Source organism: Catenulispora sp. GAS73 (assembly GCF_041262085.1).
Lineage (GTDB): Bacteria > Actinomycetota > Actinomycetes > Streptomycetales > Catenulisporaceae > Catenulispora.
The window spans coordinates 1-56,899 of the sequence record NZ_JBGCCM010000005.1; the positions used below are offsets into that span (position 1 = coordinate 1).

A 56,899-nucleotide genomic window follows, 5' to 3' on the forward strand; every position below is an offset into this window, starting at 1 on the left:
ACCCCGAAGCCCTCATCGCCCTCGCACTCCTCGCCCACGGCGGCCACCGACCCCCATTACCCGGCCGAACCACCCACACATAAGTCAGAGGCGCCTAAAAAGCTCCTAAAACCCACCAACAAACCGCACCCACCACACCCCGGCCACCCACACCCACACCCACACATCAAGCAGGGGCGCCTAAAAATCGCCTACAAACCCCAGACCAACCGCGCACCGGGCAGCCCGCCGACACCAAAAGGCACCCCGCCCCCACCCCGCCAAGTATGGCCACCCACACCCCACCTCAATGGCCACCCGCAGTGACCCCCCCCCCCCCCCCCCCCACGCACCCGCGATCGTAAACGTCATGCCACACACAACCGCCTTCGCCCCCATCCCACCAACCGCACGCAGCTCAACGCTCCCAGCCCGCGCCATCGCCGCCCTCTGCGCACTCGTCGCAGTCTTCGCCGCCGCCTTCGTCCTAGCGCCGGGACCGCTGGCATCAAGCACGTCCGGCGTCAGCCTCTCCCACCGCGACACCCTCGACAACGCCGCGAAGACCGCCTTCGTCGACTACTGGAACTCCGGCTCGCGAACCTTCACCCCAGACATGTCAAGGGTCGTCAACTACTGGCGCCAGTACCACGTAGTCAAAGCGACCTCCGCCGCACTGCTGCTACTCGTGGCCATCATGCTCACCGTCCGCCTCTGGCGCGCCCTGCTGGGAGCCGGTGCCCAAAGAACGGCCACCCGGATCGCCCTCACATCCGCCTGGCTACTCGCCGCACTGCTCACAGTGGGAAGCGTCCTGCTACTGATAGCCAACATCCAAGGCTCGATCGCTCCCCTGTCCTCAGCGATCACGCTACTGCCCTTCCACACGTCCGACGCCGGGCTCTCCACGGCGCTCGCGCAAATCAGGACCGACCTCACCGGCTACTCGCGCGCCGGGGCAGGCGCACACCACCCGCCGATCGTCGCGCGGATGGTCGACGACTTCGGCGCCTATCACGCCGTGATCGCCGTCCTGACCACGATCGTGCTGCTCGTCATACTCGCGATGAGTGTGATGACCTGGAAGCGGTTCCGCGCCATCGGCAAGACCGGCTCCTCCGACTCCTCCGACTCCTCCGACTCGTCCAACTCGCCCGACAACCGCCGCACGCGCCGTCTCCACGCCATCCTCGGCACCCTGCTAGCCGTCACAGGACTCGCGACGCTCCTCGTATGCGTGGCGAACACCAGCACCACCGCGGACCCGGCGCCGGCCCTCCTGGCGCTGTTCCAGGGCGGCTGGTAGAGGCCATCGCCGCAACCAGAGGCTGTTCACGCCCTGAGATACGCCAGCACGGCTCGCACCCGACGATGCTGCGTCTCGTCGGGCGGCAGTCCGAGCTTCACGAACACGTTCCCGATGTGCTTCTCCACCGCGCTCCCCGACAGCGAGACCCGCTTGGCGATGGCCGAGTTCGAATACCCCTCGGCCATCAGCCCCAGCAGCTCCCGCTCGCGCGACGTCAGCGCCGCGAGCGGGTCGCGCCGTTGCCGGGCGGCCAGCAGCCGCGCGACGACCTGCGGGTCGAGCACCGTGGTCCCGCCCGCGACGCGATCGAGGGCGTCGAGGAACTCCTCGACCTTCGCGACCCGGTCCTTGAGCAGGTAGCCGACCCCGCCGGAGGCGTCGGCGAGCAGGTCGGCGACGTAGGAGACCTCGACGTACTGGCTCAGCACCAGGATCGGCGTGCCGGGCAGCTGCTCCCGCGCGGCGATCGCGGCGCGCAGGCCTTCGTCGGTGTGTGTCGGCGGCATGCGCACGTCGACGATCGACACGTCCGGCCGATGCGCCAGCACGGCCTGGACCGCCGACGGGCCGTCGCCGACCGCGGCGACCACGTCGTGTCCGTCCTCGGCGAGCAGCCGGACCAGGCACTCGCGCAGCAGGACCGCGTCGTCGGCGACCACGATGCGCAGGGGGCGCCGGGCCGGGCCGGCGTCATAAGGGCGAGTCACGGAGCCCATCTGAGTCACCGAGCCCGTCGGCGCCACGGAGCCCGCCGCAGTCACCGACATGGCAGCTCCGCACTGATCGTCGTCGGACCACCGGCAGGACTGACGACGTCCAACCGCCCGCCCACCGCACCGACCCGGTCGCCGAGCCCGCGCAGCCCGTGCCCCTTGGCGAATGCCGCGCCGCCGACGCCGTCATCGGTCACCCACACTCGCACCCGGCTCCCCTCCTCATGCCGCATCCCGACGACGCAGGACGTCGCCCCGCTGTGCTTCGCCACGTTCGTCAACGCCTCAGCGACCACGAAGTACGCCGCCGTCTCGACGGCCGCGTCCAACCGAGGCCGCGCCGACCCGGCGGCGACGTCCGTGTCGAACTCGGCCGGGACGACGCTGGACGCCACCATCGCCGCAAGCGCCTCGCGCAGCCCGCGGTCGGCGAGGATCGGCGGGGCGATGCCACGGGAGAGGGCTCGCAACTCGTCGAGCGTCTCCTGCGCCTGCACCAGCGCGTCGCCGAGGGCCTGCCGCGCGAGGTCCGGCTTGCGGTCCAGGTGGTGCTGCGCGCGCCCGAGCTCCAGGGCCAGCCGCACCAGCCGCTGCTGCGGCCCGTCATGGATGTCGCGCTCCAACCGCCGCAGCGCCTCCGCCTCCGCCGTCACCGCCGCCACGGCCTGCGCCCGCGCGGTGTCGCGCTCGCGCTCCAGCCCGCGGATCCGCCGGTGCAGCGCCGACACGTCGGACAGCAGCGCCTCGCCGAGCCCGATCTGCACCGCCACGCACACCCGCGTGAGCACCGGCAGCGTGAGCAGGGTGACCACGCCGACCGTGAGCGCGAAGGCGAGCCGGCCGCCCGGCGTGGTGAGCCCCAGGCTCAGCCAGATGTGCGACTTCCCGCTGCCCGCGTACAGCGTCATCGGCCGCAGCGTGGCGGGTGTGTTCCGGACGCGGACCGGGAAGCTCAGCGTCGCCAGCGCGATGAACCACCAGAACGCCGTCAGCGCCGAGGTCACGAACACGACGGGCAGCGCCATGACCGCATGCCCCAGACTCAGCCACGCCCCCGACCGTCGCCCGCGCACGCCACGAACCGCCGCATAGAGCCCGAAGACCGCACTGAACGGCGCGGTGAGCAGGTAGAGCGATTCCACGAGCGTCCGCCGCCCGACCCGCACGACGACCCCGGAGGTAGGCCTCCACCGCCCCGCCGCCGGCACGGACGAGCTCAGGGAGGGGACGGCCATGCGCCAAGGATAATTCGGAGCGGCCGGGGAGGTGCGCTTCGCGGGGGTCGGCGGCGGACCGGCGCCGGGCCCGATCCCGGTTCCTGCCTCGGAGCCGAGTCGGAACCAGAGCCGGACCGGAGCCGGAGCCGGACCGGGGTGAGGCTGGCTGAATCAGAGCCGGGTCGGAGCCGGAGCCGAGCCGGAGCCGGAGTCGGAACCAGCCCCGGCCCCAGGCCCCAAAGCTGAGCCGGGGCCGGGGCTGGGGCCGGTCAGGGCCGCCGATCACCTCACGGCACCAGCGTCCACTCCTGGTTCAGCCCACCGTTGGACGGGTACTGAATCACAGCCGTACCCGCATTGGTGTTGCCGCCGGAGACGTCAATCATCTGTGCGTCGTAGACGCTCTTCAGGCCGATGGCGCCCGGGCCGGCGTCGACGAGCGTCCAGCGGGAGTTGCTGTTGCCGTCGTCGGCGAACTGGATCAGCTGCGTCGCCGAAGTGGTGGTCGGTCCGGGGATGTTGACCAGCTTGCCGCTGTTGGCGTTGACGATCGTGTACGCGCCGCTGCTCTGCCGCACGAACGTCCACTTCTGGTCGGCCTGGCCGTTGTCAGTCCACTGCAGCAGGGTCGCGCCGTCGGCGGTGGAGTCGTTGTTCACGTCCAGCCGGCCGCCGGTCAGCACGTTCTCGACGCGGTAGCCGACGTTCGCGTCGGGCACCGGCACCAGCGTCCACTTCTGGTTCGCGCCGCTGTTGGACGGCCACTGGATCACCGGCGCGCCGGAACTCGTCGAGGCGCCGGAGACGTCGGCGAACAAACCGTCGGAGGAGGACTTCAGGGTGTAGGAGCCGCTACCGGTGGGGACGAGGCGCCATTGCGTGTCGGTGGCATGGTCGTCGGACGCCTGGATCAGCTGTGCTCCTTGGCTGCCAGATGGGACGGCCAGCTGCTGGTGACTGGTGCGGTTCAGGACCTTGTAGCTACCATCGCCGACCGGCACCAGCTGCCACTCCTGGTCCAGCGCATTATCAGCACTCTGCTGCACGACCGAAGAGCCCGACGTCGCCAGGTTCAGACCACTGTTGGCGTTGACGATGTTGTACGACATCGCCGTGTAGCCGACCGACCCGGTCGGCGTCACCTTCAGCAAGGTCGCGCCATGAGCGGGCAACGAAACGCTGTAGCCGGTGCCGAAGCTGCCGAGGTCGCTGTGCGACCAGTCATCATGCACCGTCGCCGACGAACCGGTGAACCCGATGTCCTTCCAGTTCACAGACGCAGTGGCAGCCGAGCCGGCCAGATTGAACAGCGCGACCGTGTAGCTGCCGTCACCGTTCGCCGCGTACCAAGCCTGCTGCTGCGTCGTACGATCCACCGCACGCGCCGGATGCCCGGCCTGGTCAACCGCCAGCACCTCAGCGTTGGTCAGCAACCCGACATCCGTCGAGTCCAGATTCGTCAGGTCAACCCCAAGCGTCAGGTTCGAGTTCTCAATCGCCCACAGCGTCAGCTGCGTCTTACGCTCATCGAGGGTCAAGCCGTCATTCGAACCGTTCCCGACCTCGATCGAGTCCAGGTCGTTCCACCCGCCAGTCCCGCCGACCCCGATCCACGGCTGCACATCATTGAACCGACCGCTGACGTTGTTCCAGTCGGTCAACGGGAACGAAGAGTTCGACCCGCAGTAGCACTCAATGTCGCCATCAATGCGCCACCCGTTGGAGTACTGCTGCCACGACGCGGCATTCGCAGTCGTCAACGAGTTGGACAGCTCCAGGTGAATGGTGCGACCTATCTGATTAAGCGCCTGGGCCCAGTGCTGGACGTCAGCAACCCCCTGCGGATCCCCGTCGTTCGGGCTGACACCGTCGATCTTCAGGTAGTCGATGCCATAGCCGGCAAGCTGGTTCGCCCACGAGTTCAGGAACGCCTGCGCCGCAGTGGGGTTCTTCGCGTAGTCGATGTAGTACATCCGACCACTGCCGAAGTTGTAGTTCGTCTCATAGCTGCTGGTGTTGGAGACGATGTCCCGCGCGTGGAACGAAGTCCCGGCGATCGGCGTGTTCTGGTTGTAGGCCGCGACCGGAATCCCGGGCGTCAGGTACATCCCGAACTTCTCCCCGAGCGAGTGGATGTACGAACCCAGATTCGCCATCCCGTCCGGGAACTTGCTGCTGTCGGTGACCCACCGACCATTGGCGTCGACCGTGTTGGCCGGGTCGAGATACCAGAAGTCGTCGAGGTTGACGTACTTGTAACCCGCGGCGACCAGACCCGAGTTCGCCATCCCCTGCGCCTGGGCCTTCATCTTCGCTTCGGTCGGGGCGTTGCGCAGGAATGACCAACTGCTCCAGCCCATCAACGGCGTGATCGCCGCGCCGTTGCTCTGCGCGTAAGCCTTCGGCTCTCGGCCGTCGACGCAGAAGAGGGCCAGCAGCGCCGCCACGAAGAGGGCGAGGAGGCGGCGCGGGCCGGGACGTGCCAATGAGGCGGTGTGCATGACGTGCTCCCTGATGGACGGTGTTACGGGACCGGAAATCAAACAGGAAGGCAAGCAAGTTAACAGAATGAATCAGAGTTCTACGAGTGGAGTAAACGGATTCGACCGATAGACGTCAAGAGGGCAGGCCCGGCGGTTTTCCGGCGAAGGGCCGTGCTGTCCGACCTCAGCGCGCATCGGCCGGGGCCTCGATCGGGTCGCTATGATCGGCGCGGGGGTGGGTCGATGTCCAACGGCCGCGGCCATGACCGCAGCGCTGACCGGTTGTGGGACCGGTGCCAGAGCATGGTCGACCAGCTCGACCTGCCCGAGCCGTTCGACGCCGAGACGTTCATCGGCGTGCTGGCCCGGGACCGCGGGCGACCGATCGGCCTGCTGCCGGTCGCCTCCCGTCCGGACGCGCCCTGCGGGCTCGTCGTCACCACCCGCAACGCCGACTGGATCATCTACTGCGCGGACACCGGCGGCGTCCACCGCCAGCACATCCTGCTGCACGAAGCCGCGCACATCCTGTGCGGGCACACGGAGCGCGCGGCCGACGGCGACGCGATGGCCGCCGCCGCGCGGACGCTGATGCCGCACCTGCCGGCCGAACTCGTGCGCAGCGTGCTCGGCCGGACCGTCTACAGCGAGCCCGACGAACGCGAGGCCGAACTCGTCGCCTCGCTGATCCTGCAACGCGTCGAACGCCGCGAGCGGCACCGAGCGCGCGGGGCCGACCGGCCCTCCAGCCTGGACACGCTGTTCGCGGTCTTCAAGGACTGACCGGTGTCGGACCTCGCCGCGTACCTGGCCGCCGCGGCTCTGCTGACGTTCTCGGCGTACCGCCTGCGCACCGACCGCCACGGCGCGCCACCGTATCAGGTGCAGCACTACGGCTACTGCCTGATGATGTGTCTGGGGCTGGCCATGGCGATCCTCGCCCCCGCGACGCCGCGACTGCTCGCGGACGTGGGTTTGAGCCGCGTCGCGGAGATCCTGCTCGGCGACAGCGTGCGCATCGCGGCCGTCAGTGTGCTGATGTTCATGGCGTACGTGGTCGCCCGGCGTCCGGTGCGCGGGCTGCCGGTCGTCGCCGCCGTCGTGGCGCAGGTCGCCTGCATCGGCTGCTTCGTCGCGGCGCGGCCCGTCATCAGCGGCCCGGACGATTCGCTGGTCACCCACGGATCAGGGCGGTGGCTGCTGGCCGGCGACGATCTGGTCTTCGCCGGGTACACCGGATGGACCCTGGCCATCGCGACGGCCGCCTTCTGGCGCGAGGCACGGCGCGCGGGGCCCGGGCCGGTGCGGACCGGGATACGCCTGTCGCTGGTCGCGCTGGCCGTGGGCATGGTGTGGACGGCGTGGACCTTCGACGACATCGTCCACGTGCTGCGCACCGGCGTGCAGGACGGCAGCGAAGACCTGGTCTCGAACGCGCTCGGCGCGCTGTGCGCGGCCTTCATCGTGGCCGCGACGCTCGTCGCGAAGTGGCACACCGCCTACGCCGTCGTCCGCGAGCGGGTCCACACCTACCTGGTCTACCGGCGGCTCACGCCGCTGTGGGAGGCCGTGCGTGACGAACTGCCGGAGATCGCGCTCGACGACCGTCATCGGGTGCTGTTCGGCGGCCGATCGCTCGACTTCGCGCTCTATCGGCGGGTCATCGAGATCCATGATGCCCGCCTCGCGCTGCGCCCTTACGCTCCGGAACAAGTGGCCGAGGCCGCGGGCGATGAAGCGCACATCGAGGCCGCGTCCCTCGCGGCGGCGTTGGCGAACCACCGCGACGGGCGTCTGCGCACGTCGGGCGAGCCGGTCCGTCACACTGAGGCCGCGAAGACAGTCGCGGCGGAGGCGGCATGGTTGGCTGAGGTCGCGAACGCCTTCAGGCACATGGGGAAAGACTCCCGGCACGCCTCGGCGGCTCCGGCGACTTTGGCATATTCCGGCGAGGACGGGTCCTGAAACCCGAGCCCTAGACTTCGTCGGGCGCCCCATAATGGCAAGGACGCCGTACAGGGGGAGGCAGAGCGTGATTATGAACGGCAACGTACACAGCGTGGGGCCCGCGTCGACCGATCGGATGGGACCCTACCTGCTGCTCACGCAGCTCGGGTCGGGCGCGATGGGGCGGGTGTTCCTGGGGACCGACGCCGACGGACGGCAGGCCGCGGTGAAGGTGGTGCGCTCGGATCTGGCCGAGATCCCGGCGTTCCGCAAGCGTTTCTCGCGGGAGTTGGAGGTCGCCGGGCGAGTCCACTCGCCGCGGATCGCCGAGATCTTCACTGCGCAAGCCGATGGTGAACGTCCGTGGCTGGCGACTGAATACGTACCGGGCCCGACGTTGCAGGATGCGATCGAGCAAGGCGGCGGATTCGACGACGCGCGCCTTCGTGCCCTCGCAGTGGCCATCGCCGAGGCGCTGCTGGTCATTCACGCCGCAGAGGTCGTGCACCGCGATCTCAAGCCGGCAAACGTGCTGCTCGGCCCGGACGGACCGAAGGTCATCGACTTCGGCGTGGCGCGCGCACTGGATGCCTCTCTGCTGACCAACACCGGCCAGACTCTCGGGACCCCTGCGTATATGTCCCCTGAGCAAGCCGACGGACGCTCGGTGGAAGCCGCCTCCGACGTGTTCGCTCTGGGCTCGCTGCTGGTGTTCGCCGCCACCGGCCGGCTCGCCTTCGGCGACGGCGCACCGCTGGCGATCCTGCACCGCGTGGTCAACAACGATCCGGATCTGGAAGGTGTCGCCGTCGGTGACGACGTTCTGCGTCGGCTGATCAAGGGCTGCCTGGCCAAGGACTCCGAGGATCGTCCGACTCCGCAGCAGATCATCGACGTGTTGGGCGAGGTCGCGTGGCAGCCGCTCGCCGGAGTCAGATGGCAGGAGCCGCCGCTCGGTGTGGGACTGCCGCTCACGGCCGGGGATTCGGCCGACTTGCCGACCGTGGCCCTGGCGCCCAGGCGTGGCGGCAAGCGCGTCGCGGTGATCTCCGGCGCCGCGGCCGCGGTGGTCATCCTGGCCGGCGTCGCCATCGTCGAGGGCAGCGGCGGCAAGGGGAATCCGACGGCGGACACGCTCCGGGCCGGCAGTACGATGTCCAGCGGCCAGAACGGCGGGGCGTTCCCGCCTGCGCTCGGGTCGCCCAGCTCCGACAGCTCCAGCAGCGCCGGCGGGCAGGCGCTGTCGGGCGGCAAGCCGTCTCCGACCCCGAACGGGTCGGTCACGCCGCCCAAGCCCGCCGGCGTCACCACAGCCGCGGCTCAGAGCAGCTCGGCGCAGATCACGGTCACGGTGCCCGGCGGCGGCCCGAACGGCGGCGGGCAGGTGACGAATCAGCCGTCGACCACGACGGCCGGCAAGCCGGTGTCGCACCCGTCGACGCATCCCACCACGCCCACAACGCATCCGACGACTCCGCCGCATTCGCAGACGCCCCCGCCGCCCGCGCACAACCCGCCCGGACCGATGGTCGCGGGCGATATCAGCGTACTGATCCCGAACTGGGTCGGCATGGCCACGGTGGACGTGTCGTGGAAGGCGCATTCGGACGCGACGAGCTACAGCCTGCACTACACGATCAACGGGACGCCCGCGACCGACCAGACGGTGCCGGTCGGCGGGACCGGCTACTCCTACCAGATCCCGGCGGGGAGCACGACATGCCTGCAGCTCGCCACGGTCAACCAGTACGGCCAGTCGGCGATGTACCCGAGCCCGATGTACTGCGTGAACTCGTTCGGGCAGGTGGTCAGCGGCGGGTGAGTCCGCTCGGCTCGTCGGCGATGTTCTCGGCGCGGAACACCATCACGTCGGCGAAGAGCTCGACCGCCGCGCCGACACCGCGGGCCCCGTGGCCGACCCCGCGCTCCAGGCGGAACAGGATCGGGGCGGGGCTCGCGTGGCGCGCTGGAGGGCGGCGCACATCTTGCACGCGTGCAGCACAGCGAGGCAGGAAGGCGGCCCAGGGCGGACCGCCGCGGACCGCCACCCGGCTCAGCCGTGGAAGCGCGCGTAGTGCTGCGCGAGCAGGTTCTTCCCGTAGTCGTTGCCGTTGGGCTCCCGCGTGATGGTGTGCACGTGGAACCGCTCGGCCTCGTCGTTGTCCAGGAAGATGCCCGAGTGGTTGTCGTACTCGATCAGCAACACCGGCGAGTGGACGCGGTAGTAGAACGCGCTGGTGTCGCTGTGGCCGCCGCGCCAGGCGAACCTCGTGTCGTCCAGGTGGTCCAGGAACCGGCTGCGCTTGTGCTCGGCGTGGCCGTCGGGCAGCCGGTTGATGTAGACGTCCGCGAGTTCGAGCAGGAGGTGTCGCTGGTCGCGAGTCAGCTCCTTCCCGGTGATCCCCTCGGGCGGCAGGACGAGGTTGTCCTGGCCGGCGCCGGAGACGTGCCGGCCGTTGGGCCCGGCGAGTTCCGGCGGCAGATCGGCGGTCCGCAGCGAATCGCCCAGCAGGAACCGCTCCTCCTGGGCCCCGGTGAGCGAGCGGCGCATCGCCAGACCGCCGTCCGTTTCCCGCTCGAAGGCGCTCACTCCCGCGAAGGGTCCCTGGGCTCCCGCGCGGGTCGGTTCGGCGCCCAGGAAGACCGGGGCGAGCACGAGGTGGGATCCGACGAAGACACAGTGCACGTCGACGTGATGACCGGCCAGCTGCCAGCCCCAGGGCTCGTCGGCCGAGGGCTCGCCGAAGAGCGTGAAGTGGTACGTGTACTCGCCGAGGGAGTCGCGATAGCGCTGGACGAGATCGCCGAGCGCGCCGTTGAGTTTCATCGCGTTGCGCACCGCCGCGTAGCCGTCAGGGCTGAGGCTGGCCTCGACGAGCGCCAGCACGGCGTCCCGCTGCCGGGCCTCGACGCGGTCCAGGCGCAGGCCTTGGTGGGTCCAGACCGGGAAAGCATTGGTCCACAGCCGCCATTCCGGCGAGTCCATCGGCAGGCGGGCGCTGAGGAGTTGGTGCTGCTCCAGGGTTTCCAGGTATGCGGACGCGGCGTCAAGAACCTTCCGATGGGATAGTTGGGATAGTCCGGTGTCTTCGAGGCGGTAGAGGCCGTCGATCGGAGTGCCGTCGGTGGTGACGCCGACGTACGGGTCGCGGTGGTTGCGCAGCGCCGTCGAGACCTCCCGGGCGACGGCCGGCGGCAGCAGGTCCGCGTGCAGGGTCCCGTCGAGGATCGGCAGGTCGAGGTTCCGTGGCCGGTATCCACGGTGGATGTGGTCGCTCATGTCAGTAGCCGTTCAAGTAGCCGTTCAGTAGCCGATCAGTGGCCGAGGTTGACCTGGGTCCGGTGGTGCTCGCCCTTGTCGATGAGATCGACGAAGCCCAGCGCGTAGTCGGCGGCGGAGATCGCGCCGCCGTCCTCGGGCTGGACCGCGACGTCGTCGCCGAGCCGGTACCGGTCGAGCCGTTCGCCGGGCGCGTGCGCGCCGAACCTCAACGCCGGGCTCACGAAGACCCAGTCGAGCGTCGGGGGCGTGGCCGGAAGGTCCTCGATGATGAGCGCCGCCCCGGCGCGGATCTCGTCGTGGAGTGCGGCGGGGATGTCGCTGAGGTCGCTGACGAAGCGGTCCGCCCCGGGCGCGGGGCGCAGCGAGGAGTAGCCGCCGACCACGAACAGCTGCGCGCCCGCGGCGTCGGCCAGACGTGCGATGGCGCCGTTGACGTCGCGGAAGGCGCCGGCCAGCGGACCGCGCGGAGCGAGTGCGGCCACGACGACGTCCGCGCCCTCGATCACCGGCGACAGCGTCGCCTCGTCGAGGACGTCGCCCTGGACGTAGGTGACGTTCGGGGTCGGGGCGTCGGGGAGCGACCGGCTCAGCGCCCTGACCTCGTGGCCGCGCCCGGCGGCCTGGGCGACGATTGCGGAACCTGCGTAACCGGTTCCGCCGATGACGATGATGCGAGCCATGAGAGTGCCTTTCCAAGGGGATCCACGCGCCGGATGACGTCGACGACGCGCTGCGCTTACCGTATGAAAGGCAGCTCTCGATTGGGAAGAAGGCACTTCGTGGTAACCACCCTGACGGAGTCGGTGCTCCGCGGCAGCCCGTATCACGCGGACTGCCCGACCCGACACATCCTGGACCGCGTCGGCGACCGCTGGACGGTGCTCATCGTGGGCGCCCTCTGGGACGACGGCGTCCGCTTCGCGGAGCTGCGCCGGCGCATCTTCGGCATCTCGCAGAAGATGCTCACCCAGACGCTGCGCGGGCTCGAACGGGACGGAATCGTGCTGCGCACCGTCCACCCCGGAAACCCGGCCCCCGTCGAGTACTCCCTCACCGAGGCCGGCCGTGCCCTGCGCGAGCCGCTGCGCGCACTGCAGGATTGGGCGGTAACGCATTTCGACTACGTGACGGCGTCGCAGGAGGCTTACGACTCGGCGGACTGACTTCCGGGCTTCGCCGGTTCGCTCTTCGCAGCTTCGTTCTTCGCCGCTTCGTGCATCTCGCGGGCGGCCTGGAGCAAGGCTTTGGTCGGCGTGCTCACGGTCTGGTCCGCGGGGACGGCGAGGGAGACCGACAAGCTGGGGGCGTCGGGGCCCAGGGGCACGGCGCGGAGCCCTTCGTCGTGGCCGATGAACGACATCGGCGCCAGAGCGATGCCGAGACCTTGTTGGACGAAGGAGATGAAACCCGACACGTCGCCGATCTCGTACTCGACGCGCCGGCTCAGGCCGAGGCGGGCGAAGGCGGCGTCGCTCGCCAGGCGGTTGCCCCAGGTGGTCGGCGTCTCGACGAACGGCTCGTCGACGAGCTCCGCCAGCCGCACCTGGTCGCGACCGGCGAGGGGGTGGTCCGCGGAGCACAGCAACTGCAACGCCTCCGACCTCAGGACGTACAGGTCGAGCCCGGACGTCGCCTCCGACGACAGGGTGACGAACGCGATGTCGAGGCGGCCCCTGCGCAGATCCTCGGCATGCTGAACGCTGCCGCCGGATCGCACAGACACCGTGACGCCGGGAAAGGCGGCCCGGAAGCGCGCGACGAGGTGCGCCGGGTGGACGACCATCTGCTTCGGCGCCTGGACCAGGCCCAGCCGGATCTCGCCGCGCAGCCCGTCGTGCAGCTGCTCGACAAGGTGCCGGGCCTCCTGCGCGGCCGCCAGCGTGCGCCGGGCCTCGGGCAGGAACAGCCGTCCGGCCTGGGTGAGGTCCACGTGGTGCGTCGTGCGTTCCAACAACCGCACGCCGAGCTGCTTCTCCAGGTTGCGCACCGCGACCGAGACCGCCGACTGCACCATGTTCAGCCGGGCGGCCGCGCGGGTGAAGCTGGATTCGTCGGCCACAGCGACGAACACCTTGAGTTGCCTGAGTTCCATCGTCCTCCCCTCGGTGCGGTCGCTTATCGCGATACACGATAAGCGTCAGCGACGGCATTCGCTTCCGATGACAGCGGAGGTGCCGCAGGATGGCGTGGTGACTCTCCAGACAAACATGACTTCCAGTTCTTCCAGTTCTTCCAGTTCTTCGATATCCGAGCGGCTCGAACGGTTCTTCACCGTCAAGACCGCGTGCGACGTCGATGCGACGATGGCGCACTTCGCCCCGGATCTGGTCGCCTACATCGACGCGACGCTGGGTTGGGCGTTCGACAGCCACGCCGCGGTCAGGGCCGGTTTCGAGCAGTACATGCCGCAGTGGGGGCCTCCGGCCCGCTCCTACGCGACGAAGATCCTTGCCGGAGAGCAGAGCGCGCTGGTGCACATGGTCGACACTCCGGAGTTGTTCGGCGGCGAACTCAGGATTCTGGCGGCGGTCGACTTCATCGACGGCGAGATCGTGCGCTGGGTCGACTACTGGGACGCCTCGGCGTTCGACGCCGGGTTGTACGGCCGGTTCCGCGTGCCGGCCGACGGCTTTCCGAGCGACCTCGGGGACCACAAGGTCACGGTCACGGCGGCCAAGGAGCTCAGCGAGGTCGCCGCGGCGCTGCAGCGGGCGTTCGCCGACGCGGACGCTTCGGCCGCGGGCGCGTTGCTGCATCCGGACGTCGCGTTCGTCGACATGGCGTTGCGCACGCAGGTAGTCGGCAGGATCGAGACGACGCGCTACCTCGATCGTGTCCTCGGGCGGATTCCGTGGGGACAAGACAGCACTCTGCGTCACGTGGTCGGCGGTCGCGATGGCGGAGGCTTCGAATGGACCGCCGCGACCGGCGCTGAGTCCGGTACCGGGAACCTCCCCGGAATCACCGCGATCGAGCTCGACGCCGACGGCCTCGTCACCGCCGTCACGTCGGTCTACGACTCCCGGCAGATCGCTCCGGCGGCCAAGTCGTCGCTGCTCCAGGCTTCGCTACCGTCGTAGACCCGTGCGGAAGCCCAGCGGTGGAAGGTCCGTTCGGGCAACGATGGCTGCCCCCGGCATGCACCTCCGGCCGGTACCGGAACAGAGCCCTGAGCCTTACCTTCATACGGTGAGCCAGTGGGTCAACCTGGAACCGCTGTCTGCCGCGGTCGAACCCGGGGACAGTACCGTCGTAGACCTCCGTATCCGGAACACCGGGGACATCGTCGAGGAATACCGCGTCGAGGTGGTCGGCGACCCGGCCATGTGGTGCGCGGTCGAGCCCTCGACGATCCGGCTGTATCCGGGGACGACCGGCGCGGTGAGCCTGACGTTCGCACCGCCGCGCGCCTCGGAGTCGGCGGCGGGACCGCAGCCGTACGGGGTCCGCGTGACGCCGCTGGAGGACCCCGAGGGCGTCGCGGTCCCGGAGGGGATCCTCACTGTCGCGTCGTTCGTCGACGTCCGGGCCGAGCTGGTGCCGCCGACGGTGCGGGGCTGGCGGCGCGCCAAGCCCCGGCTCGTGGTGTCGAACTACGGCAACGCGCTGGCGACCGCGTCGGTCGCGGTCACCGGACCGGGTAACCGGGTCGGCGTCGACATCCGGACGCCGAGCCTGCAGATACAGCCCGGCCGCGCGCATTTCAGTGTCCTGCGACTGCGGCCCGAGCGCCTGCTGTGGTTCGGCCAGAAGGTCACCCACCCCTTCACCACCACGTTGCAGGTCTCCGGCCGCCAACCGGTCACCGCCGCCGGCACGTACAACCAGACGGCGCTGCTGCCCCGCTGGCTCGGCGGGCTCTTCGGGTGCCTGACGGCGCTGGCGGTGCTGTTCGCCGGGCTGTGGCTGGCGGTGCGGCCTTCGGTGTCGACGGACGCCACCGCGCAGCTCGCCTTGGCCGGCGCGCCGACGGTCGCCGTCCCCGCGCCGAGCACGCCGTCGTCGTCGCAGCAGCCGCCGCCGGCTTCGAGCTCCTCGGCCCCGGCCGCGCCCGCGGCCGCGAGCTCGTCGGCGCCGCCCGCGAAGCCGTCCTCGGCTCCCGCCGCGGTGACCTCCACGTCCAAGCCCGCGGCCAAGCCGTCCACGGCCCCGCCGCCGGTCGTCGTGCCGACGCCGATCGGCAACTGGATCCTGAACCAGACCGGCGGCAACACCGCGATCGACTCCACGACCGTGCACAACGGCACGGCCGCGAACGGCTGGTGGGCCGGCACCTCGTGCCTGTTCAACGGCACGAACAGCCAGATCGTCACCAACGGCCCGGTGCTCGACACCGGCCCCGGCGGCAGCTTCACCGTGACCGCCGACGTGTATCTGACCTCGACCGACTCGAACGTCGAAGAGACGATGGTGAGCCAGGACGGCACGCAGAACAGCGGCTTCTACCTCCAGTACATGGGCAACGGCCTCGGCAACCCGCCCGGCGTCTGGGGCTTCGCCCGCGTCGGCAGCGACACCGCGAATCCGACCGCGGTCCGCGCGTACTCGACCGCCAAGGCGGCGGCCGGCGTCTGGACCCGGCTCGCAGGGGTCTTCGACGCGAGCAGCAAGCAGATGCAGCTCTACGTGAACGGCCAGCTCCAGCAGACGGTCACCGACCCGACCCCGTACGCGACCACCGGCCCGCTGGCCATGGGCCGCGCGCAGTACAACGGCAAGGCGACCGACTGGTTCAAGGGCGCGCTGTCGAACGTCGAGGTGTTCAACCAGGCGCTGAGTGCGGCGCAGATCAACGCGATCCCGGTGGCCCACTGATCCCAGTCGGATCCCAGTCGTTCACTGATACACAGCCGGAGGCGGAGCGGGCACCGGCCCGAGCCGGTCGCCGATCCAGTGGGTGTAGATCGCCGTCCAGGTGCCGTTCGCCTTCATCTGTTCGAGTTCGGCGTTCACGAAGCGGATGAAGTCGCCTTTGCCCTTGGGGAAGCCCAGGCCGTGCCGCTCGTAGGTGAAGCGGGGGCCGACGATCTTCGTGTACGGGTCCTGAGACTGGATGCCGAGCAGGATCAGGTCGGTGGTGGAGATCGCGTCGACCTGGCCCTGCTGGAGCATCACCAGGCAGTCGGCCCAGTTGACCGCGCTGACCGGGACCACCCGGTACTTCGGGTCGGCGAGGGTCTGGATCGAGGTGGTGCCGGCCGCCGCGCAGACCTTCTTGCCGGCCAGGTCACCGATGCCCTGGACCGTCGAGGCCTGATTCACCAGGACACGCTGGCCGGCGTCGAAGTAGTCGGCGCTGAAGTCGGCCTGCTGCGCGCGCTGGCAGTCGACGGTCAGGATGTCGGCGAGCAGGTCGACCGAGCCCTTTTGCAGCGCCGTGAGCCGCTCGGCCTTGGTCAGCACCTTGTAGCGCACGTGGCCCGGCGCGCCGAAGATCGCCGTCGCGACCTGCTGGACGAAGTCGATGTCGAAGCCGACCAGCGGCGGAGCCGAGGGGTCGGCGGAGGGGTTGCGGTAGCCGAACAGGTAGCTGTCCTCGTCGACGCCGGCGACGAGGTAGCCGCGCTGCTGGATCTCGGCCATCGTGGAGCCCGCCGGCATGGCGCCCGCCGCGGGTAGCGGGCCGGTCGGGCGCAGGGAGGCGTCGCAGCCGGTCAGGGGCGGCGCGGGGCTTTCGGGCACGGTCGTGACGCCGTCGGGGATCGGGACGTCGGCTTGTGCGGCGGCGGCAGCGGTGGCGGTCGCGGTCGCGCCAGCTGGTGTCGTCGGCGTCGCCGATGACCCCGACCCGCACGCGGCGACGCCGAGCGTCAGACTCATCACTATGGCGGCAAACGAAAACCGCAACGGAGTCCTCATACCCCTCACCGGTACTCCTTCAGCCGCTGATTCATGCCGAACGCACCGGCCACGAAGGCGACCACGATCAAGGCCGCGGTCCCCGTCGCCAGGCCGCGCAGGTCCGATCCGGCCGTGTCAATCGCGGCCCGGAAATCCGCCTCCTGCCCGGCGATCGCGCCTTGCACGTCGCCGTCGACGCGCGTGAACAATGTCCCGGTCCCCGGCTGCGTGCCGGTCGCCTGCGCGAGTGCCCGGACGTTCGCCGTGTTGTCGGCCTGGGGGCTGCTCGCCGCCTGCGCCAAGGTTCCGTGCGCGGTCTTCCAGTCCCGGAAGCCGGCCGCGGCGTCGGCGATGCCAGGGCCTTGATCCGCGGCGAGCAGCGTGCCCAGCCGGGCGCTGACCGTCTGGTAGTCGCCCTCGTACGAGCCGACGTCCTCGCCTCGTGCGGCGAGGCTGAGCAGTTCGTCGCCGTGCGCCTGAAGCACGGCCAGGTCGGTCGTGACCAGCGCGTCCGCCGACTGCCGATGCGTGCGAGCGCCGGCGGTGGCGTCGGTCGCGGCCGTCGAGACCGCGGTGGCCCAGATCGTGACGACGCCGACCAGCACTGTCGTCGCCACGAGCCCGAGGTTGAACCTGCGCCGGGTGCGCCGCGCCACGAACAGCTGCGCGGGGACGAGGACGGCGAACGTGACGGCGGCGACGACGAGCACGGTGTCCGGGCCCCGCACCGCGGCCGCGTCGGCCGCCAGGCGATCGGTCTCGATCCGGAGGACGGCCTGCGCGCTGGGCAGCAGATCGGTCCGCATCAGGCCGGAGGCCTCGCGCAGGTACGCCGCGCCGACCGGGAGGTCCTGGCGGGCGTCGGCTTGCGCGGTACCGACGAGGCCGGTGTAGACGGGGACGTCGGCGAGCAGGCGGTTCACCGCGGCGCGCAGGGTCGGCGGGGTGCCGGGGTGCGAGGTGTCAGAAGGCTGCGATATCCCCGCCTGTCCCCCGATCGCCGCCAGCCCGCTCGACACCTCGCGGACGTCCTGGTCGTACCGCTGCACGCCGCTGGCCTGCACCTGCGATCCGGACAGGAACACCATGGCGGCCGTCGCGTCGGCGTCGGACAGCGCGCGGTACACGTTCTCGGCGGCGACGGCCAGCGGCTCGGCCGTCGTCCGGGCGTGGCCGACGGCGTCGTCGCCGGCGGCCGTCCCGAGGTACGTCGTCGTGCCGAGCGCGACGACGACCACGGCGACGGCCACCGCGTACCAGCGCAATCCGGTGCGGGTGCCGAGGCGCATCAGGCGAGTTCCGAGCCCTGCGTCTCGGGCAGCCCGACAAGCGCCACGACCGCCAGCGCGTACCCGATCGTGCCGTAGACCAGGGCGCCGCCGAGACCCCCGCTCCCGGCGGCGAACCCCACGGCGGTCGGGAAGAACGCGCCGACCGCGCGGCCGACGTTGTACGTGAAGCTCTGTCCGGTGCCCCGGATCGTGCGCGGGTACAGCTCGGCGAGGTAGGCGCCGAACCCGCTGAAGATGGCCGAGAAGCAGAACCCGAGCGGGAAGCCGAGGATCAGCAGGACGTGGTTCGCGCTCGTCGGGATGTGGATGTAGCTGTAGAGGATCGAGCCGCTGAGGATGCCGAACAGGCCGATGGCCTTGCGGCGCCCGATCAGGTCGGTCAGGTAGCCGCCGCACAGGTAGCCGAGGAAGGCGCCGCCGATCAGCAGGCTGAGATAGGAACCGGTGCCGACGATGGTCAGGTGCCGCTCGGTCTTGAGGTAGGTGGGCAGCCAGGTCGCGATCGTGTAGTAGCCGCCTTGCACGCCGGTCGACATGAGCGTGGCGAACAGGGTGATGCGGCCGCTGTGGCCTTCGAAGATGCGCCAGAAGGGGACGCGTGGCGCGGGCTCGGTTTCGCTGTTCTCGCTGTTCTCGCCGTTCCCGCCGGTCTCGCTCGCCGGGGCGTCGACCACGTGGCGGCGGATGTAGAGCAGCGTCAGGCCCGGCAGCGCGCCGGTCCAGAACACGACGCGCCAGGACAGGCCGTGGCTCAGGTGGTCCAGCGAGAGCGTGGCGACGACCACGGCTACGGCCCAGCCGACCGCCCAGGAGGCCTGGACGAAGGCGACCGTGCGACCCCGGTACCGGGCCGAGGCGTATTCGGCCACGAGCACGGCTCCGGCTGCCCACTCCCCTCCAAAACCGAGCCCTTGCAAGGCCCGGAAGGTGAGCAGCATCGGATAGTTCGAGGCGAATCCGCACAGGGCGGTGAACAGCGCGTACGTCCCGACCGTGATCATCAGGGTACGAGTACGGCCGATCCGGTCGATCAGCATCCCGGCCAGGATGCCGCCGACCGCCGAGACCACGAGCGTCACGGTGGTCAGCAGGCCGGACTGGCCTTTGTTCAGGTGGAAGTAGGCGGCGATCGCGGTCAGGCTCAGCGGCAGGACCTGGAAGTCGTAGGCGTCCAGGGCGTAGCCGCCGAACGCGCCGACGAAGGCGCGGCGGCCGGGGACCGGCAGGGACCGGTACCAGGCGAAGGGGCCGTCCTCGGTGTCGGGGGCGGTGCTCGGTTCGGGGGGAAGTGCGGTGGGAAGTGCGGTCATGGAGCACCTCGTTGGCAGGTGGAGTCGATGGTGCGTTCCTGGGTGGTACCGCGCGGTGCTGCACAATCTAAGGATTGTTCAACAATCCCGCAAGAGGTCGAGCGGACAATATTCGGGCTCGATGCGGTACTCCAGGTCGCGGGCATCCGTGAGGAACATGTGGCCCGGCTCGTGCGTGATGGCGAAGGACGGAGCGGCCCGCATGACAGCGGTCTGCGACGTCACGCCGCAGGCCCAGAACACCGGCACGTCACCGTCGGCGAACTCCACCGCCTTGCCGAAGTCCGGCTTCCCCAGATCAGCGATCCCCAGCACCTCGGGCGCGCCGACGTGCACCGGCGCCCCGTGCACCGCGGGCATCAGCGCCGTGATGGCGGCAGCGGCGGCAACCGACGCGGCGGGGATCGGACGCATCGACACGACCAGCGGCCCGCTGAACCGGCCGGCCCGCACGCATTCGCGGTTCGTGACGTACATCGGCACGGTGACGTCCTGCTCCACGTGCCGCAACGGAATCCCCGCCTCGGACAGCAGCGTCTCGAAGCTGAAGCTGCACCCGATCAGGAAGCTGACGAGGTCGTTGCGCCACAGGCCGACGACCTCGCGCGGCGTCGCGACCAACAGCCCGTTCTGCCAGACCCGGTACCCCGGCAGATCGGTCCGCAAGTCCGCACCGGGCGCGAGCACCGAACGCCACGAGCCGGGCTCGGTGACCTCCAGCAGCGGACAGGGCTTGGGATTGCGCTGCGCGAAGAGCAGCAGATCGTAGGCGTAATCGCGAGGCAGGCACACGAGGTTCGCCTGCGTGTGCCCAGCCGCGAGCCCACTGGTCGGGCGCCGATCGCCGGCGCGGAACGCGGCGCGCCAGTCCGCGGGCGACGCGTCGGCGCGCGGGGGCGGTGGGAGTGAGGTGAGGGGCGTGGTCGTCATAAGAGGCAATGTAAGGATTGTTCAACAATCCGGCAAGAGACTCAGGACCGGCCGCCGAGAACGCGCGCTTAGCGACGGCGAGCGGGCAGGCACGAGGGCAGGCCGGCACCCGGGCGAGCAGGCAGATCCGGTGGCGAACAGGTCGGGCGGCGGATCAGGCCTCGAACAGGCCGAGCGACGCGGCGGACAGGCAAACAGGTGGCCGGGCGCGAGGACAGGCGGGCAGGCAGCTGAGTGAGCGGGCCGGCCGGCGAGCGGGCGGCGCGGGCAGGCGGTTACGGAAAACGGCCAGGCAGGCGAGCAAGGCGGCCGGGCGACTGCGAAAATCGGCCACGCAGGCAGGCCCGCCGGCAAGGCGGGCGCGCAGGCGAGGCGGGCGCGCAGGCGAGGCGGGTGGCCGGGCGACGGTTGCGGAAATCTGCCGGGCAGGCAGGCGGCTGCGAAAACCGGCCACGCAGGCGAGCGGGCAGCGCGGCGCGGGCGCGAAGGCAAGCCCCGAGTCCCGAGCCCCTACCGCCGCTCGTCCCGCTCCAGCACGCCGGCGTAGGCGCCGACCAGCTCGGCCTCGGCGTCGTCGAGGTAGGTGGCCAGGTTGCGTTCGGCGGCTTCGAAGTCGCCGGCGTCGAGGAGGGTCACCAGGGCTCGGTTGCCGGAGAGGTAGGGCTCGTGGAAGACGCGGGGGTTCGCCATCACGTGGAAGACCAGGCGGAGCTCGGCGAGGATGCCGTCCATGAACTCGTCCACGCGCTCGCTGCCCGCCAGGGACGCCAGTGCCTTGTGGAAGCGGATGTTCGCGGTACCGACGGCGTCCCAGCGGCCCTCGCGCGCGGCCTGTTCGCCGTCGGAGACCGCCTGGCGGGCGCGGGTCAGGGCTTCGGTGGGGTCGCCTACGGGGCGGCGGACGGCTGCGCATTCCACGATGCGGCGGACGCGGTAGATCTCGGTGACGTCGTCGGCGGTCAGGGTACGGACGAACACGCCGCGGTTGAGCTCGTGGACCAGCAGCCGTTCGTGCGTGAGCAGGCGGAAGGCCTCGCGCAGCGTGTTGCGCGACACCGCCAGCGCCGCGCCGATCGCCTCCTCGGCCAGCCGCGTCCCCGGCGGCAGCTGCCCCTCGGCGATGCGGCCGCGCAGGATGCCGGCCACGAGGTCCGCGGTGCTGGTCCGCCCGAGCAGATGCCGGTCGTTGGCGAGATCGGAGAAAGCCGTCGCTGTCATGTCGGCGGACACCGCACCCCCAGGTCGTGCTTCGTCGGTCATCGGATCTTGATGCGGATCCGAGTCGTGGTCCGGGTCCGGGTTCAGATCGCCGGATCGTTCTACGATATCCCCGTTCACCGCACCCGGAACCGTACCCGATCACCGGGCCGTAATTGTCCCGCGCGATCGACGTCCGCATCGGCCACGACACCGATCACCGGATACCCGCCGGTCACCGGGTGATCGGCGAGTAGCAGCACCGGCCGGCCCGACGGCGGCACCTGCAACGCACCGCGCACCATGCCTTCCGGCGGCAGCTCCGCGCTCTCGGTACGCCGCAGCTCCGGCCCGTCGAGCCGCACGCCGATCCGGTTGCTCTCGGCAGTGACCACATACGGATCGGCGCCGAGCGTCCGCAGCGCATCCGGATCGAACCAGTCGGCACGCGGCCCCGGCACGACGCGCAGCACGGCGTCCCCGGCAAGCCTGCGCACAGGGGCCTGATCCACCACCGGAAAACCCGTCGTCTCACTCCCGATCGGAAGCACCGACCCGACACGGACGGGCTCCGGCCCGAGCCCGCTGAGGGTGTCGGTACTGCGCGCCCCCAGCACCGGCGGCACCGCCACACCGCCGCGCACGGCGAGATACGTCCGTACGCCTTCGGTCGGCACGCCGACGACGATCACCTCACCGGACCGCACCGCGACAGGCCCGTTCATCCCCACCGAACGCCCGCCGACTGTCACCGGGCACGCCGCCCCGGTCAGCGCGACGATGGCGGCGCCGGCACCAGCACCGTCGCCGACACCATCGACCCGGACCTGTAAGCCGCCGAGAGTGAGTTCGAGGCCTGCGGCACCCTCGACATTGCCGACAAGGCGGTTGGCGAGCCGCAAACTCCCGCGATCAGCCGCCCCCGACGCACCGACACCGAGCGCCGCCAGCCCGGGACGTCCGAGGTCCTGAACGGTGGTGAGTGGTCCGGGCGCGAGGATCACCAGCTCCAACCGGGTCATCGAGGCAGCTCCGTCGCCGCGACAAACCGCACCCTGATCCCGGGAACGAACATCGCAGGAGGCTGACGCCCCGCATCCCACACCGCGATATCCGTACGCCCCAACAAGTTCCAGCCGCCGGGCGACGCCTGCGGATAGACCGCCGCATACCGGTCGGCGATAGCGACCGAACCAGCCGGCACCCGCGTCCGCGGCACCGCGCGCCGCGGCAACCACAACGCGTCGTCGAGACCGGTGAGATACCCGAACCCAGGCGCGAACCCGCAGAACGCAACCGTGTAAACAGGCGCACAATGCCGAGCCACGACCTCTGCGACACTCAGCCCCGCCAGCCGCGCGACATCCTCCAGATCCTCGCCGTCGTAGCGCACCGGGATCTCCAGGACGTCGGCGTCCCCTGCGTCCCCGGCCGCACCGGCCTCGTCGTCCATCGCCCGCGCGACCTCCCCGATCCGCGCGGCGAGCAACCCCGACGAGGTGAGCGCGGGATCGAAACGGACCAGCACGGTCCGCGCAGCCGGAACGAACTCCAGCGCACCGGCCGGCTTATCGCGCATCAGGGCCCGATACAGCCGCGCGGGCTCGGGCGCCGCCTCGGCCGCCTCCGCCCCCGTCTTCACGTCGAGCTCGACCAGCAGCGCCCGGTCTCCCGCGTTCAGAAAGCGCATCGACCCTGCCCGCCCCGTAACGATGATGGACGCGACGAGCTCACACACACCTCACTGGGTCCCGGGACGCGACTGCGACACTACGAACCCTAACGATTGTTCAACAATCCTTCAAGGTGCGTCACCGTGGTGCGGCCGACGCATGGCGAACGCCGGCCGCACCAGGTCAAGGTGCTACCTGTTTCCGAGTGGTGTCAGCTTTCCGAACGAGGTCAGCCCTGCACGAGCTTGCCGACCGAGTACAGCTCGTCCACGTCACCGGTGGTGAAGAAACTCCACGGCACGTTGACGTAGCCGTTGTCGCCCCAGCCGGAGCCCCAGCTGTTCTCGATGGTGACGCCCTGGTCGTTGTAGGCGATCACGGCGACCTCGTGCCCGCCGACGACCGGGTCGCCGCCGTCGGTGCCCGGCTGGTAGCTGTAGTCCGACGCGGCCTGGCCGCTGAGGTCCATGAAGCTCTGCCGGACGTTGAAGCCGACCGACACCGGCAGCCCCTGCGAGATCGAGCTCTTGATCGCGTCCTCGGCCCCGGCGCCGACCGGCAGGGTCTGGTAGCCGGACAGCTTGTAGTGCGCGGCGTTGGCGCGCTCGTTGTCGTCCGGCTGGGTGGTGTAGTCGAAGTCGCCCTGGTGGTAGTCGGCCTTGGTGTCGATGCCCTGCTGCTGCTCCATGCCGAGGGCGACGTCCCCGGTGGTGCCCTGGTCGTTGCCCTGGGCGATCTGGGCGTAGATGTACATCGGCGCCATCGGGTCGCCGGAGATGCCCTGCTCGTTCATCAGGATCCCGTAGGCGCTGTACCCGGTGGCCCAGGTCACGCAGGAGCCGACCTGACCCTGGTCACCCGGCGACAGCGCGTACTGCTGCAGGCTGGCGCTCGCCGGGGCGTCGGCCGGCACCGCGTCGGCGGCACGCAGGCCGCGCGCGTGGATGGCGTTCGCGGCCAGGCCGGCGCGCTCAGCGGCCCGGGCCCGAGCGATGTTCAGCCCGGTCGCGTAGTGGTGGTGGCGGTGCGCGTTCGGCTGCGCGGCGGAGGCCGGCGAGGCGGCGACCGCGGTGATCGCGGCGGCCGTGGCGAAGGCCGCGGCTATGCCGACGGTCTTGGAGGTGTGCATGAGGGAACTCCTTGCTTGCTTGCGTGACGGTGGCATGTCTCGTACGCCGGATCGGCAGCGCGGCCCGCAGGTGCCGGTCATCAGGACTTTGGCTAACTCTTGACATCACAGCCCCAAGCCGGCGCATGGTCCCGGCCGCGCCGGGGCGCGGTGAAGCCAAAAGGACATGCGAGCCCTGGGAAGTGACTGCTGAGGGAAGATGCCAGAGCAGCGAATCCAGGTGATGACGGGCACGCCAGCGCGGCGCGACCCGGTGCCCCTCGTGCGCGACGCGGCGCCCGGCTGCGGTCCGGTGCCGATCAACTACGGAGGCTCGTACTAGAGAGGAAACGTAGCAAGTCCCTGTGACCTTCGTCAGCCTGTCGGTTGGCAAAAGCTTCGCAAAGGCGCCGTACGATGACGGGGAGTAATAGCCGGTGCCAACGTATAAAGGCACGTCCAAAAAAGCCGCGTCCGCGATCGCCGCAGCCGCCGAAGCCGTAAGCTCAGCGCGTGGTCGACACTCTCATCGGGCGCGAGTGCCACCTGCACATACTGCGATCGGCTTTCGACGCACTCCGGGCCGGCTCGGGGACGGCCGTGGCACTGGCCGGCGAGCCGGGCGTCGGGAAGAGCGCGCTGCTGTGGGTGGCGGCGAACACGGCCCGCGCGGCAGGTGTGGCGGTGGTCGCCGTTCGCGGCGCCGAGCTGGCGCAGAGCCCTGACATCGATGAGGCCTGCGCGCAGGTCGTCGATGCCGTCCGCGCGCACGAGGCCGCCGGCAAGCCGGTCCTGGTGACCGTCGACGACCTGCACCTCGTCGGCGCCGACGAGGCAGGCTTGCTCCCCCGACTGTTGCGTCGCACGGCGACCGGCCCGGTGTTGTGCGTCCTGGCCTACCGCCGGCGCCAACTCGCGCCGAGCCTCGCCGCCGCGCTCGCCGACGCCTCGACCGGCCCACTCCGGCTCGCACCGCTCGATCCGCTCACCCGCGACCAGGCCGCGGACCTGCTCGGCGAACGCCCGGACGCCGACGAGATCCACCGCGAGGCCGCCGGAAATCCGCAGTACATCAAGGTGCTGTGCGCGCTGCGCGACACCGGCTCCACCGCCGAGGCCGGCGCCTCGATCTTCGCGGAGCTGGCCGGTCTGGACCCCGAGGCACTGGCGGCGGCGCGGGCCGCGGCGGTGCTCGGAGAGCCGTTCCACGTGGCCCTGCTGGCCGAGGTCGCGGGGCTCGACGAGCCGACAGCCGTACGCGCGCTCGACCAGCTCACGTACGTCGACCTGGTCCGCCCGGCCGAGCGCGGATCCCAACTGGCGCTGCGGCATCGGGCCGTCGGCGAAGCCGTCTACGAGCGGCTGGAACCGAGCCTGCGCTTCGCGCTGCACCGCTGCGCGGCCGACGCGCTCGCCCGGGACGGCGCACCGGTCGCGCAGCGCGCGCGACACGTCATCCGCGCGGCCGATCCGCAGAACCCTGAGCATCTGACGACGCTGATCGCCGCGGCCCGTGGGACGCTCTACAACTCCCCCGCCACAGCGGCCGAATACCTCCAGGCCGCCGGGCCGTTGCTGCGCGAAGGGCACGAAGGACACGACCACGCGCACGAAGTACAGGTGCTGCTCGCCCGGGCCCGCGTGCTGTCCGGCGAGTTCGCCGAGGGCCGTGCCCTGCTCGACGCGCTCCGCTCGACCGGGCCGGAGGACCACCCCGACGGTGCCGCGCTGGACTCCATCCGCATCGAGCGGCGTCTCGGCCGGCACTTCGAGGCCGGAGCACTGGCCCGCTCCGGTCTGGCCGCCCTGACCGCCCTGGCCGAGACCGACTCGGCGACCGCCGCCGCCCTGCACACCGAACTGGCCGACGCCACGTACGACGTGCAGGACTACGAGAGCTCCCGCATGCACGCCGAGACCGCCGCGGCCATCGCCGCCCTGCACGGCGACCGCGTCGGCGAGGCGCACGCCCTGGCGCAGTCGGCTCTGGGCCACCTGTTCACCGACGACGAAAACACCGCCCTGGCGCGCGCCGCGAGGGCGGCCGAACTCATCGACGCCGCCGCCGACACCACCCTGCTGACGAACCTGGCCGCGCCGCTGCAGCTGGGCATGACCGAGGGACTGCTCGGACGGCTCACCGACAGCGAGCGCCACCTGTCCCGCGCCGAGGCCCTGGGCCGGCGTACCGGTCAGAGCTACCTCGACGGTTCGCTGCTCACCGTGCTGGCCAACGCCCAATGCCGGCTCGGCAAGCTGCGCCCGACCCTGGCCACCCTGGACCGCGTCGCCCGACGCCTCGCCGAACTCGGCGGGAACGGCCTCAACCCGTCCGAGGAGGCGGTCTCCGCGAATCTGCGCGCCGCCGCGCTGTACTGGCGCGACGAACCCGGCGACGCCGAGCAGATGCGGGTGGAGCTGGACCGCGCGTTCGCCGTCGCCAGCGACTCGTCCACGAGCTGGGCGATGGCAGTGCGCTGCTTCCACGCCGAACTGGTCCTGCTCACCGGCGACCCGCTGCGCGCCCGCTCGCTGCTGTTGGAGGCGGCCGGCGAGGACCTGTCGGGGATCAGCCCGTGGCGCCGCCCCCGCTGGTGCGACACCCTGGCCGAGATCGCCCTGGCCGTGGGCGACAGCACTGACGCCGACCGCTGGGCCGCGCTGGCCGAGCGGGCTCCGCAGCGGCCCCCGACGCTGCGTGCCTTCGCGCTGCGGGCCGGGATGTGGGCGAACGCCGCGCTCGGGGACGACGAGGCGGCGCTGAAGTCCGCGCAGGAAGCGGCCACGGAGTTCACGGCGCGCGGGGAACGGATCGAGGTGTGCCGCACGCTGCTGGCCGCGACCGAGATCGCGCTGCGGGCGGGGCAGGCGCGGCTCGTGCCCGGCTGGCTGGACCGCGTCGGGTTGCTGGCCGAGCAGTGCGGTTCGACGCGGCTGATGGCGCGAGTCGCTCAATACCGGTCGCGCCTGGCCGCTTCGGCGGAGGTGCGGTCGGGCTCGCATGCACATCAGGGATCTGATCCGTGGTCGGCGGCGGCACCGTTGTCGGTGCGCGAACGCGAGATCGCTGATCTGGTGAGCACGGGCATGACCAACCCGGCGATCGCCGAGATGCTGTTTCTGAGCGTGCGGACCGTGGAATCACACCTGCGCCAGATCTACCGCAAGCTCGACGTGCCGAACCGCGCCGCCCTGACGCGCGCGGTCATGGACGCCCGCCGCGCGTAGCCGCATCTCTGCGCGCGCTGAGGCCGCGTTTACGTGGTCGGTTGCGTGGTCGGTTACGTGGCCTGCTACGTGGTTTCGCCGATGCGAGACGGCCGGGAGCCCCGCGAAACTCGGGGACGTTCCGGATCGCAACATGTTTCTCTCAAATCTCGCAAACCATCTCGCAAACCACAGCACCACACCACATTTCGGAGGTCCCCCATGGGTCTGGCAGAACGCCGCAGCGTCGAGCGCTTCAAGAACGAGGACTACCCCGGCTGGAAGGCGCGCATCGACGAGGCGGCCGGCTTCGAGGTGCCGATCGAGGTGTCCTGGGACGAACTGGCCGTCGTGGACCGCTCCGACCGGTACGCCGAGGACTTCCCCGCGGTGTTCTTCCAGCCGCTGCTGGACGCGTTCGGCGCGATCGGCGCGGACGACATGGGCAAGGACGCGCTTCGCGAGGGCGTGTCGAAGGTCATCGTCAGGAACACCAACGAGTACTTCAGCCCGTCCGGGTTCGCCTTCGCCGACGGCGTGCTGACCCTCGACCACCAGTCGGACGTCAACACCCACCACGTCGAGGAGCGGACGAAGGCGATCCAGGCGCTGCTGGAAGCAGGGCTCTGAGCTAGCGCGGTACGGCGGCCCCTGGCCCCGGCCCGGGTTCCCGGGCCGGGGGCGGGGGCGCCGTGATGCGAACGTCACGCCCGACAGGCTGCGCTTAGCCTGGCTTTCCAGGTCCGCCAACGCGCACATCACCCGATCCGGTGAACCCGGCGCCGCATCATTGCGCTCGCATATTTGTTCGAATAGCCTCCCTCGGTGACCTCCGAGCCCCTTCAGCTGATCGCCGCCACGCTCGCGCGCAACGGGTTACGTCGCGACGCGCTCGCGGCGTCGGCCGGCTGAGCGCCGGGTCATGGGCGCACCGCTGTCGGAGCAGGATCGGGACGATGTCATTGCGCGGCTGCGGCGGCAGTTGGTCGACAACGGCACCGCTCCTGAGGCTCGGCGGCGGGGGCCGGCTGAGGGCGGCGACATTCCGCTGCATCCGCTTCTGCGGTCGCTTGTGCCCGGTGGGCTTCTCGCGCGCGGCACCATCGTCACCGCGCCGCCGCGCATAGGTGGCGCGGCAGCCGGCGACGGCGCCGTCACGTACGCCACGCTCGCGCTCGTCGCCGGAGCCACGGCGGGCGGCGCCTGGGCCGGGGTGGTCGGGTTCCCGAACTTCGGCATCGCCGCCGCCTCCGGGCTCGGCGCCGATCTGTCGAAGATGCTGCTGCTCGACGATCCCGGCGACCGGTGGCTCGACGCCGCAGCTGTCCTCGCCGGGGCCGTGGACCTGGTGCTGCTGCACACGCCACGGCGGCCGAGCGCCGCTCAGCTGCGGCGCATGAGCCACCGCGTGCGGCCCGGCAACAGGCAGCGCGGCTGCGTCCTCGTCGTCACAGGCCCGTGGGAGTCACCGCACCTCACACTGACCACCCACAACCCGCGCTGGGAAGGGCTCGGCGACGGCAACGGCAACCTCACCCGGCGCCGCGTCACGATCAGCGCCACCGGACGAGCCACCCGCGGACTCCAGCGCGACGTGGATCTGTGGCTACCGAGTGCGGATGGGACCATCAGCGAGTTCAGAGCAGAGCAGGAAAAAAAGGAAGAGCAAGAACAGCAGCCGAGCGGCGAAAAGCCCCACCTGCGCATCGCCTAGCGCGACGAATGGGCCCGCGCCGCCCGCGCCGCCTCGACCAGCGGCAGGTACCCCTGAACCACCAACACCTCGGCGCCGGCCGCATAACCCGCCGGATCCTCGGGAGCGATGGTCGCCAGGCCGTCGACGTACCGGTTGTACATGCAGAACGCCGCCGCGATGAGCACCGTGTCGTGAATCTTGCGATCGGACGCCCCAGCTGCGCGGGACCGCTCGACCAACTCCGTCGTGACCTGCCGCCCACCACGCTGGACCGCGGCCGCGATGTCCAGCAGCGCCTTCAGCTTGTCGCTGATCGCGGATGCCCCCGGGTCGGCGCGGATGACGTCCAGATCGAGGCCCTCGGGCAGCTGGGCCGCGGTGAAGGCGGCATGGCTGGAGGAGCAGAACCGGCACTCGTTGAGCGTGGAGACGTGCGTGGCGATCAACTCCCGCTCCCACCGCTCCAGCGTGCTCGGACCCCGCAACAGCACCTCGGCCAGCTCGCTCAGCGGCGCGGCGGTCTCGGGGCGGAAGAAGAACAGGGAGCGGATCCCGGGCTGGTCGTTGCCCAGCTCGATGTGCGGCATGGCGTTCGAACCTCCGAAGGGTGACGGCAACGGTGCCCACCTGGCCAGCGTCTGTGGGGAACGTAAGGCGACCGACCCGCCGGTGGTTCTTCCATCGTGCTCAGAACGTCGCCGTGTAGTGCGTCAGGACACTTCGCGGTCCGGGTGGCCCACACCGCGGCGCCCAGGGCGACCGGTGTCCCCGTGGTGTTCCACAACCCCTGGCTCTTCGAAGTCGCCTGCGGCCGCGTCGGCTCCGGACCTGCGGGGCTTCGGGGCGTCCGACAAGCATCCCGCCGACCCCGCCGAGCAGTCCAACGCCGTCGCTCAGGCGCGCAGCGTGGCCGCGCTCATCGAGGAGGCGCCGGGGCGGGACTGCGCAGCCCGGTCAGCGAACAGGCACACCGCCGCGGATCCCAGCGCCCGCCGGGGGTCTGCGTCGGCCTCGGCGGGGGCCGGCGGCAACGGCCGGACCGGAAGCAGGCGCTCGCCGGGCACGTCGAGGGGTTCCCGGCTGGTCGCCAGAATCCTGATACCCGGACAGCGCTCCAGGATCGTGTGCACCAACGCGGCGACGGCGTCGATCAGGTGCTCGCAGTTGTCGATGACCAGCAGCGCGCGCCGGTCCGCCAAGGCCTGGGCGACCGCTGCGGCGCTGTCGCCTTCCGTGTCGTCGGCGCCGTCCGCGCCCGACCGTCCGCCGCCGGGGATACCGAGAGCGCCGAGCGGGGCCAGCGCGCCGAGAACCGCGCCGCCGAGCCGCGCCGGCCCGGCCACCGCGCCGAGCTCGACCAGCCAGACGCCGTCGGGATGGCCGCCGGACAGCCGCGCCGCCGTTTCCAGCGCCAGCCGGGTCTTGCCGGTCCCGCCGGGACCGGTGAGCGTGACCAGGGCGCTGTCCTCCAGCAACCGGCTGATCGTGCCGACCTCCGTGTCGCGGCCGACGAACGAGGTCAGCGTGCGGGGCAGGTTCGTCAGCGGCCCGCGCGGCTCCGAGGCCCGGCCATCAGCGTGGGCGTCGTCCTGCCGCAGCAGACCGGTGTGGACGTCGGCGAGCTCCGGCGACGGATACACCCCGAGCTCGTCGGCCAGCAGCCGGCGAATGTCCTGATACGCGGTGAGCGCCTCGGAACGACGGCCGGCGGCGGCCAGTGCCGTCATCAACCGCGCGGTCAGCGGCTCACGCAGCGGATGCGCCGCGACCCCGGCCGCCAGGTCGGCGATCGACTCCTCGGCGCGCCCCACGGCCAGCCGGCAGTCGGCGAGCAGTTCCACCGCTTCGAGCCGTGCCGTCTCCAACGCGGTGGCAGCCGTGGCCAGCTGCGGAAAGCCGGTCAGGTCGGCCAGGGCCGGACCGGTCCATTCGCGCAACGCCTGGACCAGCGTCGCCGCGGCCAGTTCGCAGGCGTGCTCGGTCGTGCTCTCGGACAAGTTCGCGCCGCGCCTGTGTCAGAAGTTCAGCAAACCGGTGCGCGTCGACATCGCAGGGCTCGATCATCAACGCGTACCCGCCGGCGCGCCTGGCGACCGCCGTGCGTCCGCAGACCGCGCGAAGCCGCTTCACCAAGGTCTGAAGCGCGTTGGCGGCGTTCTCCGGAGGCTGGTCGCCCCAGATCGCGTCGATGAGCCGCGCCGACACGACCGGACGGCCCGGCTGGAGCGCGCACAGCGCCAGCAGGGCCCTGACTCAGGGGCTGGTCACGGCCGGTCAAACGCGCACGTCATGATCGCCGGGCTTGGCCGCCTCCCCAACGGAAGGTGAGGTCCGAGTTAAATCAGATGAATAGATCCCGCCGCCGGCATCTCTGCCCTCCGATAACGTTTCCGCAGGCCATATGTGGTTACCCCCCGACTGTGACTGGCAACAGCGTCCTGCTAGCGCTCGTGGTGGCCACAGCGCTGGGCTTCGATTTCACCAACGGCTTCCATGACACCGGCAACGCGATGGCCACCTCCATCGCCACCGGGGCGCTGCCGCCCCGGATCGCTGTGGCGGTGTCCAGCGTCCTGAACCTGGTCGGGGCGTTCTTGTCCTTCAGCGTCGCGGCGACCATCGCCAGCGGCCTGGTCCAGACCCATCTGGTGACGCTCACCATGGTGTTCGCCGGGTTGACCGGCGGCATCCTGTGGAACCTCGCCACCTGGTACCTGGGGCTGCCCTCCAGTTCCTCGCACGCCCTGATCGGCGGGGTCGTCGGGGCGGCCATCGCCTCGGCAGGCGGGCATGCGGTGCAGTGGCACGGCATCACGTCCAAGGTGATCCTGCCCGCGATCCTCTCGCCGGTGATCGCCGGGATGGTGGCCGCCGTCGGCACCTTCCTGGTCTACCGGATCACCCGCGGGGTGCCGGACGGGGTGCGCGGCCGGGGCTTCCGGCTCGGGCAGATCGGCTCGGCCTCCATGGTCTCGCTGGCGCACGGTACCAACGACGCGCAGAAGACGATGGGCGTCATCACGCTGGCGCTCATCGCCAACAACTCGATCGGCGCGCACGCGAAGGCCCCGACGTGGGTCATCATCTCCTGCGCGCTGGCGATCAGCCTGGGCACCTACGTCGGCGGCTGGCGTGTGATCCGGACGCTGGGCAAGGGCCTGGTGGAGATCGAGTCGCCGCAGGGGATGGCGGCCGAATCGTCCTCCGCCGCGGTGATCCTGCTCTCCAGCAGCTTCGGCTACTCGCTGTCCACCACGCACGTCGCGACCGGCTCGATCCTGGGCTCCGGCGTCGGCAAGAAGGGCGCCGAGGTGCGCTGGTCGGTCGCCGGCCGGATGGCTTTCGCCTGGGTGCTGACGCTGCCGGCCGCAGGCCTGGTCGGCGCGCTGGCGTACGCCACGGCGCACGGCATCGGCGGGACCGCCGGCACGTCCACGATCTTCGTGGTGCTCGCCGCCTGCGCGACCGGGTTCTACCTCGCCTCGCGCCGCACCGCGGTGACGGCGTCGAACGTCAACAGCCAGTGGTCCGGCTCGGTGGCCCCGGCCGCCGTCCCGGCCGGCGCGGCCGCGTGATCGGCTGAAGGGAAGCGGCGAACGTGAACTCCTGGATCAATCTGAACGCGCTGTGGAAGATCGTCGTGATCGGCCTGCTGGCCGGTGCCGGACTGCCCGCGCTCTTCGCGGTCGGGCTGCGGGCGCTGTCGCCCCGCGGCGGGGCCTCGGGCTCGGCAGACCCGGGGGGCTCGGCGGAGGCCTCCGCTGAGGCGCAGCCGGACCTGCTCCAAAAGGTGGCCGCGGGGATCTGCTTCCTCGCGGTGCTCGCCGCGATGGGGTGGGGTGTCTACAGCATCGTCCACAACAGCTGACCACCACGCGCTGAATCCGCCCGGCCGGTGAGGAGTCTCGGACTCCTCACCGGCCGGGCGCGTTTCCTGTGAGTTGCTTCTCAAAGTCGATATTGATGCCCGGCTCATCACTCTCTCACCCTGCCGGGTCACGGTGGGTGGCGATCCATTCAGCCGCTGTGGAGGTGTCGACATGGAGCGTGAAGCCCGTCGCAGGCTTGTCCGAATATCCGCCGTGACCTGGGGCGTGACCGCCGCCAGCGTGGCCGGCGGAGTGGCGATCGCCGCGACCGTGCCCCGGGCGCACTCGGGATCGAGTACGCGGAGCACAAGCACGACCACGAGCACGTCGTCGAGCTCAGGACTACAGCCGGCGACATCGGCGCCGACTACCTCATCTTCATCATCCTCATCTTCATCCTCATCGTCGAGCACCACGACCTCGACCCCGACCACAACCTCGACCACGTCCGGTCACACCGCGACGTCCGGTGCGTCATGAACGCCGCGGCAGACTGGCGCGCGCTGGGCTGCGCGGTCCGGCTGGCGGTCACCGAGCCGGCGGCCCTGGACGACGCGCGCCAGGCGCTGGTCGGGTGGCTGGACCGGGTGGACACCGCCTGCAGCCGGTTCCGTGACGACTCCGAGCTCATGGCCCTGGATCGCTCGGACGGACGCGAGACGCCGGTCAGCGACGTGCTCGCGGACGCCGTCGCCGCCGCCCTGCGCGGTGCGGAGCTCACCGGCGGCGACGTCGATCCGACGGTGGGCTCGGCGCTGGCCGGGCTCGGCTACGACCGCGACTTCCACCTGGTGGAGCACGACGGCAGCCCGGTGCGGCTGGTGGTCCGGCCGGTGCCGGGCTGGCGGCGGATCGCGTTCGACGCGCAGCGTCGGACGCTCGCCGTCCCCGCCGGCATCCGGCTGGACCTGGGCGCCACGGCGAAGGCCTGGGCCGCCGACCGCGCCGCCGCCGATCTGGCCGCGCGGTTCGGCTGCGGCGTGCTGGTCGGCCTCGGCGGCGACATCGCCGTCGCGGGACCGGCGCCCGGGGACGGCTGGACGATCCGCGTCCAGGACCGGACCGACGACCCGGATCCGGACGCCGCGCACACCAGCGTCCTGATCCGCGACGGCGGCCTGGCCACCTCCGGCACCGCCGCGCGCCGCTGGAACCGCGGCGGCAGGACCCTGCATCACATCGTCAACCCGCACACCGGCCTGTCGGCGCGCACGCCGTGGCGCACGGTGAGCGTGGCCGCCGCCGGCTGCCTGGACGCCAACATCGCCGCCACGGCCGCCGTGATCCGGGGCACCCGGGCCCCGGCCTGGCTCGCGGAGTGCGGCCTGGACGCGCGGCTGCTCGCCGAGGACGGGACGGTCTGCACGGTCGGCCGGTGGCCCGCCGCGCCCGGCAGCACGGGCTTCTCCCACGCGTTGGACCCGAAGGGGGTGTCGTCGTGGACTCTGCGGTGATCTGGTACGCCGGGCAGGCCACCGGGATCGTGTCGCTGACGCTGTTCAGCGCGGTGATGGTGCTGGGGATCAGCGTGCGGCGGCAGGTGCGAATCCCCGGGATGCCGCGGCTGGCCGCGGTCGCGCTGCACCGCAGCATCTCGTTGCTGGCGGTGGTGTTCCTGGCCGCGCACATCCTGACGGCGGTCGTCGATTCCTACGTCAATATCAGCCCTCTGGCAGCGGTGGTGCCGTTCACCTCCGCCTACGATCCGCTGTGGGTGGGGTTGGGCGCGGTGGCGCTGGATCTGATCGTGGCGGTGACCGTCACCAGCTTGCTGCGTGCGCGGCTGGGGCGGCGGACGTGGCGTGCGGTGCACTGGCTGGCTTACGCCTGCTGGCCGGTGGCCGTGGTGCACGGCGTGACGATGGGCAGCGGGACCGGGCATCCGATGAGCGGTTGGCCGTTGTGGCTGACGATCGGCGGCATCGCCGCGGTGCTGATCGCCCTCGTCCCGAGGGTGACCACGGGACGACGTGCCCTGACCCCGGCCGACGTCCTCGCGGGGGTCCGCCGATGAACACGGTCACGATGCCCCTGCGCATCCGCTCGCTCGCCACGAGCGCCGCGAGGCGGCTGCTTCCCTCGGAGCCGCTGAGTCACGAGGCGCACCGCGCGATCTACGGCGACCTGTCGTACCTCGACGGCCGGCAGATCGTCGTGGCCGCCGAGCTGTCCGGCCTGTGTGGGCAGGGCGGCGCGGCGTTCCCGGCGCACCGCAAGATGACGGCGGTCCGCGAGGCGGCGCGACGGTCCGGACGCCGGGCGGTCGTGGTCGCCAACGGTTCGGAGGGCGAGCCGGCCAGCGCGAAGGACAAGGCTCTGCTGTGGCACGCGCCGCACCTGGTGTTGGACGGCATGGCTCTGGCGGCTGCCGCTGTCGGTGCCGACCGGGCGTTCCTGGCCGTCGAGTCCGGTCACGGCCTCGGCCGGTATCTGACCGCGATGAGCCGGCAACGGCCCGCCCCGGCGGTGCCGGTCACGATCATCGAGGTGCCGCAGCGGTTCCTGTCCGGGCAGGAGTCGGCGCTGGTGTCGTTCCTCGACGGCGGTCCGGCGCTGCCCCGGTACCAGGCCCGGCCGGTGTTCGAGCGGGGCGTCGGCGGCGGTCCGACGCTGGTGCAGAACGTTGAGACGCTGGCGCATCTGGCGCTGATCGCCCGGCACGGCCCCGGGTGGTACCGGTCCGGTGCGGCCACGTCGCTGTTCACGGTGCGGGAGGCGGACAGTGCGCCGACCGTGGTGGAGGCCATGCCCGGCACGCCGCTGGGCGTCCTGACCGGAGCCGGAGCCGCGACCGGGCAGGCGTTGTTGGTCGGCGGGTACCACGGCACCTGGCTGCCGCTGACGGCCACCGCGCTGGAAGCGGCTTCCCCCGCCACCCTCGGCGTCCCGCTGGGAGCCGGTCTGCTCGCCGTCCTGCCGCACGACCGCTGCGGCCTGGTCGAGACCGCGTCCGTCCTGCGCTACCTGGCACTGGAATCAGCCGGACAGTGCGGCCCCTGCCTGAACGGCCTGCCCCGCATGGCGGCGGCCTTCAACGAACTCGCCCACCCCACACCGCGCAGCGACCTGCGCCGACTCCGCGACGACCTGTCCCGCTGGGCCGGACTGATCACCGGCCGCGGCGCCTGCCGCCACCCGGACGGCTCAGCCCGCCTGGCGCGCAGCGCCCTGATCGCCTTCGCCGCGGAGGTCGACGACCACGCCCGGGGCCGATGCCGGGCACCCGGCCGTCCGCCGATGCTCCCCACCGGCCCGGCCTCCCCCGCCGCCCCGATCGAACAAGGAGTGTGACCGTGTCCGAACCCACCGGCACATCCCGGCCCCCGCACCCGAGCGTCGACTGGACCGCCTGCCAAGGTCACGGCGGCTGCGCCGACCTCCTCCCGGAGCTCATCACCCTGGACGAATGGGGATACCCGGTCGTCCGGGGCGGCCCGATTCCCGCGGGAGCCCAGCGGCGCGCCCGTAAAGCCGTCTCCGAATGCCCCGCGCTGGCGCTGCGCCTCAAGGACTGATCCGTGCATCAGCTGGGCGGCATTCCGGATGAGACGCCACAATCGGACCATGGACTCCATCGACGCGGCCGAGTTGGCCTTGAGCCTGCCCGAAGTCGACCCAAGCCGGCCGAGCATCGCGCGGATCTACGACTTCTGGCTGGGCGGTTCCCAGAACTTCGAGGCCGACCGCGAGGCCGGGCGCCGCGCCGCCGAGGCGATGCCGTCGCTGCCGGCGTGGGCGAGGGCGAACCGCGTGTTCCTCAGGCACGTCGTCGGCGAACTGGCCGCCACCCACGGCGTCCGCCAGTTCCTCGACCTCGGCTCCGGCGTCCCCACGGTCGGCAACGTCCACGAGGTCGCGCAGGCCGTCGACCCCGAGGCGACGGTCGTCTACCTCGACATGGACCCGGTCGCCATCGCCCACGCCAGGGCCCTGCTCGCCGACAACGCCACGGCCCACGCGGCGCTGGCGGACCTGCGCGAGCCGCAGGTCGTGCTGGACCACCCGACGGTGCGCGACAACATCGACTGGACCAAGCCGGTCGCGGTGCTGATGTTCGCCGTGCTGCACTTCATCGCTGACGACCAGCAGGCCGCAGAGATCGTGCGCGCGTTCATGGAGCCCTGCGCGCCGGGCAGCTACCTGGCCATCTCCCACGGCGGCTACGACCACAACGCCTTGGAGGCGCAGCAGCAGGCGGCCGAGAACTACGTCCAGCGCACCGGCGTGCCGTTCACGGCGCGGACCGCCGAGCAGATCGCGCCGTGGCTCAAGGACCTGGAGATCCTGCCGCCGGGACTGGTCAACGTCGACGTCTGGCTGCCGAGCCTGCGGGAGGGCGGCAATCCGGTGCCACCCAGCCTCGGCGTGCTCGCTCGGAAACCGCTCAGCGCGGGCGCCGAGAAGCCGGGAGTCTGAGGTGACCGTGAAGCGAGTCGGCCTGGTCGTCCACGGCGGGCGGGAGGAGGCTCCGGCTGCGTGCGAACTGGTGCGCAAGTGGTGCGCCGAACGCGGCGTCACCTGCACCGACATCGATGTCTGGCACAACCGGCGGCGCAACGCCGAGGACGAGGTCGAGGCCGCCGGCAACCCGGACCTGATCGTCACTCTCGGCGGGGACGGCACGTTCCTGCGCGGCGCGCGACTGGCCGCGGCGAACAACGCGCTGCTGCTGGGCATCGACCTCGGGCGCGTGGGCTTCCTGACCGAGGTGCCGATCTCGGAGATCACCACGGCGCTCGACGCCGTGTGGGAGCACCAGATCACGATCGACAGCCGCATGCTGCTGACGCTGCGCGTCTCGCGACGGCTGGAGCTGCCGGAGGACATGGAGCGCTGGGCGTCCGTCTACGGCCGCGGCTCGCTGCTGCCCGCGCCGAAGGTACGCGACGACGGAGAGGCCTGCGACGAGTGGGGCATCCCGCTGAACGTCTCCGGCATCAACGACATCGTGCTGGAGAAGCTGTCCCGGGACCACCAGATCTCGGTCGGCGTCTACGTCGGCGGCCACCTGCTCGCCGCCTACTCCGCCGACGCGCTGGTGGTGGCCACGCCCACCGGCTCGACCGCGTACAGCTTCGCCGCCGGCGGCCCGATCGTCTCCCCGCGCGCGGAGGCGATCGTGTTCACGCCGGTCGCGCCGCACATGGCGTTCGACCGCTCCGTGGTCGTCGGCCCCGACGAGCCGGTCGGCCTGCGGCTGCTCGAACGGTCCGGCAACGCCGCGGTGACCATCGACGGCCAGCTGCGCGGACTGCTGGAGCCAGACGACTGGATCGGGGTCTACGCGGCACAGCGCCGGCTCCGGGCCGTACGCCTGGGACCGACGGACTTCTACGGCCGGCTACGGGAGCGTATGAATCTCACCGACGCGCCGGCCGCCGTGGCGGACGGGTTCGCCGGGCCCATCTGGTCCTTCACCACGCCGCCGCCGGCCGACATGTCGCACCTGACGCTGGCCATAGACGAAGTTGACGAAGTGGACGAGGACGGCGTCAGCATCTGAAGCGCTACCGGGGACGGCGGACTGTGCGGTATAAACAACTCGACGAATCAGGACTCTGATGATCGCCGATCATCGACCACCCTCAACCACCCGTCGACGGTCGGCAGCCGCTCTGAGCCCTGGGACTCATGCCGCACCATCCGCCGTGTCGCCACCACCCGGGAGGTCCCATGTTCCGTCGCACCCTGACCGCGGTCGCCGCCGTCACCCTCACCGTCGCCGCCGCGTCCGTGATCCCCGCCGCCACCGCGCAGGCCCGCCCGGCGTGCGGCGCCGGGACGTCGTGGTGCCTGTGGTCCGTCTACCAGGACGCCGCGCACACGATCCTCGTCGGCGAGCACGGCTACGACTGCAGCGGCAAGTGGTTCGAGACCGGTAGTCAGGCCGGGTACGTGAAGTTCCAGATCCTGCCCTGCTGAGCAGCACTGTCGGGCACTGTCAGTCGGCCGCGAACAGCTGCCGCAGCTCGGCCGTGCACATCATGTACCCGTCCGGAGGCGGCAGCTGCCGCAGGTAGTGCGCCAGGTCCGCGCGCAGCGAAAACACCCGCACCGGGGTGCCTGCCGCGCGCGCCGCGTCCACGACGCCGCGCACTCCGGCGAGCACCGCCGGGTGCCGGGTCTGGTAGGACTCTGCGACCAGGTGGTTGTTGCGATCGGCGGCCAGGTAGAACTGAACCAGGTCCTTCGTGCCGACGAACAGCTCGCTGGCGCCTGCCGCGCAGATCGCCGGTGCCGCGTGCACGGCCGCCGGGGTCTCGATGAACGCGGCCACCGGCACTCCGGCCGGGAGCTGGAGGTGGTCGCGCAGCTGCGTGTATTCGTGTTCGTCGGTGAGGAACGGGACGGACAGGTGCACCCGGTCCGCCGCGCCGCCAAGACGCTCCCGCAGCGAGCCGAGCGCGGCGTGCAGCGCGTCGCGGTACGCGCTGGAGCCGAGGAGCCAGCGCGCGCCGTGCAGCCCCATCTCCGGGTTGGGCTCGGTCGCCACCGGGGCGGTGGTCACGTGCGCGGCGTGGTCGGAGCGGAGGTCGAGCAGCCGCAGCACGATCCGCTGGCCGGGCAGCAGCGCACCGGCGAAGGCGCAGAGCCGGCCGGCCAGGGCCTGTCCGTAAGCTTCGGCCTGCGCCGGTCCGCCCTGCAGCGCGTCGAGCGGACGCAGGCCGGCGGCCAGGCACAGGAACTCCTCGCGGATGAAGAACGACTCCACGCGCTTGGCGTCCGACCCGCAGGCGTTCACCGTCTCAATGTCCTGCAGGTCAGCGATGACCGCGCACAGCGACCCGAGCTCGTCCAGCACCGCACCCTCGCCGCGCGCCGGGGGCGGCGCGGCACCCGGCCGGTTCCCGAGCAGGATCGACTCGCTCTCCAGGTGCAGCGTGACCTCGCCGTCGAGCCGCGACAGCTCCGCGTGGTCGATCCTGAGCACGGGGATGCCCCGACCGCGGCAGATGGACTGCATGTGGCCGGTGCGGCCGCCCGAGCTGCACACCACCGCGCGGGCGGAGACGATGGCGTCGTAGAGATCCGCCTCCAGCCTCGGGGCGACGAGGATGGATCCCTCGATCGGTCTGCCGGTGCGGTTGCAGAATCCTTGGACGACACTCTGCTTGCCGCCGGACAGAAGCGATCCCTTGATACGCCGCCCGCTCAAATCAGCCCTCCGGATGTTCGATACCTGCCAGACCGAGCCGCCGGCGCAGCTGCCGGGGCGTCACGGAGACGTCGGTGAGCCGTTCGACGGCGGCCCGGTTCACGGCCGCCCGGACCAGGCGCTCACGCCGGGACGCGTCCGCCACGGCGGCGTGCGGGCCGCCGAGGGTGCGGATGCGGGCGTCCAGGCGTGCGGCGAGCAGTTCCCGCTCTGCGCGCGCTCGTGTCGCCAACCTCCTCACCTCCAGTACTACAGCCTCGTCGAATCCGGTCCGGCCCGCTTGTCCGATATTGCCGAATTCCTCCGTGTCCGCCGATTCGTCTGCGGATTCGTCCGCCGCCGCACGCCGACTGTCGCCTAGTTCGCCTAGTTCGCCTAGTTCGCCGAGCTCCAGCAGCTCCAGCGCATGCGCGGCGACCGTGATCGACTGGTTCTTGATGGTGGCCAGATTGAAGGCGAACGCGCCGGTCCGACCGTTGCGCACGATCTCGTCGCCCTCCCGCGGCACGCCGGCGGCGAAGACCGGGCCGATCGGCTCGCCGTCGCGTCCGAGCAGCCTGCCGTGGGCGTCCACCTCCACGCCGCGGCCTGTTCGCCGGTGCGGGACCGCGAGTCCCTTCGCCTGCAGATTGCGCCACAGCGGCTGGGTCACGCGGCCGTAGTCCGGCTCACGGGCGAAGTTGGAGACGACCAAATCGGCTTCGATCACTTGAGGGTCCTGAGATTCCGGCGGCCGGGCGACGACGACGGCCAACCGCCCCGACTCGCTCGGAGCGATCGCCTCGACCCGGCCGACAACCAGCCGCAACCGCCCGTCCGAGGGAAGCATCGCGTGTTCGATGACTGACATCGTGTACTCCACCGCGCACACGCGCAGCGCGGAGATCGCCGTACCGAACTCGTCGAGCAGGCTGCGCAGTTCGGCAGACGGGATCTGCTCGATCACCTCGGGACAGTACGGCTCCCACGCCTTGGCCACCCGCTCCGTAACCACCGCCGGGTCGATGTCAGGATGGTCCCGGGCAACCACCGCACACGCCGCGTCCCACTCCGACCGCAGCCGGGCCAGGAACTCGTCCCGGTCGCGGTACGGCTTCAGCAGCTCGCGCGGGCACGGGAGCCGGACCACGTCGTGCTCGTGGTCGTCGGGGTACGTCCGGAATATGGTCCCACTCCCGGAGATCAGATGGATGGTTCCGGTGTGGCCTTGGCGCAGCAGCAGAGCGGCCGAGTCATACGCGCTCAGCACGGATCCGACGATCACCACGGTGGCCTCCGGCGCGAGGCCCGCGAGCGTGCGGACACCGGCCGCGGAGTACGGATCACGCACGAAGGACGCGTGGCCGAGCACGTCGGCGGCGAAGGCTGGTTCGCGCAACTCCAGTCCCGTCGCCAGGACCACCTCGTCGAACCACAGAACCTCCTCGGCCCCCGACCTGGCCCCGTACCCCCGCACCGTCACCGCGACCCCATCCGCCCCCACGTCCAGATCAACGGCCTCACCATCGACCTCCACCAACACGACACCAACAAGAGCCTCCCGCCTGGCTTGCTCCAGCCGCTCGGCCAGGTAGTCCTGAAAGATCCGCCGAGGCGCAGGCCCCTGCTCCACGAACTCGAAGTCCGACCACGGCACCGGCCAGCCACTCCGATCGGCCTCCCCGTTCGCCCAACGCACGAAGTCGAGCACGTCCTCCCGGAACGCCGACATCCGCCCCGCCTGAACGTTGAAGACGTGGTCCCAGGGATTGCCGTCGCGATGGTAGGCAACCCCGGCACACCGGTAGTCAGCACGCCGTTCGAGCAGCACCACCTCCAGCGGACCGCGAGCAAAGCACAGAAGCCGAATCGCGGTGGCGGTCCCCGCCAGCCCGGCACCAACGACGAGGATTCTCGGGCGAACAGCAGTCTGGATCATTGGCAGGACCCTCTAGTACGGCGACGACCCGGCACCGTTGGCCCGACCGGATGCGTTCGCTGCTGACGCGGACTCGTGAATCAGGGTACTGATTACCAATCATACCGTCGTCGAGTGTCCGCACCGAACGCCCCGACGGACGACGCCGTCCGCCGGATCCTCCGGACCACGCGGGTGTTGGTTCTGGGTCCCTCGCCGCGTCGGCGGGCTCTGCCAACCTGCCCGGTTTGGCGGTGTCAAGCCGAACGAGGCTGGACCACAGCAACAGCGATGCGGCTTGATTCCGCCAAACCGGGCTGGTTCCGTCTACGGCGACGACGCGGCGAGGGACCCAGAACCCGGCGACCACAAGCAACACCGCCACCAAGCAGCGCAACGCAGGCAACAGCGTGAAGGCAAGCCGACCAGTCGCGGGCCGCCGCCAAACAGCCCGACGCGCGGGTCGCCCCCTCGCTGTAGAGCGCCCGCCGGAGGCCTCAAGGCGCCCACCACGCACGACGATTGCCGCCTACGCAACGTGTGCGCAGTGACTCGGACCGCCGCGCGATCGTGGACACGAAAACCGCCACCCGCCAACGCAACCCAGTGCGCGAGTCGGGCGTGGCGGCATTTTGTTAGGGAATTGTCGCCCCTTATACACAGATATAGCACGCCCCGCCGACACCGACACCAACACCGCCAGCCGCCAGCCGCCAGCCGCCAACGCACCACACTCAGACCTGAACCACCGCGCGGTCGTGCTCGCGCATACCGCCGGCCGCCAGCGCGAAACGAGTCGCTCAACCAAACTGCGTCCCCCCGCGAGGTCACCAACCCCTGCGCAAAGCCGTAAAAATCGCCCGCAACCCACAGCCCAACCGCACCCACCCCCGGAAAAGCCAAGAACCCCCTCAACCACCCCTCAACCACCCAGCTCAGCCGCAGCCCCAGCCAACAGCAAATCAAGCGCCGCCGAATAAGCACTCTCATTCATCCGACCAACCAGCAACGGAACCGCAGCCGCGATATGCGGATACCTCGCACCCGGCAGCCGCGCATACGTAGCCTGCCACTGCCGCTCATCCGCCTCCCGCGCCTCCAGCGGCAGCGCCAACGACGCCGCGTCCAGCGCCGCGAAGGCCAGCGTCTGGTCGATGAACGCGTGGTAGATCCGCGCGGCTGCCTCCCCCTGGAATCCCGCCCCATACAAGATCCCAAGAATCGTCTCGTCCGCCGCGATCTCATTCGAACGACCCGACACCCGGTTCGCGGTCAGCTGCGCGGCCTGCGGATGCGCCAGGTACGCGCCATGGATGGCGGTCCCGAGCGCACGCAGGTCCGACCGCCAGCGCCCGGTCGGCTCCCACCCGGACAGCGCCTGGTGGATCAGCTCGTCGGCGATCGCCAGGACCAGGTCGTCCATGCCGGCGAAGTACCGGTAGACGGTACTCGGGTCCGCGCCGAGCGCCAGGCCGAGGCGGCGCGCGGACAGCCCCTCGGCGCCGTGTTCGGCCAGCATCCGCAGCGCCGTCGCGACGATCAGCTCGTGCGTCAGCACCGTCCCGGCCTTGGTGGGGCGGCGCCGACGCCGCGCGGTCTCGGAGGTCACCGGTTTCGGAGGCATGGCGGCAGCGTAGCGCCTTACGCCAACACCATTGACGTTAGCGCACGGCCAGAGGTTCGATCCCGTCATGCGAATCCTCCTCGTGGGCGCCGGTGGCGTCGGCACCGCCGTGACCCGTATCGCCGCCCGCCGCTCCTTCTTCGAGCACTTCGTGGTCGCCGACTACGACCCCACGCGCGCCGCGGCGGCGGTAGCAGCCGTAGCAGCCGTAGCCACTCCCAGCGACGGCACCAACGACGGCGCCACCGGCACCGCCACCGCCACCGCCACCGGCCCCACCGACCCCCGCTTCGTCGCGACCCAAGTCGACGCCTCCGACCGAGACGCCGTCCACGCCCTCCTCACCGACCACCGCTGCGACGTGCTCCTCAACGCCACCGACCCGCGCTTCGTCCTCCCGCTGTTCGACGCCGCCCTCGCCGCCGGCGCCGACTACCTGGACATGGCGATGTCGCTGTCCCACCCGCACCCCGACCGCCCCTACGAGCAGTGCGGCGAAAAGCTCGGCGACGCCCAGTTCGCCCGCGCCGGCGAGTGGGAGAAGGCCGGAGCCCTGGCCCTGGTCGGGATCGGTGTCGAGCCGGGCCTGTCCGACGTCTTCGCCCGCTACGCCGCCGACGAGCTCTTCGACGAGATCGACGAGATCGGCATCCGCGACGGCGCGAACCTGACCGTCGAGGGCTACGACTTCGCGCCGTCGTTCAGCATCTGGACCACGATCGAGGAATGCCTGAACCCGCCGGTCGTCTACGAACGCGACCGAGGCTGGTTCACCACCGCCCCGTTCAGCGAACCGGAGGTGTTCGACTTCCCCGAAGGCATCGGCCCGGTGGAATGCGTGAACGTCGAGCACGAAGAAGTGCTGCTGGTCCCCCGCTGGGTCGACGCGAAGCGCGTGACCTTCAAATACGGGCTCGGCGACGACTTCATCAGCAAGCTGAAGACCCTGCACGAAGTCGGCCTGGACCGCACCGAACCCCTCGTCGTCCCCAGCGACCGCGGCCCCGCGGCGGTGTCCCCGCGCGACGTCGTCGCCGCCGCGCTGCCGGACCCGGCCACCCTCGGCGACCGCATGCGCGGCAAGACCTGCGCGGGCACCTGGGTGACCGGTACCAAGGACGGCGCGCGCCGCGAGGTCTACCTGTACCACGTGGTCGACAACGAGTGGTCGATGCGCGAGTACGGCTCGCAGGCCGTGGTCTGGCAGACCGCGATCAACCCGGTGGTGGCGCTGGAGCTGCTGGCGACCGGGGTGTGGAGCGGGGCCGGAGTGCTCGGCCCGGAGGCCTTCGCGCCGCAGCCGTTCCTGGATCTGTTGGTGGAGTACGGCTCTCCGTGGGGGATCCGCGAGGAAGCGTAGGGAGTTCCAGCAGGCTCATAGAAGGGGTCGCGCCGTTCTTCAGTACTTGTCTAGCGAAAGCCCAGGCGGGGCCGCGAAATCTGCCCTGAACGGTCGCCCCGCCTGGCGCCGCCCGGCATAAGGATCTACCTTGTGCGCTGTGACCGAGGCAGCTTCCGCACCCCGAACTGTGATCCTCACGGTCGACGACGATCCGGGCGTGTCCCGCGCCGTCGCCCGGGATCTGCGCCACCGCTACGGCAGCGATTACCGGATCGTGCGAGCGGAATCCGGCGCCGCGGCGCTCGACGCGTTGCAGGAGCTCAAGCTGCGCGGGGACCTGGTGGCACTGCTGATCGCCGACCACCGGATGCCGGAGATGAACGGCGTGGAGTTCCTGGAACGGGGCCTCGACGTCTTCCCCGCCGCCCGCAGCATCCTGCTGACCGCCTACGCCGACACCGACGCCGCCATCGACGCGATCAACATCGTCGACCTCGACCATTACCTGCTCAAGCCCTGGGACCCGCCGGAGACGAAGCTCTACCCGGTGGTCGACAGCCTGCTCGACTCCTGGCTCGCCGAGGACCACCGCGCCGTGCTGGAGACCCGCATCGTCGGCCACCGCTGGTCGGCGCGCTCCACGCAGGTGCGCGAGTTCCTGGCCCGCAACCAGGTCCCCTTCCGCTGGTACGCCTCCGACGAGCCGGAGGGCCGGCGCCTGCTGCTGGCCGCCGGCCAGGACCCGGACGCGACCGGCGCGGACGCGCCGCGGCTGCCGCTGGTGATCGCGCCGGACGGCGAGACCCTGCTCGAACCGGACGACCAGGAACTCGCCGACCACGTCGGCCTGCGGACGACGCCGGCCGGGGAGTTCTACGACCTCATCGTCGTCGGCGGCGGTCCGGCGGGCCTGAGCGCCTCGGTCTACGGCGCGTCCGAAGGACTGCGGACGGTCCTCGTCGAGCGCCTGGCGACCGGCGGGCAGGCCGGGCAGAGCTCGCGGATCGAGAACTACCTCGGGTTCCCCAACGGCGTCTCCGGCGCGCAGCTGACCGGCCGCGCGCGGCGCCAGGCGGCGAAGTTCGGTGCCGAGATCCTGACCGCGCGCGAAGTCTCCGGCCTGGAGATGTGCGGCTCCTCGCGCCTGGTGCGGTTCGCGGACGGGACGGCGATCGGCGCGCACACGGTCATCCTGGCGATGGGTGTGGAGTACCGGCGGCTGGAGGCGCCCGGGATCGACGAGCTCACCGGCAAGGGCATTTCCTACGGTTCGTCGCTGTCCGAAGCGCTGAACTGCGAGGGCCGGGACGTCTTCATCGTCGGCGGGGCGAACTCGGCCGGGCAGGCGGCGGTGTACCTGTCGCGGTTCGCCAAGTCGGTGACGTTGGTGGTCCGCGCCGAGTCGCTGGAAGCTTCGATGTCGTACTACCTGATCCAGCAGATCGCGCAGATCCCGACGATCGTCGTGCGGTCCGAGACCGAGGTCGTCGCGGCACACGGCGACGAGCACCTGGAGCGGCTGACGCTTCGGAACTCGGCCACCGGCACGACCGAGGACGTGGACGCGCAGTGGCTGTTCGTGTTCATCGGCGCCGCTCCGACGACCGAGTGGCTCGACGGGGTCGTGGACCGGGACCGGCGCGGGTTCGTGCTCACCGGGCCGGACATCGCCGCGGGGGGTGCGGCGATCAAGGGCTGGACGCTGGAGCGGGCGCCTTATCTGCTGGAGACGAACGTGCCGGGGGTGTTCGCGATCGGGGACGTGCGGTCGGAGTCGACCAAGCGGGTCGCTTCGGCGGTGGGAGAGGGTGCGATGGCGGTCATGCTCGTGCACCGGTACGTGGAGAAGCTGTGAGCACCGCGGAGCAGGCGCACGAGCCGGAGCCGGAGCAGGAGCCGGCTCGCGCCGTGGGCTCGGGCGGCGGCGTGCCGCGCTCGTGCAGCGTCGAGGAACTGCGCACCCTGTTCCTGTTCGAGAAGCTCGACGAGGAGCAGCTGACCTGGCTGTGCGAGCACGGCACCGTCGAGGCGTTCGAGCCCGGCCAGGTGTATGCCGAGGGCGATCCGGCACAGTGGTTCTACGTGCTGCTTGAGGGGACCGTCGTGCTGTCGCGCCGGGTCGGGGCCGACGACGTCGAAGTGACGCGGACGTCGCAGGTAGGCGTCTACAGCGGCGCGTTCCAGGCCTACCTCGGCGACCGGGTGCAGCAGATCTATCGGAACTCGTTGTCGGTGACGGTTCCGTCGCGGTTCTTCGTGGTGTCCGCGGAGCTGTTCTCGACGCTGATGCACGAGTGGTTCCCGATGGCGGTGCACCTGTTGGAGGGGCTGTTCTTCGGGACGCAGATCCAGCAGCAGATCGTCGGCGGTCGGGAGCGGCTGCTCGCGCTCGGCGCGTTGTCCGCCGGTCTGACGCACGAGCTGAACAATCCGGCCGGCGCCGCGCTGCGCGCCGCCTCCGCGCTGCGGGAGGGCGTGGTCGGCGCGCGGGCCGATCTGGGCGCGATCGCGGCGCACGGACAGCGGGCTCCGAGCCTGGAGACGCTGGTGTCGGTGTTGGATCGTGCGACCGAGGCGGCCGCACAGGGGAAGGCGACGGCACTCGGCCTCGGTCCGTTGGCGATCTCCGATCGCGAGGACGCGATGGCCGACTGGCTCGACGACCGGGGCGTCGAGGACGGCTGGCAGCTCGCGCCGACGTTCGTGCAGGCCGGGCTTGAGGCCGAGGCGCTGGACCGGATCGCCGAGGGCGTGGACGACGGCGTGCTGCCGGCCGTGCTGTCGTGGCTGGCTCGGAGCTTGGAGACCGAGGGGCTGACGGCCGAGATCGAGGAGGCGACGCACCGCGTCTCGGACCTGGTCGGGGCGGCGAAGCAGTACTCGCAGCTGGACCGTGCCTCGCAGCAGGAGGTGGACGTCCACGAGCTGCTGGACAGCACCGTGACGATGCTCGCGGGGAAGATCCCGCCTGAGGTGCACGTCGTGAAGGACTACGGCACGGGCCTGCCGAAGGTCCCGGCGTATCCGGCGGAGCTGAACCAGGTGTGGACGAACCTGATCGACAACGCGGTCGCGGCGATGGCCGACGGCGGCACGTTGACGATCAGCACCAGCCTGGACCGGCAGCAGCTGGTGGTCGAGTTCCGGGACACCGGGCCCGGCGTGCCCGACGATATCAAGGAGCGGATCTTCGAGCCCTTCTTCACCACGAAGCCGGTGGGGAAGGGGACGGGGCTGGGGCTGGACATCTCATGGCGGATCGTGGTCAGCAGGCACCACGGCGATCTGAGTGTTGAGTCGGTGCCGGGGGACACGCGGTTCCGGGTTCGGCTGCCGGCGCGGTGGAACGGTGATGGGCAGCCGGCAGCGGGGTCTTAGAGCGATCTCGGCGCGAACACCTCGGCGAGTAGCCCGGCTCCGGCTTCGGGGGCGCGGACTTCGAGATGCAAGTTTGGTCCGTCGAGGTGAAGGCGGAAGTCGAAGAAGGCGCAGCATTGCTGCTCGGCGGCGGCCAGGGCGGCGATGGCTGCGGCGCGTTCGGACGAGACCGTCAACCGCAGACCGTCGGGAATCGCTGTGCGGGTCGCGCCGGTGAGGGCTTCGCGCCATTGGTCCGCGCGCTCGCGCAGGTCGGCGCCGGACAGGGTGCACGCCACAGGGGCCTGGCGCCAGCGCTCGACCTCGGCATTCGCAGCGTGCCGGTCGGTGAATAACGGCACAGGCACGCTCGTCGAACCATGCCCCGGCGAGGGCGTCGCGGCCGAAGCGAGGAAGCCGCACTGCGGGCCGCAGGGCTCGTCGCGATCCGGCAGCGCCTCCAGGTGTGCGAGGGCCCCGCGCAGCGTCGCGCTGAAGGCGGCTAGCTCCGCCGCGCGCTGCTCGGTCTCGGCCAGGCGGTGTGCGATCCGGGGTTGCAGGTCGGCCTTGACCTGCGCGCAGGCCCCGGACTCCCACACCGCCAGCAGCTCGGCGATCTCCTCCAGCGGCAGCCCCAGGTGCTTCGCGGCGTCGATGAGCCCCAGGCGGCGCACCGCGTCCTCGCCGTAGATCCGGTAGCCGGCATCCGTGCGGTCGGCGGGCAGGAGGCCGGAGGTTTCGTAGAAGCGCAGCGTGGTGGCCGGGACGCCGGTGCGCTCGGCCAGCTGGGAGATCCGCATCGTGCTCATACCTGGACGGTAGACCTTCGAGTCGACTCGAAGGTCAAGCCCGGGTACTGGTGGGCGGTCAGCAGAGTTCCGGGGCTGCTCAGGACCCCGAGGGAAGCGCCGGAAGTCCCGCGCTCTGGAACACCTGCTTCAACACCGCCGGGTCCGAGCCGGCCAGCGACGACCCGTCCTTCGACGCCAGCCAGAAGTTGTTCGGCAGCGACAGGGTCTTGCCGTCGAGCATCAACGTCGGCGTCCCCTGCAGCCGCAGCGAGTTGAAATCCGACCAGTTCTGCTGGACCAGGCCCTTGTAGGTGCCGGCGGTGACGCAGGCCTCGAACGCCGGCGTGTCCAGGCCCGGGACCTGCTTGGCCAGCGAGATCAGCGTCGCGGTGCTGCTGTAGGCGTCGGTGCTCTCGTTCGGCTGGTGGGCGAAGAGCACGTCGTGGTACTCGTCGAACTTCCCGGCGGTCGCGGCGCACACCGAGGCGCTGCCGGACTGCAGGGAGCCGCTGCCGTTGTCCTTGGCGTCGATCAGGGGCACCGGGTGGAAGAGCACGCGGAGTGTGCCGTTGGCCACATAGGTCTTGTAGACGGATGCCGAGCCCGTCTCCAGCGCCTTGCAGTAGGGGCAGCGGAAGTCCTCGAAGATGGTCAGGGTGTGCGGGGCCGACGCGGGGCCGTAGAACAGAGCGGTCGCCGTGTTCGCGGGGTTCGCGTACTTGTCGGCGACGACGGAGCCGTCGGTCGGCGGGGTGTAGGCCCGCGGTTTGGCGGAGTTCGAACCCACCGCGATCCCGACGCTGACGCCGACACAGATCCCGATCACCACCACTACCACTCCGAGTACGCCCAGCCTGCGGCGCTGCATGCTCTTGCGCTGCTGGGCCGCACGCTCGGCGGCGACCCGCACGCGTGCGGACTTCTCGTCCCGAACACCCTGATCGCTCATAGCCCCATCCCCACCCACACGCACGTCGAAGAATCCTGATCGGCAACGCCCCCGGGATCTGACCACCGGAGGACGGTGGCGTCAAGCCGGTGCGGATGTGGCGCACAAGCCACAGGCCCCGCCTTGCCCGCCTCCAAGCCGCTCGCTACGGTGACCATGCCGTGGTGCTCGGGAAGACCGGTGGAAAACCGGAGCGGCCCTCGCCACTGTGATCGGGAATGCACCGGCTCCATGCCGGCCGTGCGAGTGTGGCGCGGCGGCGGCCACTGGGCGCGTGACGCGCCTGGGAAGGCGGGGCCGGGGCGTCGACCCGTCAGCCAGGAGACCGGCCACGGCACCGAACATCGACCATCCACGAGGTGCTGGAGGCGAGCCGCGTGAGCGTGCCTGCGAATCGTTCTGTCCGAGCTGTCCAAGATTCGTCCGCGGGGCCGGTGCGCTGGTTGCGTGGCGACTGGCTGCGGTTCGGCGGGTTGCTGGCGGTGATCCTGGCGATGCACGTGGCCGCGTTCGGGATCCTGGCCGGGCTGGTCGCGCCGCACCACTACACGGTCGGTAACCAGGTCTTCGGCTTCGGCCTCGGCATCACCGCCTACACCCTCGGCATGCGCCACGCGTTCGACGCCGACCACATAGCCGCGATCGACAACACCACGCGCAAGCTGATGGCCGACGGCAAGCGGCCGGTGTCGGTCGGGTTCTGGTTCGCGCTCGGGCACTCGACCATCGTCGTGGTGCTGGCTGCCGGGATCGCCGCCGGGGCGCGGCAGGCCACGAACCTCACCGACGACAAATCCGGCACGCGCCAGTCCCTCGGCGTGGTGTCGACGACCGCCTCCGGCACGTTCCTGTACCTGATCGGGATCCTGAACCTGGTCGCGCTGATCGGGATCTACAAGGTCTACAAGGCGATGCGGCGTGGTGAGTACGACGAGGCCGCGTTGACGGCGCAGCTTGACAAGCGCGGCTTCATGAACCGGATCCTGGGCCGGCTCACCAAGTCCATCACCCGGCCCGGCCAGATGTACCCGGTGGGGCTGCTGTTCGGCATCGGCTTCGACACCGCGACCGAGGTGCTGCTGCTCGCGCTGGCCGGCTCCAGCGCCGCCGCCGGCCTGCCCTGGTACGCGATCCTGTGCCTGCCGCTGCTGTTCACCGCGGGCATGACCCTGTTCGACACCCTCGACGGCACCTTCATGAACTTCGCCTACCACTGGGCCTTCTCCAACCCGATCCGCAAGGTCTACTACAACCTCACGATCACCGGCCTGTCGGTGGCCGTCGCGCTGGTCATCGGCAGCGTCGAGCTGATCGGGGTGGTCCACGACCAGTTCGGGTTCGTCAACCCGGTCACCGACTGGATCGCGAACCTGAACCTGAACAACGTCGGGTTCGTGATCGTCGGCGCGTTCGTGGCCGTGTGGGCGGCGGCGATCGCGTATTGGAAGATCGCGCGGGTCGAACGGAGGTGGAACGCCGCCGGCGAGGAGGGCTAGAGGGCTATTCGACGGTGACCTGAATGCTGTGATAGCCCGTGGCGCCGTCGGGAAGCGTGTCCTGAATCACCGGTGTTTGCAGCGTCCCGGTGCCGTCGGTGCAACGGACGGTCAGGATGTGCTGGCCCGGCGTCGCATGCCACGGGTACGACCACTGACGCCAGGTGTCCGGGGTGTCGGCGGTGGCCAGGTCCGCGGGCGCCCACGGGCCCTTGTCGACCTGCACCTCGACGCCGTCCACGCCGCGGTGGGTGGCCCAGGCGACGCCGGCGACGACGATGGTGCCGGTGCCGGCGCGCACGGTCGCCCCGTTTCCGGGGACGTCGATACGGGAGGCGGTCTTCACCGGGGCCTGCTGCGCCCAGCCCTCGCCCACCCAGAATGCGGCGTTCTTGGCGAAGGTGGTGAGTTCGAGGTCGACGACCCACTTGGTCGCCGAGACGTAGCCGTAGAGGCCCGGGACCAGCATCCGGCACGGGAAGCCGTGCTCGACCGGCAGCGTCTGGCCGTTCATCGCCACCGCGAGCATCGCCTGGCGGCCGTCGAGCACCGCCTCCACCGGGGTGCCGATGGTCATGCCGTCGAAGGACGTGGACAGGATCTGGTCGGCTCCGGCCTGGACGCCGGCCTGGCGCAACAGCGGGGCCAGCGGCGCGCCGAGCCATCGGGCGTTCCCGCAGTAGGGGCCGCCGATCGTGTTCGAGACGCAGGTCAGGGTGAGATCGTGCTCTTCGAGCGGCATCCTGAGCAGCTCCGCGAAGCTCACCGTGAACGGGCGGTCCACCATGCCGTGGATCCGCAGCATCCACTCCTTCGGGTCGACCTGCGGGACGGTCAGGGCCGTGTCGACGCGGTAGAACTGGGCGTTCGGGGTGAAGAAGGGTTCCAGGTCGGGGACATCCGGGTGGACTGAGGGGGGAAGCAGGGGCAGCGGTGTGGCTGCCTCGGGCAGGACGACGGCGGCGCGCGCCGGGGCGACGTTGTAGCGGGAGTTGAGCCACGCACGGCTGCCGAAGCCGCCGATCAGGGCGCCGGCTCCGGTACCGAGCAACGTCACGAGGAAGCGGCGGCGTTCGTCGGGGTCGGCGGCCGGGCCGGAGACGCCCGGTTGCAGACTCCAGAGGGTGAGTTGGCGCAGCACGATGACAGTGGCCGCACCGGCCAGCAACGCGGGGAACCAGGAGCCGAACCCGACGACCGGCCGGGTGACGGCCGCGATCAGCCCGAGCAGCCCGAAGGCGGCGGCCAGGCCGGTCCCGACGTGCGGGTACCGACGGGCCACGATCCCGGTAATCACCGAAGCGACACCGATCGTGATGTAGACGCCGGTGAGCAGGGCGGTCTTGTCGTGCGTGCCGAAGTTCCGGATCGCCGCCTCTTTGAGCCACGCCGGGCTCAGCTCGATGGCCCACTCCCCGACCGCGACGACCGGTGCCTTCGGGCCGCCGGCCCCGAACGCGGCGGACAGCGCGGCACCGAATTCGCCCACTGCGACGCCCGCGGCCGCGGCGAGCAGCCCGATCAGCCCGCCGGTCAGCGCGCCGACCGGGCCGCCGACCAGCCAGGCGGCGCGTCGGCGTTCGGTGCCGGGCTCAGCAGATTCCGCCATCGGCTACCGGGAACCCCGGCTCCGCACCCGCCAGGCCCACGCGAGCAGGCCCAGCCCGACCAGGACCACCACCACTCCGAGCCCGGTGTATTGGGAGTGCCCGGTCATCATCGACCCGTGCATATTGCCGGAACCCTGAGCGATCCACACGCCCCCGATCACGATCAGGACGATGCCGACAGCGCCACGAATCCACATCACGAACTCCGATTGCGGGGGGAGGAAGAACTCTGACCGCTCTCGGTGACACGTACCAGACCGACGCCGGGTTCACTCGTCGGTAAGGGGCGAACAATATCCGCGGGCGCCGGACCGTTGGCCGCCGCCACCCGCCGAATGGCAGCGCCGAGCCCGGGCATCCTCCGCAGTTGCTACGGCGAGGGAATGCCCGGGCTCGGCGCCAATGTGCCTGTGTGCCTATGGCTGTGTGCCTGTGCTTGTACCTACGCCTCCGCGCGCCGCGGCAGCTTCCAGTTCGGGCGCGGGTAGTGGCACGTGTACCCGTTCGGGTAGTTCTGCAGGTAGTCCTGGTGCTCCGGCTCGGCCTCCCAGAAGTCGCCGGCCGGCTCGACCTCGGTGACGACCTTGCCCGGCCACAGGCCGGAGGCCTCGACGTCGGCGATGGTGTCGACGGCGACGCGGTGCTGCTCGTCGTTCAGGTAGTAGATCGCGGACCGGTAGCTGCGGCCCAGGTCGTTGCCCTGGCGGTCGACCGTGGTCGGGTCGTGGATCTGGAAGAAGAACTCCAGCAGGGCCCGGTAGTCGGTCTTCTCGGGGTCGTACACGATCTCGATCGACTCCGCGTGGTCACCGTGGTTGCGGTAGGTCGCGTTCGGCGTGTCGCCGCCGGAGTAGCCGACGCGGGTGGAGACGACCCCGGGCTGGTGGCGGATGAGCTCCTCCATGCCCCAGAAGCAGCCTCCGGCGAGAATCGCCTTCTCGGTGGCCATCGCTTTTCCTCTTCCTTCGCTGGACAGTGGGTTTTTGGTCTGCCCCACCTACAACACCAAAGTAGCCGCTCACCCTTCCCGTGGCTTGGCGTGTCCATGGCCACCCGCCCTACGCAGTCGCCTTCGGCGGCGGACCGGTCGTCCCCCGGACCACCAGGTGCGGGTCGACGGTGACCTCCCGCCGGCCCACTGGGGCGCCGTCGAGACGCGCGATCGCCCGCGCGACCGCCAGTGTGGCCAGCGCCTCGACGTCCTGCGCGACCGTGGTGAGGTCGATGTGGCCCAGCCGGCTGAAGCTGGCGTCGTCGTACCCCACCACGCTGACCTCGCCCGGGACGGTCAAACCGCTGCGGCGCAGCACGTCGAGCATGCCGGCCGCGCTCAGGTCGTTGAACATGGCGATCGCGGTGGGCACCGGACCGGCCAGCAGGTCCCGGGCGGCGCGGGCGCCGTCCTCCTCGCCGAACCCGCCGGGCAGCACCCGCGCGAACTCCTCAAGACCGTGCTGCCCCATCGCGTCCAGGTAGCCCCGCCGCCGCTCGGCCGAGGCCGCGGTCCGGCCGCCGTCGACGTGGACGATGCTCCGGTGCCCCAGCTCGACGAGGTGGTCGACGGCCAGCCGCAGACCGCGTTCGTCGTCGGTGCGCACCACGTCCACGCCGCGCTTGTGGACATGGCGGAACACCGCGACCACCGGCAGCCGCGCGGTGAGCAGGTCCAACTCCCCCGCCGGCAGCTGGGGGCCGATCGCGATCAGCGCCGCGCAGCGGTCGCGCAGCAGATCCTCGATCGCGGTGCGCTCGTCCCGCCGCGGGGTAACCGCGCTCAGCGCCAGCTCGTAGTCGACCTTGGCGGCCGCCTCGTACAGGCCGGTGAGCATGTCGTGGTGGAACGGGTGTCTGACGTCGAACACCACTCCCAGCAGCCGGCTCTCGCCGCTGCGCAGGCGCCGGGCCCGGCTGTCGGGCTGGTACCCGAGCCGTGCGGCCACCTCCCGCACCCGCTGCCGGGTGGCCTCGCTCGCGCCCGGCACCCCCCGCATCACGATCGACACCAGCGCGACCGAGACCCCCGCCTCGGTGGCGACGTCGGCGAGTGTCGGCCGGCGCTCCCCTGACTGCATGCCGGAAGCCTACCGCCATTACTAGAACGTTCTAGGCAGGTTAACTAGAACGTTCTATAGTTTCGTGTCGTGGAGCTCCCAGTGATCAGTCCCGGCCGCCGACGGATGGCCCTGCTCGCCCTCGCCCTCGGCGGCTTCTGCCTCGGGCTGACCGAGTTCGTGGCGATGGGGTTGTTGCCGGACGTGGCGCACGATCTGCTGCCCGCCGACTACGCACGATCTTCTCCGGACGCGATCGCGAAGGCCGGCTGGATGATCACCAGCTACGCCCTCGGCGTGGTCGTCGGCGCGCCCACCATCGCCGCGTCGACCGCGCGCGTCCCGCGCCGCCGGCTCGTCCTCGGGCTGCTGGCGCTGTTCGTCATCGGCACCACCGCCTCGGCGCTGGCGCCCTCCTTCGCACTGCTGTTGGTCGCCCGCTTCGTCGCGGCGCTGGCCCACGGCGCGTACTTCGGCGCGGCCGGCCTGCTGGCCGCCGCGCTGCTCGGCCCCGGCAACGAGGGGCGCGGGTTCGCGGTGGTCCTCGGCGGGCTGACCACGGCGAACATCTTCGGCGTGCCACTCATCACACTGCTCGGCCAGTCCGCCGGCTGGCGCGCGGGGTACCTCGCCGTGGCCGGGCTGTTCGCGGTGACGCTGCTGGCGGTGTTCGCGGCGGTCCCGGAGATGCCGGCCGCGCCGGGCGGTTCGCCTCGGGCGGAACTGGCGGCGTTCCGGCTGCCGAAGGTATGGCTGATCACGGCGTTCGTGGCGATCGGCTCCAGCGGCTTCTTCGCGGTGAACAGCTACATCGCGCCGGTCACCACCCATGTGGCCGGACTGTCCACCTCGGCGGTCCCGTGGGTGCTGGCGGTGATGGGCGTCGGGATGACGGTGGGCAACGCGCTCGGCGGGATCGCCGCCGACCGGAACCTGCGACGCAGCATCCTGTTCGGCTTCTCGGGCGTGGCGGCGGCCGCGCTGCTGTTCACTCTGACGGCGCACAATCCCGTGGGGCTGTTCGTCAGCGCCTTCCTGGTCGGGACCACAGCCTTGTTCATCGCGCCTCCGCTACAGGCCCAGCTGATATTGGCAGCGCCCGGAGCGCAGTTGATGGGAGCCGCGGTCAACCAGTCGGCGATGAACGTCGCCAACGCGGCCGGCGCGGCGATCGGCGGGGCCGTCATCGGAGCCGGATTCGGGTACCTTTCCGCGGCTTGGGCCGGTGTGGCGCTCACGCTGACCGGGTTGTGTCTGGCCTTCCTGAGCTTGCGGCGGGATCGGGCCGCAACCGTGGCCGAGGATGCCGGCGCACCGGACCTGTCGGCTCAGCTCACGCCGGTGGGTACGTCTCGATAGGTGCCGCGCTCCACCGCGCCGCACCGGATGTCGACCGAGACGGAGGACCGCATGCACGAGGTGGAAGCGCTGCTCACCGAGTACGACCGCGCCCGGGCATACACCGACGAGCTGTGGAAGGACCTCACCCCCGACGAAGTCACCTGGCGCCCGCACGAGAACTCCAGCGCGATCGGCTGGCACCTCGGCCACCAGGCCCACGTCGCCCACTTC

The 56,899-nt window shown here is 70.8% G+C and carries 51 protein-coding genes, 1 pseudogene and 1 riboswitch (1 of these 53 cut by a window edge); of the genes and pseudogenes, 25 read left to right on the forward strand and 27 right to left on the reverse strand.

Going from position 1 to position 56,899, the window contains the following annotated elements:
• Positions 1-349: 349 nt before the first annotated feature.
• Positions 350-1,285 carry a hypothetical protein gene (locus ABH935_RS08675; protein ID WP_370377285.1) on the forward strand — a complete coding sequence of 312 codons (936 nt, stop codon included), beginning with the start codon at positions 350-352 and terminating at the stop codon, positions 1,283-1,285.
• Between the two features lie 26 nt (positions 1,286-1,311).
• Here ABH935_RS08675 and ABH935_RS08680 read toward each other — a convergent pair whose 3' ends face one another.
• The 3 genes from ABH935_RS08680 to ABH935_RS08690 form a co-directional block, all read right to left on the reverse strand.
• Entirely contained in the window at positions 1,312-1,956 is a 645-nt protein-coding gene (locus ABH935_RS08680) for a response regulator (protein WP_370377610.1), read from the reverse strand.
• A gap of 89 nt (positions 1,957-2,045) precedes the next feature.
• Entirely contained in the window at positions 2,046-3,236 is a 1,191-nt protein-coding gene (locus ABH935_RS08685; RefSeq protein ID WP_370377286.1) for a histidine kinase, read from the reverse strand.
• Between the two features lie 269 nt (positions 3,237-3,505).
• Positions 3,506-5,719, reverse strand: a complete 2,214-nt coding sequence (locus ABH935_RS08690) for an RICIN domain-containing protein (RefSeq protein ID WP_370377287.1) — start codon at positions 5,717-5,719, stop codon at positions 3,506-3,508.
• Positions 5,720-5,944: 225 nt separating this feature from the next.
• On the opposite strand from ABH935_RS08690, the gene ABH935_RS08695 reads away from it, so the two are divergent.
• The 3 genes from ABH935_RS08695 (at position 5,945) to ABH935_RS08705 (ending at position 9,470) form a co-directional block, all read left to right on the forward strand.
• Positions 5,945-6,484: a hypothetical protein gene (locus ABH935_RS08695; RefSeq protein WP_370377288.1), complete on the forward strand. Its 540-nt coding sequence runs from the start codon at positions 5,945-5,947 to the stop codon at positions 6,482-6,484.
• A gap of 3 nt (positions 6,485-6,487) precedes the next feature.
• Complete coding sequence (locus ABH935_RS08700; protein ID WP_370377289.1) at positions 6,488-7,666, forward strand: MAB_1171c family putative transporter; 1,179 nt, start codon at positions 6,488-6,490, stop codon at positions 7,664-7,666.
• A 73-nt stretch (positions 7,667-7,739) separates the two neighbouring features.
• Entirely contained in the window at positions 7,740-9,470 is a 1,731-nt protein-coding gene (locus tag ABH935_RS08705; RefSeq protein WP_370377290.1) for a serine/threonine protein kinase, read from the forward strand.
• Here the strand turns inward: ABH935_RS08705 and ABH935_RS08710 are convergent.
• The 3 genes from ABH935_RS08710 to ABH935_RS08720 all read right to left on the reverse strand — a co-directional run bounded on the left by ABH935_RS08710 (position 9,457) and on the right by ABH935_RS08720 (position 11,611).
• Positions 9,457-9,639, reverse strand: coding sequence for a hypothetical protein (locus ABH935_RS08710; RefSeq protein WP_370377291.1), 183 nt, complete (start codon positions 9,637-9,639; stop codon positions 9,457-9,459). The two genes, ABH935_RS08705 and ABH935_RS08710, sit on opposite strands and share 14 nt — an antisense overlap.
• A 62-nt stretch (positions 9,640-9,701) precedes the next feature.
• On the reverse strand, positions 9,702-10,928 hold the full coding sequence (locus ABH935_RS08715) for a DUF3500 domain-containing protein (protein ID WP_370377292.1): 1,227 nt from the start codon (positions 10,926-10,928) through the stop codon (positions 9,702-9,704).
• Between the two features lie 35 nt (positions 10,929-10,963).
• A complete protein-coding gene (locus ABH935_RS08720; protein WP_370377293.1) occupies positions 10,964-11,611 on the reverse strand; it encodes an NAD(P)-dependent oxidoreductase in 648 nt (215 codons plus the stop codon).
• Positions 11,612-11,710: 99 nt separating this feature from the next.
• On the opposite strand from ABH935_RS08720, the gene ABH935_RS08725 reads away from it, so the two are divergent.
• Entirely contained in the window at positions 11,711-12,094 is a 384-nt protein-coding gene (locus tag ABH935_RS08725; protein ID WP_370377294.1) for a winged helix-turn-helix transcriptional regulator, read from the forward strand.
• On the opposite strand, the gene ABH935_RS08730 is transcribed toward ABH935_RS08725, so the two are convergent.
• A complete protein-coding gene (locus ABH935_RS08730; protein ID WP_370377295.1) occupies positions 12,076-13,023 on the reverse strand; it encodes a LysR family transcriptional regulator in 948 nt (315 codons plus the stop codon). The two genes, ABH935_RS08725 and ABH935_RS08730, sit on opposite strands and share 19 nt — an antisense overlap.
• A 97-nt stretch (positions 13,024-13,120) precedes the next feature.
• Here ABH935_RS08730 and ABH935_RS08735 point away from each other — a divergent pair, with 97 nt between their 5' ends.
• Entirely contained in the window at positions 13,121-14,011 is an 891-nt protein-coding gene (locus tag ABH935_RS08735) for a nuclear transport factor 2 family protein (protein WP_370377296.1), read from the forward strand.
• A 109-nt stretch (positions 14,012-14,120) separates the two neighbouring features.
• Entirely contained in the window at positions 14,121-15,746 is a 1,626-nt protein-coding gene (locus tag ABH935_RS08740; protein WP_370377297.1) for a LamG-like jellyroll fold domain-containing protein, read from the forward strand.
• A 21-nt stretch (positions 15,747-15,767) separates the two neighbouring features.
• Here ABH935_RS08740 and ABH935_RS08745 read toward each other — a convergent pair whose 3' ends face one another.
• The 8 genes from ABH935_RS08745 to ABH935_RS08780 form a co-directional block, all read right to left on the reverse strand.
• Complete coding sequence (locus ABH935_RS08745) at positions 15,768-16,751, reverse strand: glutamate ABC transporter substrate-binding protein (protein WP_370377298.1); 984 nt, start codon at positions 16,749-16,751, stop codon at positions 15,768-15,770.
• 44 nt (positions 16,752-16,795) lie between these two features.
• Entirely contained in the window at positions 16,796-18,061 is a 1,266-nt protein-coding gene (locus ABH935_RS08750; protein WP_370377299.1) for a hypothetical protein, read from the reverse strand.
• On the reverse strand, positions 18,061-19,374 hold the full coding sequence (locus ABH935_RS08755) for an MFS transporter (RefSeq protein WP_370377300.1): 1,314 nt from the start codon (positions 19,372-19,374) through the stop codon (positions 18,061-18,063). The genes ABH935_RS08750 and ABH935_RS08755 overlap by 1 nt, the downstream gene beginning before the upstream one ends.
• Before the next feature lie 78 nt (positions 19,375-19,452).
• Positions 19,453-20,304: a putative hydro-lyase gene (locus ABH935_RS08760; protein ID WP_370377301.1), complete on the reverse strand. Its 852-nt coding sequence runs from the start codon at positions 20,302-20,304 to the stop codon at positions 19,453-19,455.
• A gap of 510 nt (positions 20,305-20,814) precedes the next feature.
• Positions 20,815-21,564 (reverse strand): GntR family transcriptional regulator, encoded by a 750-nt coding sequence (locus ABH935_RS08765; protein ID WP_370377302.1) that lies wholly within the window; start codon positions 21,562-21,564, stop codon positions 20,815-20,817.
• Between the two features lie 74 nt (positions 21,565-21,638).
• A complete protein-coding gene (locus ABH935_RS08770; protein WP_370377303.1) occupies positions 21,639-22,523 on the reverse strand; it encodes a biotin-dependent carboxyltransferase family protein in 885 nt (294 codons plus the stop codon).
• Positions 22,520-23,191, reverse strand: a complete 672-nt coding sequence (locus ABH935_RS08775) for an allophanate hydrolase subunit 1 (protein ID WP_370377304.1) — start codon at positions 23,189-23,191, stop codon at positions 22,520-22,522. Before ABH935_RS08775 ends, ABH935_RS08770 begins: the two co-directional genes overlap by 4 nt.
• Before the next feature lie 212 nt (positions 23,192-23,403).
• Positions 23,404-24,303: a C1 family peptidase gene (locus ABH935_RS08780; protein WP_370377305.1), complete on the reverse strand. Its 900-nt coding sequence runs from the start codon at positions 24,301-24,303 to the stop codon at positions 23,404-23,406.
• 492 nt (positions 24,304-24,795) lie between these two features.
• Here ABH935_RS08780 and ABH935_RS08785 point away from each other — a divergent pair, with 492 nt between their 5' ends.
• The 3 genes from ABH935_RS08785 to ABH935_RS08795 all read left to right on the forward strand — a co-directional run bounded on the left by ABH935_RS08785 (position 24,796) and on the right by ABH935_RS08795 (position 29,203).
• Positions 24,796-27,510, forward strand: coding sequence for a LuxR C-terminal-related transcriptional regulator (locus ABH935_RS08785; protein WP_370377306.1), 2,715 nt, complete (start codon positions 24,796-24,798; stop codon positions 27,508-27,510).
• Between the two features lie 201 nt (positions 27,511-27,711).
• Positions 27,712-28,119 (forward strand): hypothetical protein, encoded by a 408-nt coding sequence (locus ABH935_RS08790; protein WP_370377307.1) that lies wholly within the window; start codon positions 27,712-27,714, stop codon positions 28,117-28,119.
• A 292-nt stretch (positions 28,120-28,411) separates the two neighbouring features.
• Positions 28,412-29,203 carry a hypothetical protein gene (locus ABH935_RS08795; protein WP_370377308.1) on the forward strand — a complete coding sequence of 264 codons (792 nt, stop codon included), beginning with the start codon at positions 28,412-28,414 and terminating at the stop codon, positions 29,201-29,203.
• Here ABH935_RS08795 and ABH935_RS08800 read toward each other — a convergent pair.
• The 3 genes and pseudogenes from ABH935_RS08800 to ABH935_RS08810 form a co-directional block, all read right to left on the reverse strand.
• Positions 29,200-29,772, reverse strand: a complete 573-nt coding sequence (locus ABH935_RS08800) for a carboxymuconolactone decarboxylase family protein (protein ID WP_370377309.1) — start codon at positions 29,770-29,772, stop codon at positions 29,200-29,202. The genes ABH935_RS08795 and ABH935_RS08800 overlap by 4 nt on opposite strands.
• A 306-nt stretch (positions 29,773-30,078) precedes the next feature.
• Complete coding sequence (locus tag ABH935_RS08805; protein WP_370377310.1) at positions 30,079-31,182, reverse strand: BTAD domain-containing putative transcriptional regulator; 1,104 nt, start codon at positions 31,180-31,182, stop codon at positions 30,079-30,081.
• A 121-nt stretch (positions 31,183-31,303) separates the two neighbouring features.
• A pseudogene (locus ABH935_RS08810) lies at positions 31,304-31,429 on the reverse strand (hypothetical protein); the annotation flags it as partial.
• A gap of 176 nt (positions 31,430-31,605) precedes the next feature.
• On the opposite strand from ABH935_RS08810, the gene ABH935_RS08815 reads away from it, so the two are divergent.
• The 9 genes from ABH935_RS08815 to ABH935_RS08855 all read left to right on the forward strand — a co-directional run bounded on the left by ABH935_RS08815 (position 31,606) and on the right by ABH935_RS08855 (position 38,976).
• Positions 31,606-32,760, forward strand: a complete 1,155-nt coding sequence (locus tag ABH935_RS08815) for an anion permease (RefSeq protein WP_370377311.1) — start codon at positions 31,606-31,608, stop codon at positions 32,758-32,760.
• Positions 32,761-32,783: 23 nt separating this feature from the next.
• Positions 32,784-33,053, forward strand: a complete 270-nt coding sequence (locus ABH935_RS08820) for a hypothetical protein (RefSeq protein WP_370377312.1) — start codon at positions 32,784-32,786, stop codon at positions 33,051-33,053.
• Positions 33,054-33,530: 477 nt separating this feature from the next.
• Positions 33,531-34,508 carry an FAD:protein FMN transferase gene (locus tag ABH935_RS08825; RefSeq protein ID WP_370377313.1) on the forward strand — a complete coding sequence of 326 codons (978 nt, stop codon included), beginning with the start codon at positions 33,531-33,533 and terminating at the stop codon, positions 34,506-34,508.
• On the forward strand, positions 34,493-35,068 hold the full coding sequence (locus tag ABH935_RS08830) for a ferric reductase-like transmembrane domain-containing protein (RefSeq protein WP_370377314.1): 576 nt from the start codon (positions 34,493-34,495) through the stop codon (positions 35,066-35,068). The genes ABH935_RS08825 and ABH935_RS08830 overlap by 16 nt, the downstream gene beginning before the upstream one ends.
• The gene (locus tag ABH935_RS08835; RefSeq protein WP_370377315.1) at positions 35,065-36,345 is read left to right on the forward strand and encodes an NADH-ubiquinone oxidoreductase-F iron-sulfur binding region domain-containing protein; all 1,281 of its coding nucleotides are present in this window, start codon (positions 35,065-35,067) and stop codon (positions 36,343-36,345) included. The genes ABH935_RS08830 and ABH935_RS08835 overlap by 4 nt, the downstream gene beginning before the upstream one ends.
• Positions 36,346-36,347: 2 nt before the next feature.
• The gene (locus ABH935_RS08840) at positions 36,348-36,569 is read left to right on the forward strand and encodes a ferredoxin (RefSeq protein ID WP_370377316.1); all 222 of its coding nucleotides are present in this window, start codon (positions 36,348-36,350) and stop codon (positions 36,567-36,569) included.
• Between the two features lie 49 nt (positions 36,570-36,618).
• Positions 36,619-37,470, forward strand: coding sequence for an SAM-dependent methyltransferase (locus tag ABH935_RS08845; protein ID WP_370377317.1), 852 nt, complete (start codon positions 36,619-36,621; stop codon positions 37,468-37,470).
• Position 37,471: 1 nt separating this feature from the next.
• Positions 37,472-38,557, forward strand: a complete 1,086-nt coding sequence (locus ABH935_RS08850) for an NAD(+)/NADH kinase (RefSeq protein ID WP_370377318.1) — start codon at positions 37,472-37,474, stop codon at positions 38,555-38,557.
• A 170-nt stretch (positions 38,558-38,727) separates the two neighbouring features.
• Positions 38,728-38,976: a hypothetical protein gene (locus ABH935_RS08855; protein WP_370377319.1), complete on the forward strand. Its 249-nt coding sequence runs from the start codon at positions 38,728-38,730 to the stop codon at positions 38,974-38,976.
• Positions 38,977-38,995: 19 nt separating this feature from the next.
• On the opposite strand, the gene ABH935_RS08860 is transcribed toward ABH935_RS08855, so the two are convergent.
• The 3 genes from ABH935_RS08860 to ABH935_RS08870 all read right to left on the reverse strand — a co-directional run bounded on the left by ABH935_RS08860 (position 38,996) and on the right by ABH935_RS08870 (position 43,731).
• Positions 38,996-40,210 carry a putative PEP-binding protein gene (locus tag ABH935_RS08860; protein ID WP_370377320.1) on the reverse strand — a complete coding sequence of 405 codons (1,215 nt, stop codon included), beginning with the start codon at positions 40,208-40,210 and terminating at the stop codon, positions 38,996-38,998.
• A 1-nt stretch (position 40,211) separates the two neighbouring features.
• The gene (locus ABH935_RS08865) at positions 40,212-42,128 is read right to left on the reverse strand and encodes an FAD/NAD(P)-binding protein (RefSeq protein ID WP_370377321.1); all 1,917 of its coding nucleotides are present in this window, start codon (positions 42,126-42,128) and stop codon (positions 40,212-40,214) included.
• A 901-nt stretch (positions 42,129-43,029) separates the two neighbouring features.
• Positions 43,030-43,731, reverse strand: coding sequence for a TetR/AcrR family transcriptional regulator (locus ABH935_RS08870; protein ID WP_370377322.1), 702 nt, complete (start codon positions 43,729-43,731; stop codon positions 43,030-43,032).
• Between the two features lie 67 nt (positions 43,732-43,798).
• Between ABH935_RS08870 and ABH935_RS08875 the strand changes: the two genes are divergently transcribed.
• The 3 genes from ABH935_RS08875 (at position 43,799) to ABH935_RS08885 (ending at position 48,451) form a co-directional block, all read left to right on the forward strand.
• Entirely contained in the window at positions 43,799-45,091 is a 1,293-nt protein-coding gene (locus tag ABH935_RS08875) for a saccharopine dehydrogenase family protein (RefSeq protein WP_370377323.1), read from the forward strand.
• A gap of 139 nt (positions 45,092-45,230) precedes the next feature.
• Complete coding sequence (locus tag ABH935_RS08880) at positions 45,231-46,928, forward strand: FAD-dependent oxidoreductase (protein ID WP_370377324.1); 1,698 nt, start codon at positions 45,231-45,233, stop codon at positions 46,926-46,928.
• Positions 46,929-46,981: 53 nt separating this feature from the next.
• Positions 46,982-48,451 carry an ATP-binding protein gene (locus ABH935_RS08885; RefSeq protein ID WP_370377611.1) on the forward strand — a complete coding sequence of 490 codons (1,470 nt, stop codon included), beginning with the start codon at positions 46,982-46,984 and terminating at the stop codon, positions 48,449-48,451.
• Here the strand turns inward: ABH935_RS08885 and ABH935_RS08890 are convergent.
• Positions 48,448-49,239, reverse strand: coding sequence for a MerR family transcriptional regulator (locus ABH935_RS08890; protein ID WP_370377325.1), 792 nt, complete (start codon positions 49,237-49,239; stop codon positions 48,448-48,450). The two genes, ABH935_RS08885 and ABH935_RS08890, sit on opposite strands and share 4 nt — an antisense overlap.
• A gap of 79 nt (positions 49,240-49,318) precedes the next feature.
• Positions 49,319-50,170: a DsbA family protein gene (locus ABH935_RS08895; protein ID WP_370377326.1), complete on the reverse strand. Its 852-nt coding sequence runs from the start codon at positions 50,168-50,170 to the stop codon at positions 49,319-49,321.
• A 145-nt stretch (positions 50,171-50,315) separates the two neighbouring features.
• A riboswitch (cobalamin riboswitch) is annotated at positions 50,316-50,519 on the forward strand.
• An 85-nt stretch (positions 50,520-50,604) separates the two neighbouring features.
• On the opposite strand from ABH935_RS08895, the gene ABH935_RS08900 reads away from it, so the two are divergent.
• Positions 50,605-51,666: a HoxN/HupN/NixA family nickel/cobalt transporter gene (locus ABH935_RS08900; RefSeq protein WP_370377327.1), complete on the forward strand. Its 1,062-nt coding sequence runs from the start codon at positions 50,605-50,607 to the stop codon at positions 51,664-51,666.
• Positions 51,667-51,670: 4 nt separating this feature from the next.
• On the opposite strand, the gene ABH935_RS08905 is transcribed toward ABH935_RS08900, so the two are convergent.
• The 4 genes from ABH935_RS08905 to ABH935_RS08920 all read right to left on the reverse strand — a co-directional run bounded on the left by ABH935_RS08905 (position 51,671) and on the right by ABH935_RS08920 (position 55,348).
• Positions 51,671-53,275: a molybdopterin-dependent oxidoreductase gene (locus ABH935_RS08905; protein WP_370377328.1), complete on the reverse strand. Its 1,605-nt coding sequence runs from the start codon at positions 53,273-53,275 to the stop codon at positions 51,671-51,673.
• Between the two features lie 3 nt (positions 53,276-53,278).
• A complete protein-coding gene (locus ABH935_RS08910; RefSeq protein ID WP_370377329.1) occupies positions 53,279-53,473 on the reverse strand; it encodes a hypothetical protein in 195 nt (64 codons plus the stop codon).
• A gap of 245 nt (positions 53,474-53,718) precedes the next feature.
• On the reverse strand, positions 53,719-54,225 hold the full coding sequence (msrA, locus tag ABH935_RS08915; RefSeq protein ID WP_370377330.1) for a peptide-methionine (S)-S-oxide reductase MsrA: 507 nt from the start codon (positions 54,223-54,225) through the stop codon (positions 53,719-53,721).
• 109 nt (positions 54,226-54,334) lie between these two features.
• Positions 54,335-55,348: a LacI family DNA-binding transcriptional regulator gene (locus tag ABH935_RS08920; RefSeq protein WP_370377331.1), complete on the reverse strand. Its 1,014-nt coding sequence runs from the start codon at positions 55,346-55,348 to the stop codon at positions 54,335-54,337.
• Positions 55,349-55,453: 105 nt separating this feature from the next.
• On the opposite strand from ABH935_RS08920, the gene ABH935_RS08925 reads away from it, so the two are divergent.
• Together ABH935_RS08925 and ABH935_RS08930 are read left to right on the forward strand one after the other, a co-directional pair.
• The gene (locus tag ABH935_RS08925; RefSeq protein ID WP_370377612.1) at positions 55,454-56,686 is read left to right on the forward strand and encodes an MFS transporter; all 1,233 of its coding nucleotides are present in this window, start codon (positions 55,454-55,456) and stop codon (positions 56,684-56,686) included.
• Positions 56,687-56,737: 51 nt separating this feature from the next.
• Positions 56,738-56,899, forward strand: the start of a protein-coding gene (locus tag ABH935_RS08930; protein ID WP_370377332.1) for a DinB family protein. Its footprint extends 372 nt past the window's final position; the window shows 162 of its 534 coding nt (coding positions 1-162); the start codon lies at positions 56,738-56,740; the stop codon falls past the right edge of the window.

Bases quoted from the DNA above. Each gene is read 5' to 3' on its own strand.
- ABH935_RS08720 (WP_370377293.1), bottom strand. From the start codon at position 11,611: ATGGCTCGCATCATCGTCATCGGCGGAACCGGTTACGCAGGTTCCGCA.
- ABH935_RS08765 (WP_370377302.1), bottom strand. From the start codon at position 21,564: ATGACCGACGAAGCACGACCTGGGGGTGCGGTGTCCGCCGACATGACA.
- ABH935_RS08835 (WP_370377315.1), top strand. From the start codon at position 35,065: ATGAACACGGTCACGATGCCCCTGCGCATCCGCTCGCTCGCCACGAGC.
- ABH935_RS08775 (WP_370377304.1), bottom strand. From the start codon at position 23,191: ATGCGCTTTCTGAACGCGGGAGACCGGGCGCTGCTGGTCGAGCTCGAC.
- ABH935_RS08855 (WP_370377319.1), top strand. From the start codon at position 38,728: ATGTTCCGTCGCACCCTGACCGCGGTCGCCGCCGTCACCCTCACCGTC.
- ABH935_RS08685 (WP_370377286.1), bottom strand. From the start codon at position 3,236: ATGGCCGTCCCCTCCCTGAGCTCGTCCGTGCCGGCGGCGGGGCGGTGG.
- ABH935_RS08715 (WP_370377292.1), bottom strand. From the start codon at position 10,928: ATGAGCGACCACATCCACCGTGGATACCGGCCACGGAACCTCGACCTG.
- ABH935_RS08865 (WP_370377321.1), bottom strand. From the start codon at position 42,128: ATGATCCAGACTGCTGTTCGCCCGAGAATCCTCGTCGTTGGTGCCGGG.
- ABH935_RS08790 (WP_370377307.1), top strand. From the start codon at position 27,712: ATGGGTCTGGCAGAACGCCGCAGCGTCGAGCGCTTCAAGAACGAGGAC.
- ABH935_RS08750 (WP_370377299.1), bottom strand. From the start codon at position 18,061: ATGCGCCTCGGCACCCGCACCGGATTGCGCTGGTACGCGGTGGCCGTC.
- ABH935_RS08875 (WP_370377323.1), top strand. From the start codon at position 43,799: ATGCGAATCCTCCTCGTGGGCGCCGGTGGCGTCGGCACCGCCGTGACC.
- msrA (WP_370377330.1), bottom strand. From the start codon at position 54,225: ATGGCCACCGAGAAGGCGATTCTCGCCGGAGGCTGCTTCTGGGGCATG.
- ABH935_RS08675 (WP_370377285.1), top strand. From the start codon at position 350: ATGCCACACACAACCGCCTTCGCCCCCATCCCACCAACCGCACGCAGC.
- ABH935_RS08895 (WP_370377326.1), bottom strand. From the start codon at position 50,170: ATGAGCGATCAGGGTGTTCGGGACGAGAAGTCCGCACGCGTGCGGGTC.
- ABH935_RS08755 (WP_370377300.1), bottom strand. From the start codon at position 19,374: ATGACCGCACTTCCCACCGCACTTCCCCCCGAACCGAGCACCGCCCCC.
- ABH935_RS08910 (WP_370377329.1), bottom strand. From the start codon at position 53,473: ATGTGGATTCGTGGCGCTGTCGGCATCGTCCTGATCGTGATCGGGGGC.
- ABH935_RS08730 (WP_370377295.1), bottom strand. From the start codon at position 13,023: ATGGAACTCAGGCAACTCAAGGTGTTCGTCGCTGTGGCCGACGAATCC.
- ABH935_RS08800 (WP_370377309.1), bottom strand. From the start codon at position 29,772: ATGCCGCACATCGAGCTGGGCAACGACCAGCCCGGGATCCGCTCCCTG.
- ABH935_RS08770 (WP_370377303.1), bottom strand. From the start codon at position 22,523: ATGACCCGGTTGGAGCTGGTGATCCTCGCGCCCGGACCACTCACCACC.
- ABH935_RS08760 (WP_370377301.1), bottom strand. From the start codon at position 20,304: ATGACGACCACGCCCCTCACCTCACTCCCACCGCCCCCGCGCGCCGAC.
- ABH935_RS08870 (WP_370377322.1), bottom strand. From the start codon at position 43,731: ATGCCTCCGAAACCGGTGACCTCCGAGACCGCGCGGCGTCGGCGCCGC.
- ABH935_RS08780 (WP_370377305.1), bottom strand. From the start codon at position 24,303: ATGCACACCTCCAAGACCGTCGGCATAGCCGCGGCCTTCGCCACGGCC.
- ABH935_RS08745 (WP_370377298.1), bottom strand. From the start codon at position 16,751: ATGAGTCTGACGCTCGGCGTCGCCGCGTGCGGGTCGGGGTCATCGGCG.
- ABH935_RS08925 (WP_370377612.1), top strand. From the start codon at position 55,454: ATGGCCCTGCTCGCCCTCGCCCTCGGCGGCTTCTGCCTCGGGCTGACC.
- ABH935_RS08905 (WP_370377328.1), bottom strand. From the start codon at position 53,275: ATGGCGGAATCTGCTGAGCCCGGCACCGAACGCCGACGCGCCGCCTGG.
- ABH935_RS08795 (WP_370377308.1), top strand. From the start codon at position 28,412: ATGGGCGCACCGCTGTCGGAGCAGGATCGGGACGATGTCATTGCGCGG.
- ABH935_RS08845 (WP_370377317.1), top strand. From the start codon at position 36,619: ATGGACTCCATCGACGCGGCCGAGTTGGCCTTGAGCCTGCCCGAAGTC.
- ABH935_RS08690 (WP_370377287.1), bottom strand. From the start codon at position 5,719: ATGCACACCGCCTCATTGGCACGTCCCGGCCCGCGCCGCCTCCTCGCC.
- ABH935_RS08825 (WP_370377313.1), top strand. From the start codon at position 33,531: ATGAACGCCGCGGCAGACTGGCGCGCGCTGGGCTGCGCGGTCCGGCTG.
- ABH935_RS08890 (WP_370377325.1), bottom strand. From the start codon at position 49,239: ATGAGCACGATGCGGATCTCCCAGCTGGCCGAGCGCACCGGCGTCCCG.
- ABH935_RS08920 (WP_370377331.1), bottom strand. From the start codon at position 55,348: ATGCAGTCAGGGGAGCGCCGGCCGACACTCGCCGACGTCGCCACCGAG.
- ABH935_RS08695 (WP_370377288.1), top strand. From the start codon at position 5,945: ATGTCCAACGGCCGCGGCCATGACCGCAGCGCTGACCGGTTGTGGGAC.
- ABH935_RS08705 (WP_370377290.1), top strand. From the start codon at position 7,740: ATGAACGGCAACGTACACAGCGTGGGGCCCGCGTCGACCGATCGGATG.